General features: G+C 59.0%; 49 protein-coding genes and 1 riboswitch (1 of these 50 running past the window's edge). Of the genes, 31 read left to right on the forward strand and 18 right to left on the reverse strand.

The genetic code is table 11. From position 1 onward, the window contains the following. The 6 genes from CFB10_RS24130 to CFB10_RS08935 all read left to right on the forward strand — a co-directional run. A partial coding sequence (locus tag CFB10_RS24130) for a hypothetical protein (protein ID WP_210190110.1) occupies positions 1-261 on the forward strand: 261 nt, incomplete at its 5' end. Between the two features lie 240 nt (positions 262-501). Continuing rightward, on the forward strand, positions 502-1452 hold the full coding sequence (locus tag CFB10_RS08915; RefSeq protein ID WP_020010955.1) for a phosphoribosylaminoimidazolesuccinocarboxamide synthase: 951 nt from the start codon (positions 502-504) through the stop codon (positions 1450-1452). Positions 1453-1454: 2 nt separating this feature from the next. Continuing rightward, positions 1455-2114, forward strand: coding sequence for a TetR/AcrR family transcriptional regulator (locus tag CFB10_RS08920; protein WP_026363778.1), 660 nt, complete (start codon positions 1455-1457; stop codon positions 2112-2114). Between the two features lie 199 nt (positions 2115-2313). After that, entirely contained in the window at positions 2314-3516 is a 1203-nt protein-coding gene (locus CFB10_RS08925) for an efflux RND transporter periplasmic adaptor subunit (protein WP_026363777.1), read from the forward strand. 53 nt (positions 3517-3569) lie between these two features. Continuing rightward, positions 3570-6659 carry an efflux RND transporter permease subunit gene (locus tag CFB10_RS08930; RefSeq protein ID WP_020010951.1) on the forward strand — a complete coding sequence of 1030 codons (3090 nt, stop codon included), beginning with the start codon at positions 3570-3572 and terminating at the stop codon, positions 6657-6659. Positions 6660-6808: 149 nt separating this feature from the next. Then, positions 6809-8251, forward strand: a complete 1443-nt coding sequence (locus CFB10_RS08935; protein WP_003510442.1) for an efflux transporter outer membrane subunit — start codon at positions 6809-6811, stop codon at positions 8249-8251. Between the two features lie 114 nt (positions 8252-8365). Here CFB10_RS08935 and efp read toward each other — a convergent pair whose 3' ends face one another. Then, a complete protein-coding gene (gene efp, locus CFB10_RS08940) occupies positions 8366-8935 on the reverse strand; it encodes an elongation factor P (RefSeq protein ID WP_003504809.1) in 570 nt (189 codons plus the stop codon). Between the two features lie 251 nt (positions 8936-9186). Between efp and epmA the strand changes: the two genes are divergently transcribed. The 3 genes from epmA (at position 9187) to CFB10_RS08955 (ending at position 11882) form a co-directional block, all read left to right on the forward strand. Beyond that, positions 9187-10251, forward strand: a complete 1065-nt coding sequence (gene epmA, locus CFB10_RS08945) for an EF-P lysine aminoacylase EpmA (protein WP_020010949.1) — start codon at positions 9187-9189, stop codon at positions 10249-10251. Further along, entirely contained in the window at positions 10248-11312 is a 1065-nt protein-coding gene (locus CFB10_RS08950; RefSeq protein ID WP_020010948.1) for a lysine-2,3-aminomutase-like protein, read from the forward strand. The genes epmA and CFB10_RS08950 overlap by 4 nt, the downstream gene beginning before the upstream one ends. Before the next feature lie 378 nt (positions 11313-11690). Continuing rightward, entirely contained in the window at positions 11691-11882 is a 192-nt protein-coding gene (locus CFB10_RS08955) for a hypothetical protein (RefSeq protein ID WP_003492264.1), read from the forward strand. A gap of 378 nt (positions 11883-12260) precedes the next feature. Here CFB10_RS08955 and CFB10_RS08960 read toward each other — a convergent pair whose 3' ends face one another. Both CFB10_RS08960 and CFB10_RS08965 read right to left on the reverse strand, forming a co-directional pair. Continuing rightward, positions 12261-12497: an Lrp/AsnC ligand binding domain-containing protein gene (locus CFB10_RS08960; RefSeq protein ID WP_003504815.1), complete on the reverse strand. Its 237-nt coding sequence runs from the start codon at positions 12495-12497 to the stop codon at positions 12261-12263. Positions 12498-12600: 103 nt separating this feature from the next. After that, positions 12601-13527 carry a LysR family transcriptional regulator gene (locus CFB10_RS08965; protein WP_020010945.1) on the reverse strand — a complete coding sequence of 309 codons (927 nt, stop codon included), beginning with the start codon at positions 13525-13527 and terminating at the stop codon, positions 12601-12603. A 130-nt stretch (positions 13528-13657) separates the two neighbouring features. Here CFB10_RS08965 and CFB10_RS08970 point away from each other — a divergent pair, with 130 nt between their 5' ends. The 4 genes from CFB10_RS08970 to modC all read left to right on the forward strand — a co-directional run bounded on the left by CFB10_RS08970 (position 13658) and on the right by modC (position 17793). After that, positions 13658-14941 carry an FAD-binding oxidoreductase gene (locus CFB10_RS08970; protein ID WP_020010944.1) on the forward strand — a complete coding sequence of 428 codons (1284 nt, stop codon included), beginning with the start codon at positions 13658-13660 and terminating at the stop codon, positions 14939-14941. Between the two features lie 226 nt (positions 14942-15167). Next, positions 15168-15959 carry a molybdate ABC transporter substrate-binding protein gene (gene modA, locus CFB10_RS08975; protein ID WP_020010943.1) on the forward strand — a complete coding sequence of 264 codons (792 nt, stop codon included), beginning with the start codon at positions 15168-15170 and terminating at the stop codon, positions 15957-15959. Between the two features lie 53 nt (positions 15960-16012). Further along, positions 16013-16720 carry a molybdate ABC transporter permease subunit gene (gene modB, locus CFB10_RS08980; protein WP_020010942.1) on the forward strand — a complete coding sequence of 236 codons (708 nt, stop codon included), beginning with the start codon at positions 16013-16015 and terminating at the stop codon, positions 16718-16720. Further along, positions 16717-17793, forward strand: coding sequence for a molybdenum ABC transporter ATP-binding protein (modC, locus tag CFB10_RS08985; RefSeq protein ID WP_020010941.1), 1077 nt, complete (start codon positions 16717-16719; stop codon positions 17791-17793). The genes modB and modC overlap by 4 nt, the downstream gene beginning before the upstream one ends. Here modC and CFB10_RS24135 read toward each other — a convergent pair. From CFB10_RS24135 to thiC, 6 genes are all read right to left on the reverse strand, one after another. After that, complete coding sequence (locus CFB10_RS24135) at positions 17762-18157, reverse strand: winged helix-turn-helix domain-containing protein (protein WP_026363776.1); 396 nt, start codon at positions 18155-18157, stop codon at positions 17762-17764. The two genes, modC and CFB10_RS24135, sit on opposite strands and share 32 nt — an antisense overlap. Before the next feature lie 3 nt (positions 18158-18160). Continuing rightward, positions 18161-19165: a P1 family peptidase gene (locus CFB10_RS08995; protein WP_020010939.1), complete on the reverse strand. Its 1005-nt coding sequence runs from the start codon at positions 19163-19165 to the stop codon at positions 18161-18163. Positions 19166-19253: 88 nt separating this feature from the next. Further along, a complete protein-coding gene (locus tag CFB10_RS09000; protein ID WP_020010938.1) occupies positions 19254-20027 on the reverse strand; it encodes a thiazole synthase in 774 nt (257 codons plus the stop codon). A gap of 3 nt (positions 20028-20030) precedes the next feature. Then, entirely contained in the window at positions 20031-20228 is a 198-nt protein-coding gene (gene thiS / locus CFB10_RS09005; protein ID WP_020010937.1) for a sulfur carrier protein ThiS, read from the reverse strand. Then, positions 20197-21201, reverse strand: a complete 1005-nt coding sequence (gene thiO / locus CFB10_RS09010) for a glycine oxidase ThiO (protein ID WP_026363775.1) — start codon at positions 21199-21201, stop codon at positions 20197-20199. Before thiO ends, thiS begins: the two co-directional genes overlap by 32 nt. 1 nt (position 21202) lies before the next feature. Beyond that, positions 21203-23026 (reverse strand): phosphomethylpyrimidine synthase ThiC, encoded by a 1824-nt coding sequence (gene thiC / locus CFB10_RS09015; protein WP_020010935.1) that lies wholly within the window; start codon positions 23024-23026, stop codon positions 21203-21205. 95 nt (positions 23027-23121) lie between these two features. Further along, a riboswitch (TPP riboswitch) is annotated at positions 23122-23233 on the reverse strand. Between the two features lie 182 nt (positions 23234-23415). On the opposite strand from thiC, the gene CFB10_RS09020 reads away from it, so the two are divergent. The 5 genes from CFB10_RS09020 to CFB10_RS09040 are packed head-to-tail and all read left to right on the forward strand — an operon-like array spanning position 23416 to position 29204. Next, a complete protein-coding gene (locus CFB10_RS09020; protein ID WP_003504852.1) occupies positions 23416-23667 on the forward strand; it encodes an acyl carrier protein in 252 nt (83 codons plus the stop codon). Next, the gene (locus tag CFB10_RS09025) at positions 23667-24848 is read left to right on the forward strand and encodes an acyl-CoA dehydrogenase family protein (protein WP_020010933.1); all 1182 of its coding nucleotides are present in this window, start codon (positions 23667-23669) and stop codon (positions 24846-24848) included. The genes CFB10_RS09020 and CFB10_RS09025 overlap by 1 nt, the downstream gene beginning before the upstream one ends. Before the next feature lie 4 nt (positions 24849-24852). Continuing rightward, positions 24853-25761 (forward strand): amino acid--[acyl-carrier-protein] ligase, encoded by a 909-nt coding sequence (locus CFB10_RS09030; RefSeq protein ID WP_020010932.1) that lies wholly within the window; start codon positions 24853-24855, stop codon positions 25759-25761. Between the two features lie 6 nt (positions 25762-25767). Continuing rightward, positions 25768-26751 carry a DUF1839 family protein gene (locus tag CFB10_RS09035; protein ID WP_020010931.1) on the forward strand — a complete coding sequence of 328 codons (984 nt, stop codon included), beginning with the start codon at positions 25768-25770 and terminating at the stop codon, positions 26749-26751. Next, complete coding sequence (locus CFB10_RS09040; RefSeq protein ID WP_020010930.1) at positions 26748-29204, forward strand: glycoside hydrolase family 2 protein; 2457 nt, start codon at positions 26748-26750, stop codon at positions 29202-29204. Before CFB10_RS09035 ends, CFB10_RS09040 begins: the two co-directional genes overlap by 4 nt. Here the strand turns inward: CFB10_RS09040 and CFB10_RS09045 are convergent. Further along, entirely contained in the window at positions 29172-30992 is a 1821-nt protein-coding gene (locus CFB10_RS09045) for an alpha/beta fold hydrolase (protein ID WP_051091643.1), read from the reverse strand. The two genes, CFB10_RS09040 and CFB10_RS09045, sit on opposite strands and share 33 nt — an antisense overlap. Positions 30993-31336: 344 nt before the next feature. Between CFB10_RS09045 and CFB10_RS09050 the strand changes: the two genes are divergently transcribed. The 4 genes from CFB10_RS09050 (at position 31337) to CFB10_RS09065 (ending at position 37508) form a co-directional block, all read left to right on the forward strand. Next, complete coding sequence (locus tag CFB10_RS09050) at positions 31337-34054, forward strand: ABC transporter ATP-binding protein (protein ID WP_020010928.1); 2718 nt, start codon at positions 31337-31339, stop codon at positions 34052-34054. A 43-nt stretch (positions 34055-34097) separates the two neighbouring features. Beyond that, positions 34098-34553, forward strand: a complete 456-nt coding sequence (locus CFB10_RS09055; RefSeq protein WP_026363774.1) for a cyclic nucleotide-binding domain-containing protein — start codon at positions 34098-34100, stop codon at positions 34551-34553. A gap of 190 nt (positions 34554-34743) precedes the next feature. Further along, entirely contained in the window at positions 34744-35604 is an 861-nt protein-coding gene (locus CFB10_RS09060; RefSeq protein WP_051091642.1) for an MBL fold metallo-hydrolase, read from the forward strand. A gap of 209 nt (positions 35605-35813) precedes the next feature. Then, entirely contained in the window at positions 35814-37508 is a 1695-nt protein-coding gene (locus tag CFB10_RS09065) for an adenylate/guanylate cyclase domain-containing protein (RefSeq protein ID WP_020010925.1), read from the forward strand. Positions 37509-37541: 33 nt separating this feature from the next. Here the strand turns inward: CFB10_RS09065 and CFB10_RS09070 are convergent, their stop codons facing one another. Together CFB10_RS09070 and CFB10_RS09075 are read right to left on the reverse strand one after the other, a co-directional pair. Next, positions 37542-38024: a class I SAM-dependent methyltransferase gene (locus tag CFB10_RS09070; RefSeq protein WP_020010924.1), complete on the reverse strand. Its 483-nt coding sequence runs from the start codon at positions 38022-38024 to the stop codon at positions 37542-37544. A 4-nt stretch (positions 38025-38028) separates the two neighbouring features. After that, entirely contained in the window at positions 38029-39369 is a 1341-nt protein-coding gene (locus CFB10_RS09075; RefSeq protein ID WP_020010923.1) for a nucleotide sugar dehydrogenase, read from the reverse strand. 127 nt (positions 39370-39496) lie between these two features. Here CFB10_RS09075 and CFB10_RS09080 point away from each other — a divergent pair, with 127 nt between their 5' ends. Then, on the forward strand, positions 39497-40594 hold the full coding sequence (locus CFB10_RS09080) for a glycosyltransferase family 4 protein (RefSeq protein ID WP_020010922.1): 1098 nt from the start codon (positions 39497-39499) through the stop codon (positions 40592-40594). Beyond that, positions 40591-41334, forward strand: coding sequence for a polysaccharide deacetylase family protein (locus CFB10_RS09085; protein ID WP_020010921.1), 744 nt, complete (start codon positions 40591-40593; stop codon positions 41332-41334). The genes CFB10_RS09080 and CFB10_RS09085 overlap by 4 nt, the downstream gene beginning before the upstream one ends. On the opposite strand, the gene CFB10_RS09090 is transcribed toward CFB10_RS09085, so the two are convergent. Continuing rightward, the gene (locus CFB10_RS09090; protein ID WP_020010920.1) at positions 41326-42288 is read right to left on the reverse strand and encodes a glycosyltransferase family 32 protein; all 963 of its coding nucleotides are present in this window, start codon (positions 42286-42288) and stop codon (positions 41326-41328) included. The two genes, CFB10_RS09085 and CFB10_RS09090, sit on opposite strands and share 9 nt — an antisense overlap. Before the next feature lie 210 nt (positions 42289-42498). Between CFB10_RS09090 and CFB10_RS09095 the strand changes: the two genes are divergently transcribed. The 7 genes from CFB10_RS09095 (at position 42499) to CFB10_RS09125 (ending at position 52181) form a co-directional block, all read left to right on the forward strand. Further along, positions 42499-44391, forward strand: a complete 1893-nt coding sequence (locus CFB10_RS09095) for an ABC transporter ATP-binding protein (protein WP_020010919.1) — start codon at positions 42499-42501, stop codon at positions 44389-44391. After that, positions 44388-46289 carry an ABC transporter substrate-binding protein gene (locus CFB10_RS09100; protein ID WP_020010918.1) on the forward strand — a complete coding sequence of 634 codons (1902 nt, stop codon included), beginning with the start codon at positions 44388-44390 and terminating at the stop codon, positions 46287-46289. The genes CFB10_RS09095 and CFB10_RS09100 overlap by 4 nt, the downstream gene beginning before the upstream one ends. A gap of 1 nt (position 46290) precedes the next feature. Then, on the forward strand, positions 46291-47289 hold the full coding sequence (locus CFB10_RS09105) for an ABC transporter permease (RefSeq protein ID WP_026363773.1): 999 nt from the start codon (positions 46291-46293) through the stop codon (positions 47287-47289). After that, on the forward strand, positions 47286-48461 hold the full coding sequence (locus tag CFB10_RS09110; protein WP_020010916.1) for an ABC transporter permease: 1176 nt from the start codon (positions 47286-47288) through the stop codon (positions 48459-48461). Before CFB10_RS09105 ends, CFB10_RS09110 begins: the two co-directional genes overlap by 4 nt. 72 nt (positions 48462-48533) lie before the next feature. Continuing rightward, a complete protein-coding gene (locus tag CFB10_RS09115; RefSeq protein ID WP_020010915.1) occupies positions 48534-49742 on the forward strand; it encodes a glycosyltransferase family protein in 1209 nt (402 codons plus the stop codon). Positions 49743-49785: 43 nt separating this feature from the next. Beyond that, positions 49786-51033 (forward strand): glycosyltransferase, encoded by a 1248-nt coding sequence (locus CFB10_RS09120; protein ID WP_020010914.1) that lies wholly within the window; start codon positions 49786-49788, stop codon positions 51031-51033. After that, positions 51030-52181: a glycosyltransferase family protein gene (locus CFB10_RS09125; RefSeq protein ID WP_020010913.1), complete on the forward strand. Its 1152-nt coding sequence runs from the start codon at positions 51030-51032 to the stop codon at positions 52179-52181. The genes CFB10_RS09120 and CFB10_RS09125 overlap by 4 nt, the downstream gene beginning before the upstream one ends. Here the strand turns inward: CFB10_RS09125 and CFB10_RS09130 are convergent. From CFB10_RS09130 to CFB10_RS09150, 5 genes are all read right to left on the reverse strand, one after another. Beyond that, positions 52147-52887: a copper homeostasis protein CutC gene (locus CFB10_RS09130; RefSeq protein WP_026363772.1), complete on the reverse strand. Its 741-nt coding sequence runs from the start codon at positions 52885-52887 to the stop codon at positions 52147-52149. The two genes, CFB10_RS09125 and CFB10_RS09130, sit on opposite strands and share 35 nt — an antisense overlap. Positions 52888-52913: 26 nt before the next feature. Continuing rightward, positions 52914-54119, reverse strand: a complete 1206-nt coding sequence (locus CFB10_RS09135; protein ID WP_020010911.1) for an MFS transporter — start codon at positions 54117-54119, stop codon at positions 52914-52916. A gap of 63 nt (positions 54120-54182) precedes the next feature. Next, the gene (locus CFB10_RS09140) at positions 54183-55616 is read right to left on the reverse strand and encodes a M81 family metallopeptidase (protein WP_020010910.1); all 1434 of its coding nucleotides are present in this window, start codon (positions 55614-55616) and stop codon (positions 54183-54185) included. Positions 55617-55628: 12 nt separating this feature from the next. Next, positions 55629-57548, reverse strand: coding sequence for a beta-N-acetylhexosaminidase (locus CFB10_RS09145; RefSeq protein WP_020010909.1), 1920 nt, complete (start codon positions 57546-57548; stop codon positions 55629-55631). Positions 57549-57592: 44 nt separating this feature from the next. Then, positions 57593-57671, reverse strand: the 3' end of a protein-coding gene (locus CFB10_RS09150; RefSeq protein ID WP_020010908.1) for an SDR family oxidoreductase. Its footprint extends 704 nt past the window's final position; the window shows 79 of its 783 coding nt (coding positions 705-783); its start codon lies beyond the right edge, outside the window; its stop codon occupies positions 57593-57595.

Genomic DNA, 57671 nt, shown 5'->3' on the forward strand with positions numbered 1-57671 from the left:
GGTGTATTCTCTTGTTCAAAACGTGACCGTCAAAGTCTATTCACTAGGGTCCAAATCTCTCCAGACCCCGCAAGCTTCGCCGCCCACGTTTCTCTTTCTTCTCATATTCAATTGTCAAAAAACAGACCGCATCAAACAGTCACAAAATCAAACCCCAAAAGCATCAAGCCATTGGAAACAAACAAGCATTCAGCTCATCATCCTGATTTCTTTAGAACGAAAGTCGTCGTCGCCAGCAGCGCCGCCGCCCTCGTTCAGTGAGCGGACTTATAAATCCACACCCTCAAACAAGTCAACACAAACACCGTCAAAAAACTGACATTTTTATCAAGTCATTGATTTCATTATATAGTTTCGTGGTGCGCAACAAAATGAAGGGCAAGGACAGTCTTTATGTCGCGACTGGCCCTGTTCCAGGAAACATGCAATAGGAACGGACGAGAGTTTCAGAAGACTTGGGGCGTCTCACGTCCCCTTATAAAGCCAAGAATTGGAGAGCCCGTGCGCATTCTCGATGAAGCCGTCATTCCCGAGCTGCCGAATTATTACCGTGGAAAGGTGCGGGAAAACTACGATCTGCCGGACGGCAACCGTATCATCATATCCACTGACCGCCTCAGCGCCTTCGACCGTATTCTCACCTGCATACCTTATAAGGGACAGGTCCTGACCCAGACGGCCCGCTACTGGTTCGAAAAGACAAAGGACATCTGCCCCAATCACGTGGTCAGCTATCCTGACCCAAATGTCGTCATCGGCAAAAGACTTGAGATATTACCGGTCGAGGTGGTTGTTCGCGGTTATCTGGCCGGCACGACAGGCACGTCCATCCTGACCCTTTATAAGAAGGGCGAGCGGCAGATGTACGGCATGAACCTTCCTGACGGGATGAAGGACAACCAGATTCTGCCCGAACCGGTGATCACGCCCACAAGCAAGGCCTTCGATGGCGGCCATGACGAGCCGCTGACACCGATCGAAATCGTGGAAAAGAAACTCCTGACGCAGGAGCAATGGGACACGCTTTCCCGTTACGCGCTGGCGCTGTTCAAGCGCGGTCAGGAAATTGCCGCAAAACAGGGTCTCATTCTCGTCGACACGAAGTATGAATTCGGAACGGATGAAAACGGCACCATCATCCTGGCCGACGAGATCCACACACCGGATAGCAGCCGCTACTGGATGGCTGGCAGCTATGAGGAAAGCTTTCGCAACGGAACACGGCCGGCGAGCTTCGACAAGGATTTCGTGAGAGCCTGGGTCGCCGAACGCTGCGACCCTTATAAGGACGACGTTCCCGAAATTCCGCAGGACCTCGTCTTGCAGACCTCGAAGGTCTATATTGATGCTTACGAGCGCATCACCGGACAGAGCTTCGTTCCCGACGATAGTGGCGAGACGCCGCTTGCAAGAGTACGCCGGAATCTGGAGCCGTTCTTCCCCGGAGTCTGACCGTGAGCAAAATGATCGAACAGGCGAGAAAGGGCGACAGGAAGAATGACCGTCCTGTCAAGCGCAGGCCTCGCCGTTCCGCCGAGGAAACCCGGCGGGACATTCTCGCCAAAGCGGAAGAACTTTTCCGGGAGCGCGGTTTCAATGCGGTGGCGATTGCCGATATCGCCGCAGCGCTTGGCATGTCTCCCGCCAATGTCTTTAAGAATTTCAGCTCGAAGAACGCGCTCGTTGACGCCCTTGGCTTCGAACAGATCGGCGCTTTCGAACGGCAGATCTGTCCGCTCGACAAAAGCCATGCACCGCTTTCCAGATTGCGCCATCTCGCGCGCAACCTGATGGAGCAGCACCATCAGGATCTCAATAAGAATCCCTACGTCTTCGAAATGATCCTGATGACCGCCAAGCAGGACATGAAGTGCGGAGACTATTATAAATCCGTCATCGTGAAATTGCTGGCCGAAATCATTCAGGACGGCGTCGAGGCCGGAAGCTACACCGCCACCGATATTCCTCCCCTGGCGGAAACCGTGCTCCACGCGCTGACCAGTGTCATCCACCCCGTCCTCATTGCGCGGGAAGATATCGGCAATTTGGCAACACGTTGCGATCAACTCGTCGATTTAATCGACGCGGGATTGCGCAATCCGCTTGCTAAGTGACGATTCCCAATTTACGTCACCTTCTCGCAATTGCTTGCGAAGCGCAAAAGCCTGCGCTTCTATGCGCATGGCGGTCCGGACAAAATGAGCGAATCGGGTCCCTTCAAAGGCCTTCGCCTGTCGTGTCTGTTTCCGGACGCGCATCCGCCGAGCGACATTGCGCTTATAGTTGAATGCGATTGATACGCAGGGAAGAACAATGAGCCGACGTATTTTACCCCTATTTGCTTCTCTGTGTGTAACCGCGCTTCTGGCGGGCTGCAGCGATGGCGGCGAGAACAGCCAGACAGCCGGCCAGACTGCAGAGCGTCCGCCGTCTCCGGTCAGCGTCATCCTGATGAAGACCAGCGAATATCCTCTGACCACCGTCCTGCCCGGCCGCGCCAGCGCGTTCCAGACAGCCGAAATCCGGCCGCGCGTCACCGGCATCATCCGCGAAATTCCGTTCAAGGAAGGCAGCGAAGTCAAGCAGGGCGACGTTCTCTACCAGATCGAGGACAATACATATCTGGCGGAAGTGGCGCAGGCCAAGGCCAACGTTGCGAAGGCGGAAGCAAGCATTCCGAGCGCCGAGGCGAACCTTGCCCGTTACGAACGCCTGGTCAACAGCGGTGCGACGCAGATTGAATATGAAAACGCCAAGGTGACGCTGCTGCAGGCGCAAGCCGACGTGGCACAGACAAAGGCAGCGCTGGAAACGGCCGAGATCAATCTCGATCTCACCAAGGTCCGCGCCCCCTTCGACGGCATTACCAGCGCGACCGCCTTCAGCATCGGCAACGTGGTGACGGCGAACCAGACGACGGCGCTGACAACGCTGCGCCGCATCGATCCGATCTATATCGACCTGATGGAATCCAGCATCAATCTCCTGCGTCTGAAAAAGGCGATCTCATCGGGCCAGCTTGGCGGCGACACGAAGGAGACCGGCATTCACCTGACGCTGGAAGACGGCACCGAATACAAGCATGACGGCAAGATCGATATGTCGGACATGGCGGTGAGCGAAACGACGGGCACCTTCTCCATCCGCGCCCTCTTCGACAACCCTGACGATCTTCTGCTTCCCGGCACCTATGTTCGCGCCACGCTGACGATCGGCAAGGAAAAAGGCTTCCGCATTCCGCAGCGCGCAGCAAGCCGGAACGCCAATGGCGAACTGACCGCAAAATTCGTGACCGCGGAAAACAAGGTGGAAACCCGCACCTTCCCGTCCAGCCAGCAGTCGGGCAACGCCTGGCTGGTGACGGAAAATGTCAAGGATGGCGACAAGCTCATCGTCGACGGCTTCCAGTGGATTGCCGAAGGCGCAACGGTTGCGCCAGTTGAAGTGACCATTGACGATCGCGGTATCGTCGTTCTGCCGCAGCAAGCTCCGCCTGCCGCCGCCCCCTCGAAATAAGCATGAGCACGAAACCCTTGGTCGAAGCTCGTAAAAGGTAAGGCAGGACTGCCATGGCCCATTTCTTCATCAGGCGCCCCGTGTTTGCATGGGTTATCGCCATCGTCATCATGCTGGGCGGCGCCCTTGCGATCTGGACGCTTTCCATTTCGCAATATCCAGATATTGCGCCGACAACGGTGCGTGTCAGTGCGACCTACAACGGCGCCAGCGCCGAAACCGTCGAGAAATCGGTGACGACCATCATCGAGGACGGCATGACCGGCCTCGACGACCTCACCTATATGACCTCGTCGTCCTCGACCGGCAGCGCCGAAGTGACGCTGACCTTCGGCAACAGCATCCTGCCTGACATTGCGCAGGTTCAGGTGCAGAACAAGCTGCAGCTCGTCCAGTCGCAATTGCCCGATACCGTGCAGCAACGGGGTATCCAGGTCAGCCGTTCGACATCGAGCATCCTGATGGTTGGTGCGCTGATCTCGTCCGACGGCAAGCGCAATTCGGCCGATCTCGGCGACGTGTTCTCCTCGCGTGTCGAAGACCAGATCAAGCGCCTCGAAGGCGTGGGCAGCATCAACGTGTTCGGCTCCGAATATGCGATGCGTATCTGGCTGGATCCGTTCAAGCTCAACAAATACCAGCTGACCACTGCCGATGTCACCAGCGCCATCGAAAGCCAGAATACCCAGGTTTCGGTCGGCTCGCTCGGCGCCGTGCCCGCGGTCAAGGGCCAGCAGCTCAATGTGACGGTGACGGCGCAGAGCCAGCTCACCACGGTTGCCGATTTCGAATCGGTCATCCTGAAAGTCGAAAAGGATGGCGCCACCGTTCGCCTCAGCGACGTCGCGCGCATCGAAATCGGCCAGGAAACCTATGGCGGCGATTCCCGATCCAACGGCCGTCCGTCCGCCGGTTTCGCAGTCAATCTTGCCACGGGTGCAAACGCGCTCGACACGGCAGCGCGCGTGAAAGCTGCCCTGACAAATGTCGAGGGTTCGCTGCCCGAGGGCGTTTCGATTGAATACCCCTATGACACGACGCCGTTTGTGAAGCTGTCGATCGAGAAAGTGGTGCATACGCTGATCGAGGCGATCATCCTCGTCTTCGTCGTGCTTCTGGTGTTCCTGCAGAATCTGAGAGCCACCTTCATTCCGATGATCGCCGTTCCGGTCGTGCTTCTCGGCACCTTCGGCGTCCTCGCGCTCACCGGGTATTCCATCAATACGCTCACCATGTTCGCCATGGTTCTCGCCATCGGCCTTCTCGTCGACGACGCCATCGTCGTTGTCGAAAACGTCGAGCGCATCATGTCGGAAGAAGGCTTGTCACCGGTCGAGGCGACCGAAAAGTCGATGGGCGAAATCACCGGTGCGATCATCGGCATTGCGCTCGTGCTCACCGCCGTGTTCATTCCGATGGCCTTCTTCGGCGGATCGACGGGCATCATCTACCGCCAGTTCTCGATCACCATCGTTTCGGCCATGCTGCTTTCGGCCGTTGTCGCGATCGTGCTGACGCCGGCGCTTTGCGCCACCATGCTGAAGCCGATCGACCACCACAAGAAGCAGCGCGGACCGGGCGCGTGGTTCAACCGCGGCTTCGGCAAGACGACGGACGGCTACGTTTCCTCCATCGGTTATCTGCTGAAACGGCCCCTGCGCGTGATGATCATCTTCGCGATCGTGATCGGCGGCTGCGCCTGGTTCTTTTCAAAGCTGCCAAGCTCGTTCCTGCCGCAGGAAGACCAGGGCGTACTGCTGACGATCATCCAGACACCGACCGGTTCGAATATCGAGCGAACCAACGAGGTGGTGAAGCAGGTCGAAAACTACTTCCGCGAAAAGGAAGCCAACAACGTCGAATCTGTTTTCGGCGTGCTCGGCTTCAGCTTCAGCGGTTCGGGCCAGAACAACGCTATCGTCTTCACCAAGCTCAAGGATTTCGCCGAGAGAACCGCACCCGATCAGCATGCCGGCGCCATCGTGCAGCGTGCGATGGGCACCTTCTTCGGCTTCCGCGATGCGCAGGTGTTCCCGCTTCTGCCGCCGGCCATTCAGGGCATGGGCACATCGAGCGGTTTCTCGATGTATCTCGTGGATAGCGGCCGCAACGGCACCGAGGCATTGACCGCGACGTCCAAGGAGCTGATCGCGCTGGCGACCAGCAATCCGAAGATCAGCTCGCTTCGAAGCGACAGCCAGGACAATGAAACGCAGATGAAGATCGTTCTCGATCAGGAAAAGATGGGAGCCATGGGGGTCGATCTCTCCTCCGTGAACCTCATGCTGTCGACGATCTTTGCCGGCCGGGATGTCAATGACTTCACTCTGAACGGCGAACTGAAGCCTGTTTATGTCCAGGGTGACGCGCCCTACCGCATGCAGCCGGACGACCTGAAGTTCTGGTATGCCCGCAATACCAGCGGCGAGATGGTGCCTTTCTCTTCCTTCAGCGAGGTGAAATGGATCAATGCACCGCCGTCTCTCGCCCGCTTTAACGGCACAGGCGCGATCTCGCTGGAAGGCACCGCCGGCGCAGGCGTTGCATCCGGTGATGCGATGGACGAGATGGAACGCCTGACGGCAAGCATGCCGGGCGGTTACACGGTGGCATGGCAGGGCATCTCCTATCAGGAACGCCTTTCCGGTTCACAGGCGCCCATGCTGTACGCGCTGTCGGTTCTCATCGTGTTCCTTTGCCTTGCCGCCCTCTATGAAAGCTGGTCGATCCCGTTCTCGGTCATCCTGGCCGTTCCGGTGGGCGTCCTTGGCGCCTTGACCGCGGCCCATTTCTTCGGCCAGACGAACGACGTCTACTTCAAGGTGGGCCTGCTGACGACCATCGGCCTTGCCGCGAAAAACGCGATCCTGATCGTCGAATTCGCCAAGGAGAGGCAGGAGCACGGGTTAAGTCTGGTGGAAGCGGCACTGGAGGCAGCGAAGCTGCGCCTGCGTCCGATCATCATGACATCGCTCGCCTTCATTCTCGGTGTCGTGCCTCTTGCGATCGCAACCGGAGCGGGTTCCGCCGCGCAAAATGCAATCGGTATCGGGGTGCTGGGTGGTATGCTTTCTGCAACACTCCTCGGAATTTTCTTCGTTCCGTCCTTTTTCGTCATCATTCGTCGCCTTTCAAGGCGTTAACAAAACAAAAATGGGCTGTGCCAACCGTTAATACGCTGCTAGAAATATTGCCGATTTGGCAAATGCACGTTTCTACGGCATATCGATCGCGCAGCCCATTTGTCAGCAAGCCGCGCTCGGTAAGCCAACCAGAGAATTGGGAAAATTACATGCTGTCTATTCGCGCTACCCTTCCCCTGACAATGCTGCTGCTCTCAGGCTGTGTTGTTGGACCCGACCACAAGACGCCGGAAATCCAATTGCCGGGAAAGTTTGCGGAAGCCGGAAAAACCAGTAATGGCGACATCAGCAGCGTTGCATGGTGGACGGCCTTTAACGACAACCGCCTGAACGGTTACGTCTCCACCGGCCTCGCGCAGAACCTCACCGTGATGCAGGCGATCGAACGCATCAATCAGGCGCAGGCCCAGGTGATCGTTGACGGCGCCGGCGGCCTGCCGAGCCTGACGGGCAGCGGTAGCCACACGACCAGCCAGACCAAGGGCAGCTACCGTGACGTTCCCGTCACCAACGTGTCCAGCGGCAGCCTCAGCGTTTCGTGGTTCCTCGACCTCTTCGGTCGCTACCGCCGAGCGACGGAAAGCGCGGATGCATCGCTCGATGCCGCTTACTCCACCGTCGACGTGCAGCGCCTGACGCTGATTTCGTCCGTCGCCGCCGCCTATATCGACGTGCGCTATTATCAGGAGCGCCTGGCGATTGCCCGCCAGAACCTGGGTTCACGCCGCGAAACGCTCGATCTGACCAAGCTGCAGCTCGAAGCGGGTGCGGCCTCGCGTCTCGATGTCGTCCAGTCCGAAGGTCTGGTCAATTCCACGCTGTCGCAGATACCCGGCCTCGAAACCAGCTTCCGCAAGGCAGCGCACCGCATCGCGACCCTGCTTGGCATGCCGGCCTCGTCGCTCATCGCCGAGCTGCAGAAGGGCGCACGCCAGCCTGTTGCGCGCGCAGTTCCCCGCACCGGTATCCCGGCCGACCTGATCCGCAACCGTCCGGACATCCGCGTCGCTGAACGCAATCTCGCCGCTGCGGTCGCCACGATCGGTGTCACCGAGGCGCAGCTTTATCCAAGCATCGAGCTTGGTGGAGCGATCACGCCGAGCTACAATTTCCTGAGTGGCGGCGGCAGGGGAACTGCCAATAGCTGGTCCTTCGGTCCGAGCCTCACGCTCCCGATCCTCGATGGCGGCAGACTCCGCGCCAATGTCGACATCGCCAACTCACAGGCACGCGAACAATATCTCGTCTGGAAGGCCACCGTTCTCAATGCGGTGGAAGAAGTCGAAAACGCCCTGGCCGCCATCAATCGCGACCAGCGTACCGTTGACGCGCTGAGAAAGACCGTCGCCTCCTACCAGGAAGCGCTGCAGCTCTCCACCGCCAGCTATCGTGATGGCGCCTCGTCTCTGCTCGATGTTCTGGATGCCCAGCGCTCGGTATCGGATGCGCAGGCAAACCTTGCCACGGCGATCCAGACGACCGCACAGGATTATGTCTCGCTTAACGTGGCTCTCGGTGGCGGTTATGCCGTTGGCCAGCCTGCCCCGAAGAAGTCCGCCGGCCCGACCGTGGCCGCCGCGAAGGGCATGTAAGCACGGCCCAAAAAAGCAAACAAAAAGCCCGCGTCTTTCGATGCGGGCTTTTTGTTATTCAAGGCACAAAAAAGCACCGGTCACCCGGTGCTTTTTTTCAGCCCGTCATCAGGCTCAGTTCTTGGCGCGCTCGACGTAGGAATTGTCTTCCGTCGCGATGACCACGCGAATGCCGGCATCGATATGCGGCGGCACCATGGTGCGGATGCCGTTGGAAAGGATTGCCGGCTTGTAGGAGGAAGAAGCCGTCTGGCCCTTCACGACCGGTTCGGTCTCCGTGATCTCAAGCGTGACGTGACGCGGCAGTTCAACGGCCAGCGGATTGCCTTCATGGATGGAAAGAATGCAGGTCATGCCTTCCTGGAGATAGGCCTTCTGATCGCCCATCGTCTCGGCATCGACCACGACCTGGTCGTAGTTCTCAGGGTTCATGAAGTGGAAGCCTTCGCCGTCTTCATAAAGGAACTGGAAGTTCAGGTCTTCAACGAAAGCACGCTCGACCTGCTCGGTGGTGCGCCAGCGCTCGGAGACCTTCACGCCGTCAACGATGCGGCGCATGTCCACCTGCGTGACCGGCGTGCCCTTGCCGGGGTGAAAGTTCTGCGCGGTAAGAACGACGTAAAGCTTGCCGTCCACGTCGAGAACATTGCCCTTGCGGACGGATGAGGCGATAACCTTGACCATATGACTTCCTTGTAACTCGATGAAATGCGTCGTAAAGGACTGCGCGGCAGCACCGGCCCCGGCAGACGTTTTGTCTTTTTTCTGGGGCGCAACTACCTTAAATCCGCACGAATTGCCAGCCTTCTACAGCAATTCCCGGAAGAGTGCCTAGCGGTTTTCCGCCCGGAATAGCTTTAAATGACGCGATCAGGCGTTTTGCGGACCATTTATCCGCAATTGAGCGCCGCAGAGAAGACGGAAAAGAACTGAGAATGCGCGCAAGCAACGAGACAATGTCGCCATGGTGGACGCCTGACGTCCACGCGGACCGCCGCGCGTTTCTCATTGGGCGCAACGCGATCCAGTCGGCCTTTCGCGGCTATTTCGCCCGCGCCGATTTTCTTGAGGTCGATACCGCGACATTGCAGATCTCCCCCGGCAACGAGGCGCATCTGCATGCTTTCGCCACGCAAGGCCTGACGCCGGCCGGCGACGCCGCGCCGCTTTATCTGCACACCTCGCCCGAATTTGCCTGCAAGAAGCTGCTCGCTGCCGGTGAAAAACGCATCACCTGTTTTGCCCATGTTTACAGAAACCGGGAAAGAGGCCCCCTGCACCATCCGGAATTCACCATGCTGGAATGGTATCGGGTCGGCGAAACCTATGAGAGCCTGATGAAGGACAGCGCCAATCTTCTGGCGCTGGCAGCTGAAACCGCAAAGACGAAGAATTTCACCTATCGCGGCCGCAGCGTCGATCCGTTTCTCGAACCGGAGCGGGTAAGCGTCGCCGAAGCCTTTGAGCGATATGCCGGTGTGGACCTGCTGGCCACCATCAGCCGAAACGGCGAAACCGACAGCCGCCATCTTGCCGCGAGCCTCACCAATGCTGGCATTCGCGTGGCCGATGACGATACCTGGGCGGATATGTTCAGCCGTGTCATCGTGGAGCGGGTGGAACCGGAACTGGGTTTCGGCAGAGCGACTATTCTTGACGAATATCCGACCTGCGAAGCAGCCCTTGCCCGCAAGTCCCCCGGCGATGCGCGGGTGGCGGAGCGTTTCGAACTTTATGCCTGCGGCGTTGAACTCGCGAATGCCTTTGGCGAATTGACCGACGCGATCGAGCAGAGACGGCGTTTCGAAATGGAAATGGCCGAGAAGCAGCGCATTTACGGCGAAACCTATCCGCTGGACGAGGATTTTCTGGCCGCACTCGCCATCATTCCGCCGGCAAGCGGCATAGCACTCGGTTTCGATCGGCTGGTAATGCTGGCGACCGGCGCCCCCCGTATCGATCTCGTCATGTGGGCCCCAGTCGCGGAATATGGACGATGACAGGGTTTGAGACCATCAAGACACCCGAAGCGCTTCTCGAAGCGGGGCTGATTGAAGCCGAAGCGCTGGAGAACCTGCGCGCGGTGACGCAGCGTTACGCGCTCGCCATCACGCCATCGATTGCCGGGCTGATCGACAGCCGCGACCCGCAGGATCCCATTGCCCGGCAATTCGTGCCGGATGCGGCCGAACTCCTGCACCTTGCCGAAGAACGCGACGATCCGATTGGCGACGCCGCACACAGCCCCGTCCACGGCATCGTTCACCGTTATCCCGACCGGGTTCTTTTAAAGGCAGTGCACGTCTGCCCCGTCTATTGCCGCTTCTGTTTCCGCCGGGAAATGGTCGGACCGCAGGGCAATGGCATGATGAGCCCGGCCGAGCTTGACGCCGCATTCGACTATATGAATGCGAACCCCGCCATCTGGGAGGTCATCCTGACCGGTGGCGATCCGCTGGTGCTTTCCCCCCGGCGCCTGTCTGACCTGATGACGCGCCTGAAAAACATACCTCATGTGAAGATCGTCCGGTTCCATACCCGCGTGCCGGTGGTCGATCCCGACCGTATCGACGCGGCACTGATTGATGCGCTGAAGGCCAGCGGCAAAACCACCTATGTGGCCCTGCACGCCAATCATGCCCGGGAACTCAGCGAAGCCGCAAGGCACGCCTCGGCACGCCTGATCGATGCCGGCATCGCGATGGTCAGCCAGACGGTTCTTCTAAAAGGCGTCAATGACGACCCGGCAATTCTTGCCGAGTTGATGCGCGCCTTTGTCGAGACCCGTATCAAGCCCTATTATCTGCATCATCCCGATCTTGCGCCAGGCACCAGCCATTTCCGGCTGACGATCGACGAGGGCCAGCGAATCGTTTCGGCGTTACGTGGAAATGTCTCCGGGCTTTGCCAGCCGACCTATGTTCTGGACATTCCGGGCGGTCACGGCAAGGCAGCTATCGGCCGAAATGCGGCCGAAAAGACCCGCGATGGCTGTTATTCCGTTTCCGATTTCAACGGAAACGATCATATTTACCCACCACCCGCCACCGGCGACAATTAAAAAAAACATAAAAAGCCCGCTGCACCGGGCTTTTGGCGGCGGCCTCGGACGAAAACAAAAATTTCACAATTCCGCCCCTCTCCTGTCATCATAAAGAAAAATATTCTACCTATAACAATCAGCATTGATTTTAGTGCTGGTCTGGATTATCAGTGTGGAACTGGAGAGCGAGTCTCCTGATTCTGGGCCAACACCAATACAGGGAGTGTGTCATGTCAAAACATATCAACATTAACGCAATCCTTGGTCTTGAGTCCTGGAATACTGGATTTAAATCCACGTGTTCCCGCTGCTGTCGAATGTGACCTGACGGTCTCAATTTCCTGAAAATCAGTTCGACAACATGCTGTGTTTATTAGCCACAGCGGGAGTATATCTATGCAGAAGCAAGTCATTGAATTCGCTGGCGAACCCGTCGGCATCGTCATCCCGGATAACGACCGGTTGAAGTTCATCGCGGTGAAGTTCCACGTTCACGATCTGGACGAACAGAAGTTCGACAGCGCCGACGACGTGCGGATTGCCATCCGCGATCTCGTGCGCAACCGGAATCTGGCCGCGGTCGCCTGATGCGGGAAAACTTTCGCACGCTCACACAACCCTCAAAACCAGAGCGCGCCAAATATCAGCCCCCCAAAACGCGGGCCGATGGCGCGCTTTTCCTTTGCCTGACAGCTCGCCAGCCTGCAGTCGCGCTGGCCATGCATTGCGCATCAGAGCGCTCTGCGCGGAACTGAAGTCCAAAAATCCGGATTCGAACGGAATGCCGGACGCCGGGCGCAATACCTCTTAAAGCCGCACCTCAGTTCATCCCTGTACGCATCACAGGAACCTAGCCGGCCGCAAGTCTTCGGACCGAAAAGGCTCTTCCTGCCATGCGCGCGCACCTCCACCCTATTGCGGGCAGCAGGCGTTTGAGGCCGGATGGACGGCAATCTTCAAAAGTCTTCAGAATGCGGTAAACGTCAGCGTCGTCAGCGAGCGCACGATTCCCGGAATATTGACAATGTTCTGGTTGATGAACTTGCCGATATCTTCTTCCTGCGGCAGGTAGACTTTCAGCAGCAGATCATATTCACCGCTGGTGGAATAAAGCTCGGAAACCAGTTCCGTTTTGTAGATGGCATCGGCGACATCATAGGTCTTGCCGGGTTCACATTGAAGCTGAACAAAGATGGGCTTCACGGACATCTCCCGTATTTGAACTTTCGGTGTATGGCTGCTCGTGCCACGCGTCATGGCGCACTATTGGCTGAGCTGCGTCCGTCTTGCAAGGCCGGTTACCGGATTACGCCGAAAACTGGCCCGTGCTGCCGTTCGCCCCAATTGCGGCCTCGGAAACGATCCACCGCCGAAAACTCTCAAGCGGTGCATAACCGGCGCGATCCGGCATGCAGGCGAGATAATAGGCTTCCTCGCTCTCCACTTCACCCGCGACAGCCGCGACCAGGCGACCGCTTCGCAACTCTTCCTCGATCATGAAAGACGGAATGAGCGACGCCCCGACACCGGCGCTCGCCGCCTCGGCAATCGTCGTGAACTGATCAAAAAGCATGCCATGCACATTGTCGAAACGAACCTCGTGGCTGCGAAACCATTGTTCCCAGGCATCCGGCCGGGTCGTCATGTGCAGCAACGGCACCTGCAACAGATCCTCCGGCTTCGAAAGTCCGTGTCGCTCCTTGAAGGCCGGGCTGCAGACCGGAATGACCTTTTCATGCATCAGGAAAACCAGCTCGGTGCCCGGCCAATGCGGCAATCCGAAATGGATCGCCGCATCAACAGTGTCCGTGCGGAAATCGAACAGCGATGATCGCGTCAGAAGATTGACCGAAACGCCCGGGTGTCTGGCAATGAAATCGGGAAGCCGCGGCACCAGCCAGCGCGTGCCGAAGCTCGGCAGAATCCCGAGATTGAGCGTGCCGCCATCGGGATTGGCGCGCAGGTTGAGCGAGGCCGTCGATATGCGCCGCAAGGCCTCGCGGATTTCCCGTGCATACCCCTCCCCGGCCCTTGTCAGCCGTATCGTTTGCCGCTCGCGCAGGAATAGCGCCACGCCAAGCTGCTCTTCAAGCGCCAGAATTTGGCGGCTGACCGCACCCTGCGTCAACCCCAGTTCCCCTGCGGCAGCGGTAACGCTGCCCGTGCGCGAGGCGGCTTCGAAAGCCGCCAGCAGCGAAAGTGACGGCAGAAAACGGCGCGGCGGCAGAACCATATTCCCTCACGGAATGAACTCTTGACGATATGTCGATATTCAATAGGCAAGACCGCTTGTAAAGTCTCATAAACAAGGGCTTGTCACTCATACGAAAAACAAATGAACTGGCCCGGAACATGGTGGAACGATGTATAACGACCCCCGCTCGCACGGTCTCTGGGAAAAGACCGCGCCGCAACCGCCCGTAACGCCCGCCCTGCAGGGCGCGGCAGTTGCCGATGTCGTCGTCGTCGGAGGTGGCTTCACCGGACAATCCGCCGCCCTTCATCTTGCCGAATGTGGTGTGGATGTCGTTCTTCTCGAAGCAAGGGAAATCGGCTTCGGCGGCGCCGGCCGCAATGTTGGTCTCATCAATGGCGGCATGTGGGTCATGCCGAAAGAACTGCCCGGCGTGCTGGGTTCGACTTACGGCGAACGGCTTCTCGATCTTCTGGGCAATGCGCCCCTCCTCGTTCGCGAGCTGGTGGAGAAACACGCAATTCCCTGCGAAATCGAAAAAAACGGCACGCTGCATTGCGCCGTCGGCGAAAAGGGGCTCGTCGAAATCCGCGAGCGCTGCGAACAATGGGCTGCGAGAGGCGCGCCCGTCCGCATTCTCGATACCGAGGAGACAGCGAGACGCACCGGCAGCACGGCCTATTCCGGTGCGCTTCTGGATACACGCGCTGGGACGATACAGCCGCTCGCTTATGTTCGAGGCCTTGCCGCAGCCGCCCGGAAAGCGGGTGCACGTCTGCACACCGAAAGCCCGGTGGTAGCGACCGAACGCAGCAACGGAAAATGGGTGGTGAAGACGTCGCAAGGGTCTGTAACCGCCAACTGGATCGTTGTGGCCACCGAAGCCTACAGCACCGGACCGTGGCAGATCGTTCGCGATGAGCAGATCTACCTGCCCTATTTCAACTTCGCGACCAGACCGCTCGGCGACAACCTGCAAAAGAGCATCCTGCCCGGCCGCGAGGGCTGCTGGGATACGAAGGAAATTCTCTCCTCCTTCCGCATGGACAAAGCGGGCCGGCTGGTCTTTGGCAGTGTCGGTGCGCTACGCGGCACCGGCGCCGCCATTCATCGTGCCTGGGCAAAACGATCGCTGAAGCGGCTTTTCCCGCAGCTTGGAGACACGGAATTCGAATGTGAATGGTATGGCCAGATCGGCATGACGGACAATGCCGTTCCACGGTTTCACAAATTTGCGGAGAACGTCGTCGGCTTCTCGGGCTATAACGGCCGCGGCATTGCGCCGGGTACGGCCTTCGGCAAGGTAATCGCGCAGCATATTCTCGGTGAGATTGCTGAAGCCGAATTGCCCCTGCCTGTGACGGAGCCGAAAGCGCAGGCTTTCCGGGCGGTGAAGGAAGCCTATTACGAGGCAGGCGCACAGATCGCCCATTTCGCCGGCGAGCGTTTTTGATCGAACTTTCAGTGCACGACACGAACGTTGGGGCCGATGCCCCAATACGACGTTTGCCGTTTTCGGGTGCGCTCACCGTCCCTCATCCCTATGCTTCTCACCAGGATTCAGCCAGCCCGCCAAGGGCTTTTTTCCACCCCAGCGATATATCCTTGAAAATATAATGATTGCCCTATAGGCCTATCGATATATTTATAGAAATATCTCGAACCGGGGGTAACATACCATGAGACTTTTGCGTCGCAGCTTTTTCAAAACCATCGCCGCAGCTACATCCGTCTGGATGGCGGCCTCCTTTGCGGCCGTTCCGGCCCATGCCGCCGAAAAAGTCACGGTGTTTGCCGCCGCGAGCATGAAAAACGCCCTCGACGCCATCAACTCCGAATGGGCGAAGGACAGCGGTAACGAGGCAACCGTTTCTTATGCCGCAAGCTCTGCGCTGGCCAAGCAGATCGAGCAGGGCGCACCGGCGGATATCTTCATTTCCGCCGACCTTGCATGGATGGACTATGTTGCCGAAAAGAAGCTGATCAACGCTGACAGCCGGTCCAATCTCCTCGGCAACCGCATCGTTCTCGTCGCTCCCGCAGACAAGGCAAAGCCGGTCGAAATCAAGCAGGGCTTCGATCTTGCCGCTCTGGTGGGCGACGGTCGTCTGGCGATGGGCGCGGTTGATTCCGTACCAGCGGGCAAATACGGCAAGGCCGCTCTGGAAAAACTCGGCGTCTGGTCGTCTGTCGAACAAAAGGTCGCCGGCGCGGAAAGCGTGCGTGCCGCGCTGCTGCTCGTCTCGCGCGGCGAAGCCCCCTATGGCATCGTCTACCAGACCGACGCCGCCGCCGATCCCGGCGTGAAGATCGTCGGCACCTTCCCGGAAGACAGCCATCCGCCGATCATCTATCCCGTCGCCGTTCTCTCGGAGGCAAAATCGCCGGCAGCAAAAGCCTATCTGGATTTCCTGAAATCCGAAAAGGCGACGCCTTTCTTCGAAAAGCAAGGCTTTACCGTTTTGAAATAAACTGCCTTTCGTGAGCCCATCATATTGGCCGCGAGAGATGACGATTGCAGGATATGGCATTGCATTGGTGGACACTCAGCCCTGAAGAATGGACGGCAATCAGGCTCAGCCTGTGGGTGTCCTCCATCGCCATGCTCGCCAGCCTGCCTTTCGGCATTGCGGTTGCCGTGGCGCTGGCGCGCGGCCGCTTCTGGGGCAAATCGCTTCTTAACGGCATCGTCCATCTGCCGCTCATCCTGCCACCCGTCGTCACCGGCTTTCTGCTGCTCGTCCTGTTCGGTCGCAGAGGCGCAATCGGGCAATTTCTCGATAGCTGGTTCGGCATCGTCTTTTCCTTCCGCTGGACCGGGGCGGCGCTCGCCTGCGCCGTGATGGCGTTTCCGCTGATGGTGCGTTCCATCCGGCTCTCCATCGAAACAGTTGACCGCAAGCTGGAGGAAGCGGCGGGCACATTGGGGGCAAGCCCGTTCTGGGTGTTCCTTACTGTCACGCTTCCCCTGACATTGCCTGGCATCATCGCCGGCATGATCCTGGCTTTCGCCAAGGCCATGGGCGAATTCGGCGCGACCATCACCTTCGTTTCCAATATTCCCGGTGAAACCCAGACACTCTCCGCCGCCATCTATACCTTCACCCAGGTTCCAGGCGGGGATGCCGGCGCATTGCGGCTGACCATTGTCTCCGTCGTGATTTCCATGCTCGCCTTGCTCGTCTCGGAATTTCTGGCCCGCATCATCGGCAAACGGGTGAGCATGGAATGACGCTTTCGGTCACCACCCGCCATCGCCTCGGCTCCTTCGAACTCGATGCGTCATTCACCTCCGAAGGCGGTGTCACCGCGCTGTTCGGACGCTCCGGTTCCGGCAAGACCTCGATGATCCGTATCATCGCCGGCCTGCTGCGACCGGATGAGGGACAGGTTTTGCTGGACGGCGAAGTGCTGGCCGATAGCGAAAAGCGACTGTTCGTGCCGGCCCATAAACGCCGTTTCGGCTATGTCTTTCAGGAGGCGCGGCTTTTCCCGCATCTCAGCGTGGCGCAAAATCTGCACTACGGTAGCTGGTTCACCACAGACAAAACGAAGGCCGCGCAGGAAGACAATATCGTGGAGATGCTCGGCATCGGCCATCTCTTGCAGCGGCGTCCAAACAAACTCTCGGGCGGCGAAAAACAGCGCGTTGCCATCGGCCGCGCATTGCTTTCTTCCCCCAGACTGCTGCTGATGGACGAACCGCTCGCCTCGCTGGACGAGCAGCGGAAAGCCGAAATCATTCCTTATCTCGAACGGCTGCGCGACGAGACGAAAATCCCTGTTGTCTATGTCAGCCACTCTATTCAGGAAGTCGCCCGCCTCGCAGACCGCATCGTGGTGATGAAGGATGGCAAGGTGGAAGCGCAGGGAAAAGCAGCCGAGGTGCTGGCGAGACCGGATTTCAGCATGCATCTCGAACGGCGTGAGGCAGGCAGCATTCTTTCCGGGCACATTGAAAGCTTTGATGAGCGGCACGGGCTTGCCGCCGTGCGGCTAAAGACCATGCTGCTCCATGTTCCGGCAAAAAGGGGAACATCCGGTAACCCGGCGCGCGTGCTTATACCGGCGCGTGATGTGATGCTGGCAACCGTAAAACCCGAAGGCTTGAGCGCCCTCAACATTCTCGAGGGTCGTGTCGCAACCGTCTCGGCCAGTGAAGACGGCATGGTCACGGTTCAGGTGGATTGCGGCGGAGGTATCATCCAGTCGCGCATCACCGATCTGTCACGCGAGAGGCTGCAGCTGGAACCCGGAAAACCGGTGCATGCGATCATAAAGTCGGCGGCTCTTGATCCCTATTAGGGGCCGCATCAGGATTGCGATTGGCCTCCAGCCAGTCGATATCGGCGCGCAATGCTTCGTTCATTCGCTTTTGCATGCCGCGATAGCGTTCCAGCAATTCGGCGCCGAAAGCGGTCAATGCCGCACCACCGCCCTGTTTGCCGCCGCGCTGTGATTCAATAACCGGTTGCCGGAACATATGGTTCAGCGCATCCACCAGCAGCCATGCGCGACGATAGGACATGTCCATCGCCCGCCCGGCGGCGGAGATGGAGCCGGTCTCGACAATCAGCTCCATCAATTCGATTTTGCCGTGCCCCAATCGCTCTCCGGGCGGAAAATCGATACGAAGAACAGGTTTTAGTGGAGCGAGGGCCTCACTCATCGTTCAAAGGCTCCGTCCATGAAGATCGCGATAGGCCCTTTGCGCCCCATCCACCGGCAAGGCCGTCGCCTCATAGACGCCACGCGCCACCGCGCGCGCCATCACGATAGTGGCAAGATGACAAAGTTCGGCGAAATGAACGCCGCCCTCAAGCGGCTTTTCACCGGTTGAGGCCGCGAACATGGTGTCGCCGTCACTCGGCAGATGGGCGGGCAGAACGGCGCGCGCCAGCCCATCGTGCGCCATGATGGAAAGGCGATGCGCCTGCGCCTTGGTGAGCACGGCATCCGTCACCACCGCACCGATGGTCGTTGCCGTGAGATTGACCCCCTTGAGGCGCAGCGCGGTATGATCCGGCTCGAAACGATCAGGAAAACCGCAATCGCCATATTCACCCCGCACTTCAAACGGCGCGGACCAGAAATGGCGGCTCGTTCCAACCGTTGCGGAGCCGAGCGCATTGACGGCAACGACGGCCGCCACCTTATAACCGCCGGAACTGACGGCGCTTGCCGAACCGAGCCCGCCCTTGAAGGTGGCGGTCGTCGCACCCGTTCCAGCCCCGGCTGTTCCAAGCTCGAAAGGTGTCGCACGCGCCGCCTTGAAGGCCGCATATCCCATCTCGCGATAGGGCGAATGCAGACCCCAATCCTTGTCGCCGCCATTCAGCAGATCCATCAGGATCGCCTGCGGTACGATGGGAACGCGGGTGGAACCCACCTGCAGGCCGCGCCCGATCTCGCGCAGCCCGGCCTGAACGCCGCCCGCCGCATCCAGCCCGAAGGCCGAACCACCTGACAGCACGAAGGCATCCACCGTTTCCACTGTCATCGCCGGGTCGAGCAGGCCGGTATCGCGCCCGCCCGGCGCACCACCCAAAACAGAACCGGAGGCAATGGCGGGTTTTTCGAAAACAATCGCCGTAACACCGGAGCCGAGGGAACGATCGGTGACATTGCCGACCGAAACGCCGCCTATGTCAGTCAGAAGATTGGTGAGTACCGCCATGCCGTTTCCCTTTTTTCCCGGTATCCCGCCACCATCAGGCACTGTCAACGCAAAACGTGACGTGCCTGATGTCTACGACAAGCCGCGATCAGGAAAAAACAGCCGTGCCGATGACCGGCGTCGAGGGAACGGCCATGTCCCTCGGCTCCAGCGGCCCGGAGAGATATGCCTGATGGCCGGCCTCTATGGCGCGGGCGAAAGCCTCCGCCATGCCGACCGGATCACCCGCGCCCGCAACCGCCGTGTTGAGCAGAACGGCATCGTAACCAAGCTCCATCACCGTGACCGCATGGGACGGGCGGCCGATACCCGCGTCAACAATCATCGGCACATCCGAAAAACGCGCCCGCATGGATTTCAGCGCGGTTAGATTGAGCGGTCCCATGGCGCTGCCGATCGGCGCGCACCAGGGCATCAGTACCCTGCAACCCGCCTCCAGCAGCTTTTCGGCGACGACCAGATCATCGGTCGTATAAGGAAAGACCTCGAAACCATCGTCACAGAGAATTTTCGCCGCTTCGACAAGCGCAAAGACGTCGGGCTGCAACGTATCGTGATGGCCGATAACCTCCAGCTTGATCCAGTTGGTACGGAACACCTCGCGGGCCATCTTTGCCGTCAGCACCGCTTCCTTGACGGTATGGCACCCGGCCGTATTCGGCAGGATGTAGCGGTCAAGCTCTCGGATCAGCTCAAAAAACTGGCCACCCTTCTTATTGCTGGCCGTCTCCCGGCGCAACGAAATCGTCAGAATATCCGTGCTGCTCGCCCGCACGGCATCAGCAAGCACGGCGGGGGATGGATACCGCGCGGTGCCAAGGAGAAGACGGGACGAGACCTCACGGCCATAAAGCGTCAGCATGTCTCAGCCTCCCTGCATCGGCGAGAGAATTTCGATACGGTCGAAGGCCTTCAGTTGATAATCGGCGCGCTCTTCCGAATGCACCAGATCGCCATTGACCGCCGTCGCCAGCCAATCGCCTTCGTATTCGAGGCTGACGAGCAAGCCTGCCAGCGTATCAGTGGCGAGATCAAGCTCGTCGCCATTGACAAGAAGTTTCATGATCCTGTTCCTTTTGTGAGAGAGTCTGGCAGACGATGTCAGCCGCCTGCCGCGCGATAGCCGGCGAGAGCAGAAAGCCATGCCGGTGCGCGCCGTTGATGAAAATGATCCGGCCATCTTGCGTGACTTTGGGCAGATTGTCGGGATAGGCGGGGCGCACGCCCGTGCCGGTCTCGATGATTTCCGCTTCCGCGAAAGCCGGATGCACTGCATAGGCCGCATTCAGGAATTCCATCATCGAACGGACAGAAATGGCCCCGGCATCCTCGGTTTCGATCATCGTCGCACCCACCATGAAACGGCCGGGCTCGCGCGGCACGATGTAAAGCGGAATGCGCGGATGCAACAGCCGGACGGGACGGGACAAAGAAACTTCCGGCGTGGAGAGATAAAGCATCTCTCCACGCACGCCGCGAAGGTGGGCAATCTCTCCCACCGCAGCGGCGCCGGTGCAATCCACCACCCGGTCGAACGGTCGGTCATCCACCGGGATGCCCATGTGGAACCGCACACCCATGGTGCAAAGCCGCTCATGCAGCGATTTCAGTGCCAGGCGCGGATCGAGATGCCCCTCGCCCGGAAAATAAAGCCCGGAGCGAAACCGCCCGGCAAGATCAGGCTCCAGAGCGGCGATCTCTCCCTCGTCCGCCCAGCGATAGCCGCCGGTCCGCGATGCGAAACGCGAGAGCTCCGCTTTGTCGCGGGCGGGCGCGACAACCAGCGTGCCATGTCGGGCCACAAGGCCGGGGGTTGCCTCATCCCACCAGTCGAGCGCCGCCTGGCCGAGCGTCAGAACCGGCTCTTCCGCATTTTCACGCTCACACCAGGGCGCTAGCATTCCGCCCGCATACCAGGATGCGCCGCGAAAGGGTTCGGCATTGCACTCGCAAACCTCGACGGTAACGCCGTTCCGCGCCAGTTCGAAGGCCGCCGTCAGACCGGCGACCCCCGTTCCCTTGACCAGAACGCGCATGCTATTCGGCATCCGCAGGCGTCGCGAGCGGCATATAAAGTTCGCCGCCTTCCTTGAAGCGCGCGGCCATGGCCTCCAGCCCCTCCTTCTGCGCTTCGGCGCGGATATCGTGGGAAATCCGCATCGAGCAGAATTTCGGCCCGCACATGGAGCAGAAATGCGCAACCTTGTGCGCCTCCTTTGGCAGGGTCTCATCATGGAAGGAACGCGCCGTATCCGGATCGAGCGACAGGTTGAACTGGTCTTCCCAGCGGAACTCGAACCTTGCGCGCGACAGCGCATCGTCCCGCACCTGTGCGGCCGGATGGCCCTTGGCGAGGTCGGCGGCGTGCGCAGCGATCTTATAAGTGATGACGCCCACCTTCACATCGTTACGATCAGGCAGGCCGAGATGTTCCTTGGGCGTGACGTAGCAGAGCATGGCCGTGCCGAACCAGCCGATCATAGCAGCACCGATGCCCGAAGTGATATGGTCGTAACCAGGCGCAATATCGGTGGTGAGAGGTCCAAGCGTATAGAAGGGCGCCTCACCGCAGGTCTTCAGCTGCTTGTCCATATTCTCCTTGATCTTGTGCATCGGCACATGGCCGGGGCCTTCGATCATCACCTGGCAGTCCTTGGCCCAGGCGATCTGCGTCAGCTCGCCCAACGTTTCCAGCTCCGCGAACTGCGCTGCGTCATTGGCGTCGGCGATCGAACCGGGCCGCAACCCGTCACCCAGCGAGAAGGAAACGTCATAGGCGCGGCAGATGTCGCAGATCTCGTCGAAATGCTCGTAGAGGAAACTTTCCTTGTGGTGATGCAGACACCACTTCGCCATGATCGACCCGCCGCGCGACACGATGCCGGTGACGCGATTGACGGTGAGCGGAATGTAATGCAGCCGGACGCCGGCATGGATGGTGAAATAGTCCACGCCCTGTTCCGCCTGTTCGATCAGCGTATCGCGGAACACCTCCCAGTTGAGATCCTCGGCAATGCCGTTGACCTTCTCCAGCGCCTGATAAAGCGGCACCGTGCCGATCGGCACCGGCGAATTGCGGATGATCCATTCGCGGATATTGTGGATGTTGCGCCCCGTCGAAAGGTCCATGACGGTGTCGGCGCCCCAGCGGATCGCCCAGACCATCTTTTCCACCTCTTCCGCCATGGAGGAGGTGACGGCGGAATTGCCGATATTGGCGTTGATCTTCACCAGAAAATTGCGGCCGATGATCATCGGTTCAAGTTCCGGATGGTTGATGTTGGCGGGAATGATGGCGCGGCCCGACGCCACTTCCTGACGGACGAATTCCGCCGTGACGTAATCAGGGATATGAGCGCCGAAACTCTCGCCGTCGCGCGCGAGTTTCTCCTTCGCTGCCTCGCGCCCGAGATTTTCGCGAATGGCGATAAATTCCATTTCCGGCGTGATGATACCTGCCCGCGCATAGGCAAGCTGCGTTACGGCTTTACCTGTTGTGGCTCTGAGCGGCTGGTGGCGCACGGAAAATTCGGGCGTCAGCCGTTCGCCGGTGGCAAAGCCGTTATCCTCCGGCTTGACGTGCCGGCCTTCATAAGCCTCGACATCGCCGCGCGCCGCGACCCACTCGTGACGCAGGCGCGGCAGACCCTTTTCAATAAGAACGGCATGTGAGGGGTCGGTATAGGGGCCGGAGGAATCATAGACCGTCACCGGCGGTTCGCCCGCCGTCGGATGGACGGCGATCTCGCGCATCGGCACGCGGATATGCGGATGTAAAATGCCTGATTTGTGGATTTTCGTCGAAGCGGCATGCGGTCCGGTGGTGACGACAAGCGGGATATTCTTGGCAGCGATATTCATCTTGAGGCTCCAAAGTTTGACAGTGGAGACCCAGTTCGAGCCGGAATGATGGAAAATACCGAAGTGCCGAAACACGACGTCATGCGCCCGTCCGACATCAGGTCTTTGCACCGTCCCTACGCCAGTATGAACTGGATCAGGTTCAACGGGTCACTGCGCATGAAAGCAGAATCTCAGCCCCTTGACGGGACACCCCTGGTGAATGCCCCCAGCAAAAAACACCATCAGGCATTTGTCAAGGCCGACGATCCATGCTTGGCAAAGGTGCGGGAATGGCGCATGCTGCCGTTAGTTGCAATTAACCTAACGGTTTAGGCGAATATTATCGTTTGCAACGTAACGATAAGCACAAACCATCCTGATGTGAAATTCATGGGAGATACGTCGGAATGAATGCGACTATACGCGAAATACTGGCCAAATTCGGCCAGCTTCCAACCCCCGTCGATACGATTGCAGATGAAGCCGATCTTTACGCGGCGGGCCTTTCTTCCTTTGCATCGGTGCAATTGATGCTCGGCATCGAAGAAGCATTCGATATCGAATTCCCGGACAATCTGCTGAACCGCAAGTCGTTTGCCAGCATCAAGGCCATTGAAGACACCGTTAAGCTCATTCTGGATGGTAAAGAGGCAGCCTGATGAACGTCACCGTAGCGCCGCAGGATGAAACGCTGTCCGCGCGCGCGGGCCGTGTCGCGGCAATTGCCGCCAAACATGCAGATGAGGTGGATGTCACCGGCCGCTTCCCGCAGGAAGCCGTTGATGCGCTCAGGCAGGAACGTCTGCTCGGCATTCAGGTCCCCGCTTCGCTCGGCGGCGAAGGTGCTTCCCTGCAGGAAATCGCCGATATCTGCGCCCGGCTCGGCCAGGCCTGTTCCGCAACCGCGATGATTTTCGCCATGCACCATATCAAGCTGTCCAGCCTTGTGGAACATGGCGAGGCGAGCGCATGGCATGCGGACTTCATGCGCCGCGTCGCGGCGGAACAGCTGCTGCTCGGCTCGGCCACCACCGAAGGCGGCATCGGCGGCAATCTGCGCAATTCCATCTGTGCGATCGAGGTCGAAGGCGATTTCTGCCGGCTGGAAAAGGACGCCACCGTCATTTCCTATGGCAGCAATGCCGATGCGATCCTCATCACCTCGCGCACCCATAAGGATGCCGCGCCCGCCGATCAGGTGATGACGGTCTTTCTGAAAAACCAGTACACGCTTGAGAAGACCCATGTCTGGGATACGCTCGGCATGCGCGGCACCTGTTCGGATGGTTTCCTGTTTCGCGGCGAAGCGCCGGCGGCGCAGATCTTCCCGAAGCCTTTTGCGGAAATCGCAGCGCAATCCATGCTTGCAAGCTCGCATCTACTCTGGAGCGCCGTCTGGTATGGCATCGCGTCCGACGCCGTGCTGCGCGCCCAGTCTTTCGTCAGAGCCGCAGCGCGCAAGTCGCCCGGCACGGCTCCTCCCGGCGCGATCCGCCTTGCGGAGGTTTCCACCAAGCTGCAGGTGGTGAAATCCAACATCATCGCCGGCATCAAGGCTTACGAGGATACCAAGAGCGATCCGGAAAAACTGATGTCGATGGCCTTTGCCGTCGCCATGAACAATGTGAAAATCTGCTCTTCGGAAACCATTCTTGAAATCATCGATCACGCCATGCTGGTCTGCGGCATCATGGGCTACAAGAACGGCACGCCCTACAGCCTCGGCCGGCACCTGCGCGACGCGCATTCCGCCCGTCTGATGATTTCCAACGACCGCATTCTCGGCAATTCCGCCAATCTCCTGCTGGTTCACAAGCAGGACACCAGCCTCTTGGGATAAGACCATGGACATGCAAACATCGTTTCTCGATCGACTGTTCGAAGAAGGCCTGCTGATTGAAACGGGTGTGGACGGTCTCTATGGGCGTAGCGGCCAGTTCGAGGATGTGATTGCCGCATTCGAGCGGCTGATCGACCGCACTGGCGGCGCTGACGGCGCCGAAGCGATCCGTTTTCCGCCCGGCATCAACCGCGCCTACTTCGAAAAGAGCGGTTACATGAAGAGCTTCCCGCAGCTCGCCGGCACCGTCCATTCCTTCTGCGGTTGCGAGCTCGACCATGTCAGCCTGCTGAAAACCATGGATGAGGGCGGTGACTGGACCAAGGACCAGAAAGCGACAGACATCGTGCTGACGCCGGCGGCCTGCTACCCGCTTTATCCGACGATCGCCAAGCGCGGCGCGCTACCTGCCGGCGGCGGTCTCTATGACATCCAGTCCTATTGCTTCCGCCATGAACCCTCCAAGGATCCGGCCCGCCAGCAGCTTTTCCGCATGCGCGAATATGTTTGCATGGGCACCGAGTCCAACGTCACCGAGTTCCGCCAGACCTGGATGGATCGCGGCGTCGAGATGATGAAGGCGGTCGGGCTCGACGTCACCATCGATGTGGCCAACGATCCGTTCTTCGGCCGCGCCGGCAAGATGCTCGCCAACAACCAGCGCGACCAGAACCTGAAATTCGAGCTCTTGATCCCGGTCACATCGACGACCAGCCCAACAGCCTGCATGAGCTTCAACTATCACCAAGATGCCTTCGGCCAGAAATGGGGTCTGAACCTCGACAATGGCGATGTCGCCCATACCGCCTGCGTCGGTTTCGGCCTTGAGCGCATCGCGCTGGCGCTATTTGCGCATCATGGCCTCGACGTGAAGAAATGGCCTGCGAAGGTCGTGGAAACGCTCTGGGGCTGATCATTCATGCGGCAGATTTTTCCCGGTCTCGATCCCCAAAACTATGTGCAGCATCCGCTCCATTCCTCCGAGAGAATGTGGCCGGAAACCAATTGCTACATCGATTTGTGGATCGAGGTGCTGGCCTCGAAAGGCTTATCCCCGGAAGCCATGTTCGGTTTCACCCTGACACAGGATTTCGAAGGCGACCAGTTCACCTTCTTCAAGGTGCCGCTGGAAGATCTCGAAGCACTTTATGGCGTTCGCGCCACCGAACTTGCGATCTTCGACAGGGTGGAAAACCACATTGAGGCGCAGCTGGAACGCGGCCGCATCTGCCTGATCGAGATGGACAGCTTCTATATGCCCGATACCCATGGGGTGGGCTACCAGAAGGAACACGGCAAGACCACCATCGCCATCAACCGGCTCGACCTCGAAAACCGCGAACTCGACTATTTCCACAATGCCGGCTTCTTCCACCTTGCAGGCGAAGATTTTGACGGCCTGTTCCAGCATCATCTGGCCGAGAGCGACCCGCCGTTCCTGCCCTATACCGAATTTGCGAAATTCGCGGACGGCACCCCCTCGCCCGCACATATTCGCAAGACCGCCGAGCGGCTCCTGAAGTTTCATTTTTCGCGACGACCCTCCGCCAACCCGGTCAGGGCTTTCGCAAGCGTCTTTCCGGCACAGGTGGAAAAGGTTGCCGACAGGCCCTTCGGCTTTTTTCACAAATATGCCTTCAACACGCTGCGTCAGCTCGGCGCCAATTTCGAACTCTTGGCAAGCCACCTCGAGTGGCTGGACAGGGATGGATTCGCTGAAGCGAGAGATCACGCGTTGCGCATATCCGAGGTCGCCAAGACGGTGCAGTTCCAGCTTGCCCGCGCTGTTACCCGGCGGAAGTTCGATGCGCTCGCCTCGGTACTCGATCCGGCAGCGGATGCATGGGATGGCGTGATGAAAGCGCTTGCGGCCAAACTGTCTGATGCCAGCGAGGCCGCGTGAGGACCTATCTTCCCGGCGAAAGCGAGGAATTGCTGAGCGAAGGCTGGACGCTGACGCTGACGCCCGCCGACGCCTGCGAAACACCCTCCGATATTCCCGCATCGCTTGAAGGCCTTCATGTCTCCGTGCCCGGCACTGTGGCGCAGGCTCTGGAAGCCGCCGAAAAGTTCGACCGCCTTGCTCCAGAGCCTCTCAATGACAGGGATGCCTGGTATCGGCTGACGATGATTTCCGATACGCGCGAACGGGCTACACTGCGCTTCGATGGTCTCTCCACCATTGCCGAAATCTTCTTCAACGGTGAGCTGATCGCCGCAAGCCAGAGCATGTTCGAAAGGCTGGAAGTGCCTGTCGAACTGACGGGTGCAGACGAACTTTCGATCTGCTTCCGGGCGCTTGCGCCGAGACTTGAAAAAACCGGTCCCCGCGCCCGTTGGCGGCCCCAGATGATGAATACGCAGGGGTTGCGGCTGATCCGCACCACTGCACTGGGTTACATGCCCGGCTGGTGCCCGGAAATCCACGCCGCCGGCCCCTGGCGACCCATCAGCCTCGTAAAACAGGACGGAGTGCTCTGCACGCTCCGGTCTTCGCTGGACGGGGACGGAGCAGGAACAGTCAGCATCGTGCTGCAAAGCAACCGCCCGATAAAATCGGCAAGGCTTGGCTGCGCTGGTTACAGCGCCGATCTCTCTCCGGACGAGGACGGCAAGTTTTCCGGCGAACTACGCATATCCGATGTTGAGCAATGGTGGCCGCATACCCATGGCAGACCGGCTCTGCATGAGGTCGCCCTTGAGCTGGACGGCACTCAACATCACCTTGGGCGCACGGGCTTTCGGCAAGTCGAGATCGATTACGGCGAAGACGGCAACGGTTTCGGCCTCAAGGTGAACGGTCAGCCGGTCTTCTGCCGCGGTGCGGTCTGGACGACGGCCGACATTGTGCGCCTGCCGGGAACAGGGCCGGACTACGAGCCATGGCTTAGAAAAGCCGCGGAAGCCGGCATGAACATGATCCGCATCGGCGGCACCATGGCCTATGAGACGCCGGAATTCTTCGCGCTTTGCGACGAGCTTGGAATCATGGTCTGGCAGGACGCCATGCTCGCCAATTTCGATTACCCGGCAAAGGATGAGGGCCTGCGCCAGCATATCGTCACGGAAATCTCGCAGTTCCTGGAAGCCACCGCGCTTTCTCCATCGCTTGCCGTTTTCTGCGGCGGCAGTGAAATGTACCAGCAGGGCGCAATGCTCGGCCTGCCGGAGCAGATATGGAAAGGAACGCTCACAGAGGAGGTTCTGCCGGAACTCGTCGCCGAGAAGCGGCCAGACGCAGCCTATGTCGCCAATTCTCCTTCCGGCGGTGCATTGCCCTTCTTTCCCAACGCCGGGGTCGGCCATTATTACGGCGTGGGAGCTTACTGCCGCCCGCTGGAAGATGCCCGCCGCGCCAATCTGCGCTTTGCCGCCGAGTGCCTCGCCTTCGCCAATATTCCCGAACAGGAAACGCTGGACAGATACCTTCCCGGCGTCGCCGTGCATGATCCAAGATGGAAGGCCCGCGCACCGCGCGATCGTGGCGCCTCCTGGGATTTCGAGGATGTACGCGATCACTATCTGAAACTGCTCTACGACGTCGAACCGGACGTGCTGCGTCGCGAAGATGGCGGCCTTTATCTCGACATGTCCCGGGCCGCAACGGCCGAGGTCATGGAGGCGACTTTTGCCGAATGGCGGCGCAGCGGTTCCTCCTGTCATGGCGCTCTGGTCTGGACCCTGCAGGATCTCGTTCCCGGCGCGGGCTGGGGCATCATCGATGCGACCGGCAGGCCGAAATCCGTGTGGCATGCACTGAAAAGGGCGTTCCGTCCCATTCAGGTCAGCCTTTCAGATGAGGGCACGAACGGGCTGGATATCCATCTCATCAACGAGACCGGCGGCGGCTTTGAAGCCATGCTGGAACTGACCTGCCTGCGCGAAGGTGTGCAACCCGTCGTTCACGCCAAACGACCGCTCACGCTTTTGCCGCGGCAGGGCCAGACGATTGCCGCAACAGATTTGTTCGGCGCCTTTTTCGATACGACCTATGCCTATCGTTTCGGCCCCCCATCCCATGATGTAACGGTCGCCAGGCTTCGCGACGTTGCGACGGGACATGTCATCGCCGACGCGTTCCATTTCCCTCTCGGCCGTAAAAAGGTGCTGCACGCCGCGAACCTTCAGGTCTCGCTCAGCGAAACGAGCGGCAGCTGGTCTCTTGAAATCGGCACGGACCGGCTGGCGCAGTCTGTCCATGTCGAGGTGCAGGGTTACGACGCCTCAGAAAACTGGTTCCATCTCGGCCCCGGAGAAACCAGAAAAATCGACCTTGTGCCGGAGACTGCGATGACCGAAACACCCCCTTCCGGAGAGGTTCTGTCACTGGGTTCCAGCCGGCGATTTTCCTTCTAGGGCAAGCCGCTTCACCGTATTGATGTACATCTTCCTGGCTTCCGGCGTGGAGAGATTGTGATCGGCATCGGGAATAATGGTCAGCGACACGTTCTGATAGGCTGATAGTCCTTCGCCATGGGCATCGAAATAATATTGAAAGTGCTCCAGACCATCGTCGTTGTCGCTGTAGAGCAGATGAACGGCGGTATCATTCGCCTTCAATTTGTCGAACGCCCCATAAACGGCACGCCCTTCCTCGCTGCCCCTGCGAAACAGCCTTGCCGTTTTTGTCGAAAGCCTCTTGATCGTCGCCTTGATGATATTCAGCCCCGCACTCGCCACATCGACATCACCGCTGATGAGACGCTTGAATGTCGCGCCCTGGCGAAAGCGCTGGCTGTATTCCCCGAAGGAACGCGGCCGTTTATGCAAGGCCTCATCCACCGAGCGGCCTTTGCGCCAATGGAAGACCACCGGATTGACCGCGACCACCGCACCGATCCGCTCATCAGCGACTGCGCCGTTGAAGGCGAGGTAAGCGCCGCTGCACCGGCCCGCCGCAATGAAAGGCCCCTTGCCGCGCTTGCCGAGAAAATCGAGCGCGGCAGCCACGTCGTCATTCTGCGCGACATCGTAAAGAACCTGCTCGGGCACATTTTTGACCGGAGGGCTATCGGCAATATTGGCCGCGTCGAAGCGAAGCGATGCCACACCCTCACGCGCCAATGCACGGGCCATCTGCACGGAAAGCCTGCCCCAGCCCGCATGCCGGTCATAGGCGGCGCCGAGCAGAAGAACCGAAGAAACCACCTCCCGGCCGTCCGGCCCGCAAAACACGCCGAAAAGCCGTCCGCCGTCTCCAAACTGCACCGGCTGCTCGACAAAACCGTGACCGCGCTGCGGGGCATTGAGGGTGAAATCCTCCAGAAGCATCGCCGTACTCTCGGTGTGGGTCTGAGAGAGAACCCAATCGACCAGCCGATTGACCACATCGTCGGATATTTTCGAGAGCGTAGGGCTGGAGACGAGCTCGTCGTAGCCCGAAAACTCCGCCTCCTCCACCTTAGCGCCGATCGTGGCTAGATGTTTGGCGAAATCGGCATCGGTCACGCGGCCCGGTCGGGAGAGAGCCAGAATGGTGCGCGCCGGAGCAGCCGCGAGATTGGAAAGACTTGTCTTCCTGATCGCATCCGCAACCCCCGCAGGCATGGCCATGCCGGCAATTGATCCCGCATCCGTCATACGTTGCGCGGGCCGAAGGCCTAAACCATCGTCGATCATCGACGACCACATTGCCAGCTCACGCAGATAGGCGCGGCCGGACACGACAGGCGCCAGAAACGCCATGGAACCCGCTTCGGCCACACCGGCAAATGCCTGTGCCGCTATCAGGCAACCGAGGCCCTGAGCGACGACAACCACCTTGGTACAGCCGGAAAAACGCTTCAGACAGTTGAGCGCCGCGCGCGCATCCGAAACCCAGTCCGCCGCGCGGCCCGCATCATCAGGGTCAAGCGCGTCGCCCGCGCCGAGATAGTCAAATCGAAGGCTAGCGACACCGCAAGCGGCGAGCCGCTCGGCCAGTACCCGTTGAAACTTGCGGCTGCAGAGCTCCTCCATGCCCCATGGGCTGACGAAAAGAACGGCATGGCCTTGTCTGACTTGCTTGTGCGCCGGATGGAAAATCCCGGTGAGCCCTTCAAAAGAAACCGGATGCGCAACCGCCCCATGCGAGGCAATGCCGGAAAGCGACAATGCATCAAGGGACGGATCGCTGCCTGCACGCTCTGAAATATCTATCGCCATCGACCTTGCCATCATTGCGCCAGTGTCTGGCTCAACCCTTGCGGGATCATTGCATCGAAGCGTCTTAACGCCTGATCTACAATAAAAACAACAATATTAGAGAAGTCTAAAAATATAGTCGCATTTATATCCCTTGTCGCCCACACGTTGCAAAAACAAAAGCGGGGGTGACGGAGAAGTCTCGGCAGGGCCGCTATTTTGCTCGAAACCGCTTGAATATACTGATAAATAGCGAGTCCCACACCTATTTGCAGGAGGAGGTTGCGCCACCCGGCCACCGGATCGTCTAGACACCGCGCAAACCAACACGCCGGGCCTCGCCCGCCAGGTCATAGAAGTTTTATATGGAACAAAGCCTTACGCGTTATATCTGGTCGCACACGAGGCGGCAGCAGCTTTTCATTCTGCTGATCGTGGCCCTGTCGATGATCCCCTATTTCCTCGCCTTCGATCTGCCCAAGCAGATCGTCAACGGCCCAATTCAGGGGGATGGTTTCGAAGGGGCGAATGCGACGCAGCTTTTCATGCATCTCACGGTCGATATTCCCTATTGGGGCACCGTGACATTATTCCCCGGGCTTGAGCTCAACCGCATGTCGATGCTGATGGCGCTCAGCCTGACCTTCCTTGCGCTTGTCGTCATCAACGGTCTTTTCAAATATTACATCAATACCTTCAAGGGTCGCCTCGGTGAGCGACTTCTGCGGCGTATCCGCTTCGAGCTCATAGACAAGATTCTGCGGTTCCCACCCTCCCATTTCAAACGGGTCAAGGGCGCTGAAATCTCCAGCATGGTGAAGGACGAGGTTGAGCCGCTCGGCGGCTTCACCGGCGACGCCTTCGTGCAGCCGGCCCTTCTCGGCGGCCAGGCGCTCTCCGCGCTCTTCTTCATTCTCGTGCAGAATTTCTGGCTGGGCCTGATCGCAGCTTTCATGGCCGCGATCCAGGTGGGCATCATTCCCAAAATGCGCCGCCGCCTCATCGAGCTCGGCCGCCAGCGGCAGCTGAGCGCCCGCCAGCTTGCCGGACGCATCGGCGAAATGGTTGACGGTATCGGCACAATTCACGCCTATGACACCTCCAATTACGAGCGCGCGGATGCCTCGCATCGCCTCGGCGACATCTTCAAGATCCGCTACGACCTCTACCAGTGGAAGTTTCTGGTCAAATTCATCAATAACTTCCTCGCGCAGCTGACGCCTTTCTTCTTTTATGCGCTTGGCGGGTATCTCACCCTGAAGGGCAGTCTCGATGTCGGGCAGCTGGTCGCCGTCATCAATGCCTATAAGGAACTGCCGGGACCGCTGAAAGAACTGATCGACTGGGATCAGGCGCGCCAGGATGTGCAGGTGAAATACGAGCAGGTTTTTGAGCAGTTCGATGCCCCGAACATGATCGAAGAGAAGGTGCAGAAACTGTCTCCCGGCACCGTTGCTGCAATCAGCGCCCCGATCGTCGTCGCCAATCTGACGCTCGAGGATGATAGCGGCAGCCGGCTTCTGGAGCAGGCATCGCTGAAGGTCGAGCCGGGTGAGGTGATCGCCATCGTCGGCGGCTCGGGCGCCGAGGCGCTGGCGGATGCGATCGGCCGCACGCTCTGGCCAACCTCTGGCAAGATCAGCATCAACGACGTCGACATATTGGAACTGCCGGAATCGCTCACCGGGCGGCGCATTTCCTATGTCTCCTCGGACAGTTACTTCTTCCACGCCAGCCTGAAGGACAATCTGCTTTACGGCCTCAAACACGCCCCGCTTGCCGACAGGGACTATGAGGGCGCGGCGCTGGAACACCGCAAGTGGGAAATCCGCGAAGCCAAAATGGCGGGAAATCCGCTGATCGATATCAACAGCGAATGGATCGATTACGCTTCAAGCCCGGCCGGCGACGGCAAACCGGAAAATCTTATCCAGGCCATTCTCGCCGTCCTCGACAGCGTGGAGCTCTCACAGGATATTCTGGAATTTGCGCTGCGTTCGTCGATCGATCCTTTGAACGATCTGCACCTTGCCGCGCGCATCGTGGAGTTGCGCCATGTCCTGCGGGCCGAACTGGAGAAGGAAAATCTGAGCGGCCTCATCGCACCCTTTGAACTGGAGAGCTACAACAGCGAGGCGACAGTCGGTGAAAACCTTCTGTTCGGCACCATGCGGGATTCGTCCCAGACGATCAGAATCGTCATCGAAAGCGACTATTTCCGCTCCCTGATGCGCGAAACCGGTCTCGTCAAAACCCTGTTCGAAATGGGTTACACGATTGCCGAAAACATCGTGGAAATCTTTGCCGACCTGCCGGGAGATCACCCCTTCTTCCAGCAGCTTACCTTCATGACCCCCGATGACATTCCGGTCTATCAGCAGATGCTGCAGCGGCTTCAGGGAAAGAGTTTCGACGAGGCCAATGAAAGCGAAAAGCGCGCAATGCTGCGGCTCAGCTTCTTCTACATCGAGCCTCGCCAGCGTTTCGGTCTGCTGTCGCCGGAGATCATGAACCGGATCGTCGAAGTCCGGCATATGTTCCATGAGAACCTGCCCGACAGCCTGAAAAACGTGATCGAAATCTACGATCCGACCAAATATATGAGCGCCACCAGCCTTCTGGACAACATCCTCTTCGGCAAGGTCAGCCATCGTTACACCGACGCCTCGCGGCGCATCACCCGCATCGTGGCCGATGTCATGCGCAAGCAGGGTGTTTATGAGCGCGTGCTGGCGGTGGGTCTGGACTTCAACCTTGGCGCCGGCGGCAAACGGCTTGGCCCGCTCCAGCGCCAGAAGCTCAATCTCGCGCGGGCGCTGATCCGCAAATCGGATTATTACGTCTTCAACCGCCCTCTTCCCGGCCTCGATCCCCGACAGCAGGAGGAAATTGTCGAACGGGTCATCACACTCCTGAAACAGAACAACAATAACCCGTCGATCATATGGGTTCTGTCGAATGCGACGCTCTCTCGCATGTTCGAGCGAGTGATCGTTGTTCACCAGGGCCTGATCACCGCCGACGGAAGTTACGAGACTCTCGCCGAGGAAAACGGTACATTCAAGGACATGGTCGCAACATAAGTCCAAGAAGGTGACCGAGGTGGAACAAGAACAGGGTAAGTCAATGCTGTTTAAAGACGAAATTCAAATGCTGAAAAGGGTCCCGTTTTTTTCGGAAATGGAACCGTCAAAGCTCAAACTACTCGCATTCGCGTCCGACCGAGTATCCTATCATGCTGGCGACGTACTGTTTCATCAGGGAGATGTCGGCGATGCGGCCTATGTTCTCTTGACCGGAAAAGTCGACGTTCTCGTCGATTCCCCTTCTGGCACCCTGAAAGTGGCCGAAATGACCGGTAACGCCATTGTCGGCGAAATCGCAATCCTCTGTGATAGCGTCAGGACAGCGACCATTCGCGCCTCCACCAATGTGGAAGCCCTGCGCATCGGCAAGGAACAGTTCTTCAAGCTCATGTCCGATTTCCCTGATATCACCATCAAGGTCATGCGTGTTCTCGCCGAACGCCTCACCCAGACGACGGCGGAACTGAGCAAAGCGCGAACGAGCGCCAGGACATAAACGGCAATTCCTTGCTACCGTGAATGGCGATATTGGAAAAATAAATGTCGTACTATTGCAATATAAATGAAATGCTGACTGAATAAGGGGTAAAGGCTTCCGCCAGAAACGAGCGGATATAAGAATCGATAGAGACAACGGGCTTCATGGGAGGAAAGCGTGCAAGATTCCGTTGTTATTGGGGTGTGTCATGGCGTTCGATTCCGACACAGCAAGTCGGGAAAGTAATAGAAATTTTCGGGTAAAAATCTGGGGTGCGCGGGGAACGCTTCCTGTTTCAGGTGAAAACTTCCGAAAATACGGCGGAAATACCATCTGCATCGAGGTAAGATGCGGCGATCACGTTCTTTTGTTCGATGCGGGTTCGGGCTTACATCCCGCTGGCCTTGCCTTGCGGGCAGAAGGCATTACCGACGTCAACCTGTTCTTCTCGCATTGCCATTACGACCACATTGTCGGCTTCCCCTATTTCAAGCCCTTTTATAACAGCTCCAACGATGTCGCCATCTGGTCGGGCCACCTTGCCGGCACCATGACGACCCGGGAAATGCTCAAGGATTTCATGAGCCCGCCCTGGTTCCCCGTGCCGCTGGAGATCTGTTGTGCCAAGATCGCGACACGGGACTTCCTGCCCGGCGATGCGCTCGATGTGCATCCCGGCCTTTCGATCAGAACCGGAATGCTCAATCATCCCGGCAACGCCATCGGATACCGGCTGGACTGGGAAGGAAAATCCCTTGCCATCATCACCGACACCGAACATGAGCCGGGCAGCATCGACGAAACCGTGCTCGACCTGATCAGGGATGTCGATCTTTTCCTCTATGACGCCATGTTCACCGATGAGGAAATGGGCCTTTATCGCGGTTATGGCCATTCGTCCTGGCAAGAGGCGATCCGCCTCGCCAAACGCGCCGGCGCAAAAAATGTGGGCTTTATCCACCACGCCCCCAGCCGCAGCGACGAGGAACTGGACAACATCGAAAAACAGGCAAAGGCCCTGTTCAGCGGTGCATTTGCGGCCATGGACGGCCAGATCATCGAACTCTGATCGTAATTTGGCGCCGGCGAAGATTTAATCTTTCCGACCGTTTTTTCGAAGCCCTGATTCAACATTTTTTGCACGCGGGCATTCGAACACGCACAATTGACTGTTTGCGATCAATTGCTCCACGATATTGCCACGAGGCGCCCTGCACTAAGGGCGCCACCACATACTACATGATGATTCTGCGCCGATGACCACATGATGGGATTTGCATGATCCGTTTCTTTTCGGAGACCAATTTGAGACGCGCCCGGATTTTATCCGGTCTCATCATATTTGCTTTCGTATTTTCCCATCTTTTCAATCACTCCCTCGCGCTCATCTCCATCGATACCGCCGAACGGGCGCGAAAATGGTTCAGCCTGATCTGGCTCAATCCCGTCAGCAGCCTGCTTTTTTATGGTTCGGTTGTCGTGCACGTCTGCCTTGTTCTGCGCTCGCTTTATCAGCGCAGAACGTTGCGCATGCCGCTTCGCGAAGCGCTCCAGGTCATTTTCGGCCTGTCGATCCCGTTTCTGATCATCGGCCATGCCGTCAATATCCGCGTATCGCACATGCTCTATGGCATCGACGTCGGTTATTATTCGGTTATCCGCCGCCTGTGGATCAACAATCCCGTCAGCGGCGCATGGCAGAGCCTTGCATTGGTCGTGATCTGGATCCACGGATGCATCGGCCTTTATTTCTGGCTGCGTTATCGCGACTGGTATCCGAAAATCGCCGGGCTCTTCATGACAGTGGCGGTGACGCTGCCGCTTCTGGCCTTGCTGGGTTTCAGCGATGCGGGCCGCTGGCTGGAGGAAATCGATCGGAAATACGCGCTTCCTCCCGGGCTCTCGGATTACGCCATCCAGAGAGACGAACTCCCGCTGCAAAGGGAGATGGAAACGCGAATCCGGTTCATTACCAGCACGACCGAAGCGCTTTTTGCCGGCGCAGTCATGCTGGTCTTCGTGTTGCGCGGCGTGCGCAGCTTCCGGCAACGTTTGACCGCCATCGAAATCCATTATGAACAGGGCGCACAAGCGCGCATTCCCGCCGGCTTCAGCATTCTCGAAGCCAGCAGGCTCGCGGGCATCCCGCATTACTCCGTCTGCGGCGGCAAGGGACGCTGCTCAACCTGTCGCGTCAAGGTTCTGAACAGCAAGGGCCCGCTTCCGCCACCCGGGGAGAGCGAGCAGACCACGTTGAGGCGCATCCATGCCGATTCGGATGTACGGCTCGGTTGTCAGCTGCGCCCTACGAGCGATCTCAATATCGCGCTTCTCGTTTCACCGCCCCAGCAGAGCGATCTGCCCGCGGATGCACAGCCGGCCCGGCCGGGCCGGGAAGAAGAAATCGCCATCCTCTTCTGCGATCTGCGTAACTTCACCACGCTGTCCGAAGCGAAGCTGCCCTATGATGTCGTCTTCCTTCTCAATCGCTACTTCACCATCGTGGGCCAGGCGGTCGAACAGGCCGGCGGTCATCTCGACAAATTCATCGGCGATGGCGCCATGGCCCTTTTTGGACTTGGCGAGGATGCGGACCGTGCCTGTCGAAGCGCCATGAAGGCTGCCGCAACCATATTGCGGGATATCGCCATCCTGAACGAGGGGCTGGAGAAACAATTCGCCGTCCGCCTGGAAGTGGTGGTCGGCATTCACTCCGGCCCGAGCATCGTCGGCGTGATGGGATATGGCGCGGCAAAAACCCTGACGGCCATAGGCGACACCGTTAACGTGGCAAGCAGGCTCGAATCCAAGGCAAAGGAGTTCGGCGCCGCCATCGTCGTTTCCGAACCGGCCATCATTCAGGCGGGACAGGAGATTGCCGATCTCAGGAGCGAAGAAATCACCATTCGCGGCCGAAACTCGCAGATGAGGGTCTTCCTGCTCTCGAAGGAAGAGAGCGAGCGCTATTTATGATATAGCCCGAACACATCTGCGGAGCGTCCGATTTCAAATCTTGCGATAGAGAAAATAACGGTCCGTCGGCACACTTGCCGGCACCGGCAATGGCTTCAGCATGGGATGATCCAGGGGCAGGCCGCTGACCGCGAGACCGCCTTTCGCCAGCATGCCGGCTGCAAGATCGGGTAACCATGTAAGGGTAACCGCATCCTTCTCCGGATAGCCTGTGCCGATATCCGCATGCACGAAAGCCGCTTCCGTGCCGATGAAAGCCGGAGCGGTCTGCGATATTTCGCCGATCACCAGATCCTCCTGCGCCGGAACCGAGGAGGCATGTGCACCCATGGCCCTGTCGAAAGCGATGATGCGGCGATTGGGGAACAACTCCCGCAGGTGATTGAAGGTGCGCCCGTTGCCAAGGCCGATTTCCATAAGCGCCCCTTCACCCGGCAGATCGAGATCGGCTGCGACATGGTTGAGGATATCCCGCTGCGCGGTCAACCGGCGAATGAAACTATCGAGTCTGCTCATTTTATCAGGCCTTGATGATGTGTTTTGCGGCTATATCCCGACGCGCGAAAGCATTGCGTGTGTCGATGATGAGCGGCGCCCATTCGCTGAGAGCGGCATAATCCACATTGTCATGGTCAGTCGCAACGAGAACGGCGTCGAAGGCGCCGATCGCCTGCCTGTCCCACGGCACGGACTTCATGCCCATCAGATGGCTATATTCCCGGGTTTTCGGGATTTCGGCCACGTAGGGATCGAAATAGGCCGCTTCGCCGCCACGCTCCTGAATAAGCTCGATGAGCTTCAGCGAGGGGCTTTCGCGAATGTCAGGCACATTCTTTTTATAGGCGAGCCCGACAACCAGCACCTTCGAGCGGCTGAGCGCCTTGCCGGAGTGAATATCGAGCGCTTCGGCAACGCGCCCGATGACATGCCGCGGCATGCCGGTATTGATCTCGCCGGCCAGTTCGATGAACCGCGTCGGCAACTCATATTCCCGCGATTTCCAGGTGAGGTAGAACGGGTCGATCGGTATGCAATGGCCGCCAAGACCCGGACCGGGATAAAACGGCATGAACCCGAACGGCTTGGTTTTCGCCGCATCGATCACTTCCCATATGTCGATACCCATCGCCTCGTAGACGACCTTGAGTTCGTTGACGAGCGCGATATTGACGGCACGGAAGACGTTTTCGGTGATTTTCACCGCTTCCGCCGTGGCATTGGTCGAAACCGGAACGATTTTTTTGACCACCGAACCGTAAAAAGCCTGCATCAGCTTTCCAGCGGCCTCACCATCGCCAGCGACAACCTTCGGAATGGTCGAGGTCTCGAAATCACGATTGCCGGGATCTTCCCGTTCAGGCGAAAAGCCAAGGAAGAAATCGACGCCGGAGACAAGCCCGGTGCTTTCCAGAATGGTCTTCACCACCCCGTCGGTGGTGCCGGGATAGGTGGTCGATTCCAGAACCACGAGCTGCCCCTTGCGCAGATGGGCGGCAATATCCCGGCACGTCTTTTCGACATAGGAGAGATCCGGCTCGCGATATTTGGTCAGGGGCGTGGGCACGCAGATGGCGATGACATCGCATTCTGCCAGCCTGGAAAAATCCGAGGTGGCGACAAAGCCGTCACTCTGTCTCACACTTGCCAGCACCTCTTCCGAAACGGCCTCGATATAGCTGCGTCCGGCCTCGATCGCGGTAATCTTACCGGGATCGATATCGAAACCGACAACTTTGAAACCGCCCTTGGCGATCGTCATGGCAAGCGGCAGACCGACATAGCCGAGGCCGATCACCCCCGCTTTGGCGCTTCTGTTTTCAATGCTGGAAAGCAGGTTCTGGGAAATGTCTGGGGAAGTCAAAGCGTGTCACGCTCCGCGCATGTGCAAAAGATGCCTTTCAGTTGGGCAAGAATGACTGACCTGTCAAGGCTCGGCCCTTTCAAATTCCGGTTGACGCCCAAGCCGCCAACAACGCAAAACCATCGCCATGAAGATCGCCTTTTATGCGCCGCTCAAATCGCCCAACCATCCCGTTCCCTCCGGTGACCGGCTGATGGCCCGTTTGCTGATGCAGGCGATGTCGATGGGCGGCCATGAGGTTTTCGTCGCCTCCGAACTGCGCAGCTTCCTGAAACAGCCGGATGATCCGGCGCGGACTTCGCTTGCCGATGCTGCCGAGCGCGAAATTGAGACCATCACGCAGCGCTGGCAGCGCGAGGGCGCACCGGACCTCTGGTTTTGTTATCACCCCTATTACAAGGCCCTCGATTTGCTTGGGCCGGAACTGGCCAGACGTTTCGATATTCCCTACGTCACCGCCGAGTCCTCCTATTCGCCCAAGCGCAACGGGATGGGCTGGCAGGCAGTTCAGGACAGGTTGCTGACCGCATTGAATGCCGCATCGATCAATATCTGCTTCACTGCGCGGGATCGCGAGGGGCTTGTGCGGGCCTCTCCGGTCCTTCGATGGGCCATGCTTCCGCCCTTTATCGATGCCGGGGCCTTTCTAAAAAACGCCCCCGATCCGACCCCGGCAAAGCTGATTGCCGTCGCCATGATGCGGGCGGGTGATAAGCTCGACAGCTACCGCACCCTTGCCGAAGCACTTGCCTTTTTGCCCCAGGATCTCAACTGGACGCTGGATATCGTCGGCGATGGGCCGGAACGCGCGGCCGTACAGGCCATGTTCAGCGTTTTTCCGGATCAGCGCCTTGTCTGGCACGGGGAAAAAACCGCGTCCGAGATCGCCGTGCTTCTTTCAAAAGCGTCCCTTTATGTCTGGCCGGGCCATGGCGAGGCCTATGGGCTTGCCTATCTCGAAGCGCAGGCCGCCGGCCTGCCCGTCGTGGCCGAAAAAGTAGCGGGCGTTCCCGAAGTGGTAAAATCCGGCGCCACAGGATTACTGACACCGGAGAATGATAAAGCCGCTTATGCCGACGCGATTAAAACCCTGATCGGTGACGACAACAGGCGTAAAGAACTGGCAAGGGCGGCCCGGCAATTCGTCAGGAATGAGCGGTCTCTGGAAAACGCCGCAAAAGAGTTGAACCATATCCTGCTGCAAGCAAAGGCGCGAAGATCATGAGTCTGGAAACACTCGTTGCGGCACTGGACGAATGCGAACGGCGCGGCATAAAGGCCGATCTCTGGCTCAGGGACGACGATGCGGTGGAGCCGACACCGGCCCTCGACACGCTGCTTGATCTGTGCGCCGGCTTTTCCGCTCCGGTCACGCTCGCGGTCATTCCCGAGATGACGACAGACAGGCTCGCGCAGCATCTGGATGTGTCTGATATCGCCCAGGTCGCCGTCCATGGCTGGTCCCATGCGAACTATGCCGGGGAAAAAGAAAAGAAGCAGGAACTCGGATCACATCGCGATCCGGCCATCGTTCTTGATGAGTTGCAATCCGGGCTGGATAAACTCCACGACCTGCATGGCAGGCGTTTGGTGCCGATGCTCGTGCCGCCATGGAACCGCATAGATGCCGATATCGTGAAGGAATTGGCGGGCCTCGGATATCGCGCCTTGTCCGTTTTCGGCCCGGAGAAAAGCACCCTGCCGCCCTGCCTGAACACCCATATCGACGTGATCGACTGGCACGGCAGCCGCGGTGGCCGTGACGACGGTATCCTGTTTTCCGAAACCGCCGCCCGCATCCTGAAGGCCGCCGAAAATGGCGGTGTCACAGGCATCCTCACCCATCATCTCGTGCATGACGACAATGTCTGGCGCTTCCTGAGACGGCTTTTCGAAGTGACCGCCGAACATCCAGCCGCGCGCTGGCGTTCTTCAAGCGACCTTGTCGAAGAAATCTCACCATGATTTCCAGGCGATCAGCAACCCGCCCGCCTCAGTGGAAAGTTTCCGCCTGACCGCTTCCACCTCATCGAAAGGTGCGCGGTCAGGAAGAGACGCGGCGACGAAGGACGCCGGCGCGAGGCTGATGCTTCCGGCCCGGGCGATAACGGTGAATATCAAAGGGCCGGTCGACCACCAGGCAGGCGCGCGCGGCATGTCTTCGATAACCCCGGGAAAGGCCTCCAGCATCTTGCCAAAGACCGGATGTCCGGCAGGCGCAGCGATGAAGGAATTGGCAAGCAGCATGCTGCCCTGCCCCGTGTCGCGTGGCGTTTTTTCGTCAAACACCGTCAGCCCCGCCAAGGGCAGGAATGTATCGAAGCTCACATCGTCCCGCGCCGGATACCAGTCACAATCGAGATAGATGCCACCAAAACGCGCCAGCAGGATATAACGGGCCACATCCACCGCGCCCGGATAATCGCCTTTGTCCAGCATGGTTTTGAAGATGCCGTTCGAAAACACGCCTTCCCGCTCGAGATCGGCCTCCCGCCAGAGGTGATAGTGGTAACCATGGTTCGAAGCGTGTGCGGCCCATGCCTCAACCGATACCGGCGGGGCGTTTTCCCCGATCCATATCTGGTGGATAAGCCTTGGTACATCCTCCCTGCTTTTCAAGCTGATTATGCGGCGCTCTTCCGACGAAAACTGTGCATATTTTGCCAGCGCCTGCGGCGGCGGAACCAGCGTATATTGATAGCCGATCTTGGCGATCATATCACCCTCGGCCTTGGCGAGACGCAGCCTCGCCGCATGAAGCCGGCGCGGCAGGCCAAGCACCGTTTGCTCACCCATCAGGTGGCCGTCCTTTGCTGCAACCAGCGATAAGAGAAGCGCATTGGCTTCCACATATTGGCCGTCATTTTGCAACTGCCGGGCCTTGTCCAGCTGGATATCGTAATATTTCTTGTCGGACATGGATCCTCATCCAAAAACGCTCGTTAACATATCGCCAAACAAATGCCGTCAGGCAAGCCGTCGCGTTTCGGAAGCCGGCTTTGAATTTGCTAAACAATTCGATGTTTCAGAGGCATAGACAGACAACAAACCCTGCGATAACGTGGATTTAAGCCCTCCTGAGCAATTGTCACAACGTAACAATAAAGAGACGGCAAGGAACCCTTTGGCATGAGCGCAGGCGCAGATTTGCTCCGTATTGAAAATCTGCGGGTTTCGTTTTCTCTGATGGGCGGCACCATCGATGCCGTCAGGGGCACCAGTCTTCGCATTCTTCCGGGAAAAGTCACTGCTCTCGTCGGCGAGTCCGGCTCGGGAAAGTCCGTCATCGGCCAGACCATCATGGGCATTCATCCCAAGACGGCGCGCGTGGACGGCCGTGTGCTGTTCACCGATCCGGAAAATGCCGCAGCCGGCCCTATCGATCTGCTGCAATTGCCGAAAGACGGGCGGGAAATCCGCTCGATACGCGGAAACCGCATCGGCCTGATTTTTCAGGAACCGATGACGTCCTTTTCGCCGCTGCATACGATCGGCAACCAGATCGACGAGGCGCTCAGAATCCACAGCATCCTGTCGCCCGCCGAACGTGCGGAAAAAATGTATGAAACGCTCGACCTCGTTGGGTTTTCCAAACCCAAGAAGGTCGTGAACATGTATCCCTTCGAATTGTCGGGCGGCATGCGCCAGCGCGCCATGATTGCCATGGCGCTGATCTGTCGCCCCGCGCTCCTGATTGCCGACGAGCCGACGACGGCGCTTGATGTGACGATACAGGCGCAAATCCTCAAGCTCCTGCGTGATCTCCAGAGCCGGCTGAACATGAGCATGCTGCTCATCACCCACGATCTCGGCGTGGTGGCCAATATCGCCGATGAGGTCGCCGTGATCTATCAGGGTGAAATCATGGAGGCGGGCACGGTCGACGACATTTTCAAGTCGCCAAGCCATCCCTATCTCAAGGGCCTGATGGCCGCCGTGCCGCATTTCGACATGAAGCCCGGCGAAAGGCTGAAGGCGCTGCGCGAAATCAACATTGACCACGAAAGCCTTGTCGGCAAGAAGACCGCCGCGGTCAATAAAACCCCCGGCCCGCTCCTGACCGTGGACAATATCAGCAAGACCTTCACGACCCGCAAATCCAGCTGGTTCCGCAAGGGCGACGCCAACGCCACCAAGGCGGTCAACAGCGTCAGTTTTGAAATCCGCCGCGGAGAATGCCTCGGGCTGGTCGGCGAAAGCGGCAGCGGCAAGACCACCGTCAGCAAAATCCTCATGCGCGCCGTGCGCCCGGATGAAGGTTCGGTAACCTTTCATCGGCCCGAGGGCGATATCGATGTCCTCAATGCCAGGGATGGAGACCTCAAGGAGCTGCGGTCGAAGATACAGATGGTCTTTCAGGACCCGATATCATCGCTGTCTCCACGCATGACCGTTGGCAATATTCTGAGCGAGCCGCTCGAAATCCACGGACGGGGCGATGCGAAATACCGCGCGGAGAAAGTCCGCAATCTCGTCAGGGCTATCGGGCTTGGCGAAAGCGCGCTGAACCGTTACCCCCACAGTTTCTCCGGCGGACAGAGGCAGCGTATCGGTATCGCCAGAGCATTGGCGCTCGGACCCGAACTGCTGATCTGCGACGAACCCGTCTCCGCCCTCGATGTCTCCGTGCAGGCGCAAATTCTCAACCTGCTCAAGGATCTGCAAAAAGACCTCGGACTTACCTATCTCTTCATCTCGCACAATCTGGCGGTGGTGGATTACATGGCCGACCGCGTGGCCGTGATGTGCGAGGGCCGCATCGTCGAGCTGGCCCCGCGGGAAATCATGATGCGCGCTCCCGTGCATCCCTATACCAAATCGCTGCTGGCGGCTGTGCCATTCCCCGATCTCGACCGTCCGCTCGATTTCCGCACCATCGGCAAGATCAGCGCGACGGGCAAATTCGACTGGGGCAAGCAGTTCCGGGACGAGGGTGATGGGGACATGATCTCCGCCGATCTGGGCGACGGCCATTTCGTTCTCGCAAACGGCAATGCCGACATCCGGGAGCTTCGCCCTTGATCACGCGCCGCACCACCCTTGCTTTGCTAGCCTCTGTCTTCCTGCCGGCCTATGCGCGAGCCGCCTATACCGACCCCGCCTATTTCAAGGAAAAACGGGAAAAGGGTGAATTGCCCGATGTGGCCGAGCGGCTGCCGAAAAACCCGCGCGTCATCGACATGAAAGCGCTTGGCCGTGAGCCGGGAAAACATGGCGGCTCTGTGCGCATGCTCATTGGCGGCCAGCGTGATATCAGGCTCATGCCGATCAGCAATTACGCCCGCCTTGTCGGTTATGACGAAAAATTCGAGCTTCATCCGGATATTCTGGAAAGCTACGAGGTTCAGGACGAACGCATTTTCACCTTCAAGCTGCGTGAGGGCCACAAATGGTCCGATGGCAGCGACTTCACCTCTGAGGATTTCCGCTATTTCTGGGAGGATGTCGCCCTCAACAAGGAAATCCACAAGGGCGGTCCCCCGATCGAACTTCTGGTCAATAACAAGCCGCCTCTGATCGAGGTCATTGACCAGCTGACGGTGCGTTACACCTGGGACGGCCCCAACCCGGATTTTCTGGCGAAACTCGCGGCCGCCTCACCGGCGCGGCTGTTCCTGCCTGCCGCCTATATGAAGCAGTTCCACGTCAAATATCAGACTGCGGAAAACCTCGCCAAACTCATCAAGAAAAACAAGGCGGACGACTGGAGCGGGCTGCATATCAAGATGTCGCGGCAGGTGCGCCCGGAAAACCCAGCTCTGCCGACACTGGATGCCTGGCGCAACACAACCGCGCCGCCAGCCGAACAGTTCGTGTTCGAACGCAACCCCTATTATCATCGTGTCGACGAAAACGGCCTGCAATTGCCCTATCTCGACCGCTTCCTGCTGAACGTCACCTCGTCCGACATCATCTCGGCCAAGACGGCGTCCGGCGACAGCGACCTGCAATATTTCGGCCTCGATTTCGCCGACTACACCTTCTTGAAGGACGCGGAAAAGCGCTTTCCCCTGAAGGTCAACCTCTACAAGCGCTCACAGGGATCGCGCGTCGCGCTTCTTCCCAATCTGAATTGCGCCGATCCGGTCTGGCGCAGTGCTTTTCAGGACGTACGCGTGCGCCGTGCTTTGTCCCTTGCGATCAACCGGCACGAAATCAACATGGTCTGTTTTTACGGGCTGGCGAAAGAGAGCGCCGATACCGTTCTGCCGGAAAGCCCGCTTTACCGGCAGGAGTTTGCGGACGCCTGGAGCGCCTTCGACCGAGCAACCGCCAACAGGCTGCTCGATGAAGCCGGTCTCGACAAGCGCGACAGCGCCGGCCTCCGGCTCCTGCCGGATGGGCGTCCGGCCTATATCATCGTCGAGACGACTGGCGAAAGCACGCTCGAAACCGACGTGATGGAGCTGGTGACGGATCACTGGCGGCATATCGGTATTGCTGTTTCCGTGCGCCCCACCCAGCGCGATGTTTTCCGCAAACGCGCCATGGGCGGCGAGGTGCTGATGTCGGTATGGATGGGCATGGACAATGGTGTGCCGACACCTGATATGCTGCCTTCCGGCCTTGCGCCCACCGGTGACGACCAGCTGCAATGGCCGGTCTGGGGCGTCCATTATCTTTCCGGCGGCCGCGAGGGCAAGGAACCTGACCTGCCGGAGGCGGCGCACCTGCTCGATCTCCTGAAAAAATGGCGCCGAAGCGTCACCGAGGAAGAACGTCAGGCCATCTGGCTGGAAATGCTCGGGATTTATACGCAGCAGGTGTTTTCCATCGGTATCGTCAACGGCGCGCTGCAACCCGTCGTCCATGTCAAACGCATGCGAAACGTGCCGGACAAGGCGCTTTTCGGTTACGAGCCCACATCTTATCTCGGCGTCTATATGCCGGATGCCTTCTGGTATGACGGAGACGCCTGATATGCTGCGGTATATTTTAAAGCGCATCCTCGTCATGATCCCTACGCTGATCCTGATCTCGATGCTGGTCTTCACCATCATCGAACTGCCGCCTGGCGATTATTTCGAAAGCTACGTCGCAGAGCTGCGTGCCATGGGCGAAACGGCGAACCTTGCCGAAATCGAGGAATTGCGCGTCCGCTATGGCTTCGATCAGCCGGCGCCGATCCGCTATTTCCGCTGGGCGACCGGCATGCTCGTCGGTGATTTCGGTTATTCCTTCGAATACCAGTTACCGGTCAGCGATGTGGTCGGAGACCGGCTGTGGCTGACGGTTCTGGTGTCCTTCGTCACCATCATCGTCACCTGGATCCTCGCTTTTCCAATCGGCATCTATTCCGCCACGCACAAATATAGCTGGGGTGACTACGGGCTTACCTTCCTCGGCCTGCTCGGCATCGCCATTCCCAATTTCATGCTGGCGTTGATCCTGATGTATTTTGCCAATATCTGGTTTGGCATCTCCATCGGCCATCTGATGGACCGGGAATATCTGAACCAGGCGATGAGCTGGGCGAAATTCAAATCGATCCTCGAACATATCTGGATCCCAGTCCTCATCATCGGAACGGCAGGTACGGCCGGCATGATCCGCCGCCTGCGCGCCAATCTGCTCGATGAATTGCAGAAACAGTATGTGGTGACGGCCCGGGCCAAGGGGCTTCATCCATTCAAGGTACTGACCAAATATCCGCTGCGCATGGCGCTGAATTTCTTCATCTCCGATATCGGTTCGATCCTGCCTGCGATCATATCAGGCGCGGAAATCACCGCCGTCGTCCTGTCGCTTGAAACCACCGGCCCGATGCTCATCAGGGCGTTGCAGAGCCAGGACATGTATCTGGCCGGTTCGTTCCTGATGTTCCTTGCTTTCCTGACGGTGATCGGCGTTCTGGTGTCGGATATCGCCCTTGCCATACTCGACCCGCGAATCCGCTTCGGAGGTGGTAACGTCAAATGACTTCATCCATTCCGAACCCCGGCGAAGCGCTGCCCCATTATGTCTCGACAGCGCCCTTCGACCCCTCGCTGATCGAACCCAACACGTCAGGAATGGCGGCCTTCAGCAAGGCCTCGCAGCTGCGTCTCATGTGGTGGCAGTTCCGCCAGCACAAGATCGCGGTCTGGTCCGGCGCTTTTCTGGTGGTGCTTTACCTTTCGATCCTGATCAGCGAGTTCCTCGCGCCCTATAATCTCCATACCCGCAATATCGAGCACATCTACGCCCCACCGCAGGCCATTCACCTGTTCAACGACGGAAAATTTGTCGGCCCCTTCGTTTACGGCCGGGAAATGACGCTCGACATGGACAATCTGAGGCGGGTCTATCGGGACGTGCCGACAGATATCCAGCCGCTGCGTTTCTTTTGCAAGGGCGATACCTATCGCTTCTGGGGCATGTTCGAGGGCAGGACCCATCTCGTTTGCCCGGCGGAGGGCGGTGAATTGTTCCTGCTCGGGACGGATCGTCTTGGCCGTGACGTGCTGTCCCGCATCATCTATGGCGCCCGCATTTCGCTGACCATCGGTCTTCTTGGCGTCGCCATGAGCTTCGTTCTCGGCATTGTGATCGGTGGTCTTGCGGGTTATCGCGGCGGCACCTTCGATCTGATTGTCCAGCGTGTGATTGAAGTCCTGCAATCCATCCCGAGCATTCCGCTGTGGCTGGCGCTTGCGGCCATCATGCCGGTGACGTGGAGCCCCATCCTCGTCTATCTCGGCATCACCATCATTCTCGGCATGCTGGACTGGACGGGGCTGGCGCGCGCCGTGCGCTCAAAACTGCTGGCGCTTCGCGAAGAAGACTATGTTTTGTCTGCACAATTGATGGGCGCGGGCACGCCTCGCATCATCGGCAGACACCTTATTCCCGGCTTTATGTCACACCTGATCGCCTCTGCCACATTGACAATTCCAGGCATGATCCTGGGCGAGACCGCACTGAGCTTCCTCGGGCTTGGTCTCAGACCACCGATCACAAGTTGGGGAATTCTGCTCACAGAGGCGCGCAGCGTCAGCGTCATTGCGCTATATCCGTGGCTTCTAATACCGACGATCCCGGTCGTTCTCGTCATTCTGGCCTTTAATTTCTTCGGTGACGGACTACGTGATGCTGCGGACCCCTTCAAATAAAATGGAATACGTCTTGATACACTGCCCTTCCGACGCCGCCTTCATCGTGAAAGGCAAAAAGAGGTCTGGCCCATGAGCTCCCGTTTGAACGACGCGCGCATTCTCATGTACAGCCATGATTCCTTCGGCCTCGGCCATCTGCGGCGGTGTCGCACGATTGCGCATGCTCTGGTGGAGGACTATCGCGGCCTCAACGTCCTCATCATTTCAGGTGCGACAATTGCCGGCGCCTTCGATTATCGCGCCCGCGTCGATTTCGTGAAAATCCCGAGCGTCATCAAACTGCGCAACGGTGAATATACCTCGATGGACAGGCATATCGATCTTCAGGAAACGCTGAAGATGCGCCGCTCCATCATCTATCACACCGCTGAAAGCTTCCAGCCGGATATCTTCATCGTCGACAAGGAGCCCATGGGCCTGCGCGGCGAGGTGGAGGAAACGCTCGCCTATCTCAAGGGACAGGGCACCAAGCTCGTCATCGGCCTGCGCGACGTCATGGATGCGCCGCAGCTGCTCGAAGCGGAGTGGAAGCGCAACAATGTCATGACAAAGATCGGCCAGTTTTACGACCATGTCTGGATCTATGGCCCGCCGGATTTCCACGACCCGCTGACGGGGCTCGATGTTCCTAACACCGTGCGCGACAAGATGGATTTCGTCGGTTTCCTGCAGCGGTCGAAAACACAGGCGGAAACCGTGGCGCACCGGCCGGAAGGCGATTATCTTCTCATCACCACCGGAGGCGGCGGTGATGGCAGCGAATTGATCGATGACGTCATCAACGCCTATCGCCATGACAGCGAACTGACGCATAAGGCGCTGGTGGTGCTCGGCCCCTATATGCCGGCGGATCAGCGCCAGCGCTTCATGAACAGCGTCGCCGATATCCCGCATATCGAGATCATCGAGTTCGACAATCGCATGGAAGATCTCGTCGCCGGCGCGCAGGCCGTTGTTTCCATGGGCGGATACAACACCGTCTGCGAGATATTGTCTTTCGACAAACCCGCCCTCGTCGTGCCGCGCACGGTGCCGCGCGAAGAGCAGCTTATCCGCGCCAGCCGCGCCTCGGAGCTTGGCCTTTTCGACATGCTTCTACCGGAAGACGCCGAAAATCCGGCAAAGATGGCAGCAGCTCTGAAGGCACTGCCAAACCGCGCGCCGCCTTCCGTCAATGCGCGCGGGCTGAAGCTGGATGGTCTGGAAAACATATCGCGCCGGATCGCCGAATGGCTGCCGCCCGAGGGCGACAAGGCGCCGATCACGCTAACCGCGTGACCGGTTCCCCGACAAACACCACTTCAAAAGAGACACGCGCAACGTGACCGATACAAAAAAAATCGTGGTGCTCCTCAAGGGCTATCCGCGCCTGTCCGAGACATTCATAGCTCAGGAGCTTCTCGGGCTGGAAAAGGCCGGCCTGAAGCTCGAACTCATGTCGATGCGCCGACCCACGGACAAGAAGCGCCATCCCGTTCACGATGAAATCCGCGCGCCCGTTACCTATTTGCCGGAGTATCTGCACGAGGAACCGCTGCGCGTTCTGAGGGCGCTATGGGCCTGCCGCAAAAAGCCGGGCTTCACCAAAGCGCTTCGCCGCTTTTTCAGCGACCTGCCGCATGACCTCAGCCGCAACCGCTTCCGCCGTTTCGGGCAGGCCGCGGTGCTCGCACATGAATGGCCGGACGATGCCGAATGGCTGCACGTTCACTTCATCCACACGCCCGCCTCGGTCGCTGCTTATACCCATCTGATGACAGGCACGCCCTGGACGATCTCGGCGCACGCGAAGGACATCTGGACCTCGAACGACCGCGACCTTGCCGCCAAGCTGCAAAGCGCACGCTGGGCTGTGACCTGCACCGCCGGCGGTTTTCAGCATCTGCAGACCCTTTCCGGGGCTAAGAAGAATGTGCATCTGAGCTATCACGGGCTGGATCTTACCCGCTTCCCGCATTTCAAGACACCGCGTCCGGTAAGGGACGGATCGAACGCCGATGATCCTGTCAGGATTTTAAGCGTCGGCCGAGCCGTCAAGAAAAAGGGCATCGATATTCTGCTGCGCGCGCTCGCCTTGCTGCCGCAGGATATCCATTGGCGTTTCACCCATATCGGCGGTGGCGATGAACTGGTCGCACTGAAGAAACTCGCAGACGAACTCGGCATTGCCGACAGGATCGTCTGGACCGGGGCCATGGACCAGAAGCAGGTTTTGGAGAACTACCGGGAAGCGGACCTCTTCGCCCTTGCCTGCCGCATCACCAGCGATGGCGACCGCGATGGCCTTCCCAATGTGCTGGTCGAGGCCGCGAGCCAGGCGCTGACCTGCATCTCCACCAACATATCGGGCATCCCGGAATTCTTCGTCAGCGGTGAAAACGGCCTGTTGACGGAACCGGAAAATCCGGCCGCTTTCGCAGAGGCGCTGCGCATGGCCATCACCGATCCGCAATTGCGCCAGCGTCTTGGCAGTGCAGCCGAAAACCGTGTGCGCATCGCCTTCGACCATCGCACCAGCATTGCCGAACTGAAGGCCCTGTTCGAGACCGAGTGGGAAAAAACGCCATGACCGATACGGAAAAACGCCCCTGCGTCTTCTTTTACGTGCAGCATCTTCTCGGCATCGGCCATATCGCCCGCGCCAGCCGCATTGCCAACGCCCTGCAGGCGGACGGTTTCGATGTGGTTCTGGTGACGGGCGGCACACCGGTCCCGGGCTTTCCGGGCGAGGGCATCCGCCATGTCGAATTGCCGCCCATCGCCGTCAGCGACGGCAGCTTTGCCGGCCTGGTCGACAGTTCCGGCAAAACGGTGGATGACGATTTCAAGAAGCTTAGAACCGATATGCTGATCGGGGCCTATCACGGCGCCAAACCCGATATCGTTGTCATCGAGGCTTTTCCTTTTGGCCGAAGACAGGTGCGTTTCGAATTGCTGCCGCTTCTCCGTGAGATTGAGGACAGCGAACCGCGCCCCCTCGTCATGGCGTCGCTGCGCGATATTCTCCAGGAAAAAACCAAACCGGGACGGGACGAAGAGACCGTGTCGCTGGTGAAGAAACATTTCGACGCGGTGCTCGTCCATGGCGATCCGGATTTCGCCCGGCTGGAAGACACCTTTCCACTTGCTGGCGAAATCAGCCAGCGCATCGTCTATACCGGCCTCGTCGCTCCCCTTCCGCCGCCGGAACCGGAGGAGAAATTCGACATCGTGGTTTCCGCAGGCGGCGGCGCCGTAGGGGCAACACTCATACGGGCTGCTATCGAGGCCGCCCCTCTGCTTGATGGCATCAAGAACTGGTGCCTCGTAACCGGTCCAAACATGCCGCAGGCGGATTTCGATGCGATCTCGGCACAGGCGGCCGAGAATGTGTCCGTCTTCCGTTTCCGCAAGGATTTCGCAAGTTTGCTCGCCGGGGCACGGCTTTCGGTTTCACAGGCCGGTTACAATACCGTCTGCGATATTCTTCAGGCAAAATGCCGCTCGCTTCTGATCCCCTTCGCGGCCGGGGGCGAAACCGAACAGAGCGCCCGTGCCGAACGGTTGGCGCGGCTGGGGCTGGCGCATGTGCTGGAGGAAAAGGATATTTCCGCGCAAGCGATGGCCGATGCCATCAAGGCGACGATGGCCTTGCCGGCACCCGGCACGGTCACGCTCGATCTCGATGGCGCGGCCGGAACGGCTAGAGCGCTGCGCCGCCTTTATGATGAGCGGTGAGGATCGTCTTCAACTCGCGAACCGCCGACTCATCGGTAACCTTACGCCCTGCGCCGGTGAAGCCTAGCTTCGCCACCCTGCTGTCGGGATCATAGGCCGGAACGGCGGAACAGGATGCGTGGATTTCCGTGATCGGGAAGCGATCCAGCAATGTCTGAACGCTCTGCGGACGCACGCCGGCACCGGGCATGATGACGATCCGGCCTGCGGCCATCTCGGACAGGTGCGCCAGAGCCTCCATCCCCTCAAGCGCTGAACGCGCGCCACCGGAAGTGAGAATTCTTGGAAACCCCAATGCGATGGCGGCTTGCAGCGCCTCTTCCATGTCAGGCACGACATCGAAAGCCCGATGCAGCGTCACATCCAGCCCGTCGGCATGACTGCGCAGTTCTTCCAGCAAGGCAATATCGAGTGAACCATCGCCACGCGACGCGCCAAGCACCACGCCGGAAAGGCCTGCAGCACGCGCCGCATCGATGTCGCGTTTCATCACATCCGCTTCGTCGCGTGTGAACACGAAATCACCGGCGCGCGGCCTGATCATGACGCTCACCGGCAACCCGCAGGACGCCGCGCGTTGCATGAAACCCGCCGATGGCGTCACACCGCCGCCCGACAGCGCCGCACAGAGCTCGATGCGATCGGCCCCGCCGCTGACCGCCGCTTCCAGACCGGCGACATCGTCCACACAAATCTCGAGAATCATCGTAACCTCTTTCATTTGGGTGGCCGTTACCTGCGGCGGCCCTTTCCATCAAGCGCGTAAAGCATATAAACGCCGCCGAGCCCCACAATTGCTCCCAATATGGAAGTTCCCGAATAGCTGGAGACCAGGGTTCCAACGGCAAAAATCAACGCACCCAGACCAGCCCCGAGGAAGATATTGACGGCGATCAGCGAGCTTCCGAGCCCCGGCCGGTCCGCGATCAATTCCTGCAGGTAGGTAATGGGAATGCTGATGATCGCGGCAGCGCCCAGCGCACTGATGACCGTCTGCGCGTAAATATGCCACGGCGCGGAAGCAAGCCCCTGCAGGATGAGATAGATGGCATAAAGCCCCGCTCCCGCCGCAAGTGTCAGCGTTTGCGGAACCTTCTTCTCGATCCAGCCCCAGAGGAGAATGAAGACGATTTCCAGCGCAGCGACGATACCCGCAACAATACCGATATCCGCCACCGTGCCCTTGGCCTGTCCGGTTATGATAAGCGAGCGCACGGAATCGTTGAGATGCAGCATCGAGCAGATAAGCGCGATGGCGATGATCCTGAGCAGCACCCGCCGTGATCCGATTTCCGCAAGCGAGGCGCGCAGGCCGAACCGCGCCTCGGTATTTGCCGATGCCGGCGTGGCGGCCCGCGGCAGACAAAAGGCGACGAGCAGAAAGCAGACAAGCGCGCAGATGCCCGAAAACAGGAAAGCCATCAGCATATTGCCGGAATTCACCAGAAAAACACCGACAATACCAGGCACCATCACCCAGGAAAGCGAGATGGTTGCCCGCATGATCGAATTCACCGCGATCATCTCACCCGTCGAAAGGTTGCGCGCGTCGGCGCGCACATGCGCGAAGATCAACGAATTCATCGCCCCGAAAATCGGCAGAAGCACCAGCTTCGCCGCGATGAAGGCAGTGGCGTTGCCAGCCAGATAAACCAGCAGATAACCGCTGATGCCAAAGAGCGCGATATAGAGCATTGGCTTGCGATATTCGCCCAGCCTGTCGGCGACGATGCCCATCAACACGCTGGCGCTGACATTGATGACGGCGGCAAACAGCATCAACAGCGAATAGACGCTGTTGCTCAGCCCGATTTCGCGAATGCCGATGACCGCCTGATAGGGGGCGGTCGCCGCATTCGAAAACCCAAAAAACAGGATGGCGAGCGCCCCGATGCGGATCGACGGATTATTGATGACGATGGAAAGAGCCGACGGCATGGAGATTCGCCTGAGATGATCCGGCACCGCCGGATCGCTGGGTAAAAAGCTACCGGACCGCTGTCATCGCCAGCGGGCCGAAAGGATGGGTTTGGGGGTATAGTCGAAATGCGGCTTCCATGGGTAAAAATCGCCATCCCGGCGGCGATTGGGAAGATTTTCGATATCCTGATTGATAACCCCTTCCGTCAGCGCCATGAGGTTGGGATTGGCGATCGGTGCAAGTTCCGGTGAAAGATAACCGGACTTGACGACCAGCAGCCGCATGTCCTTTGGATTAAAGCCGAGACGGGTGAAATCCGAAATCATGTGATAAGGCCTGCGCCGCGCCGCCAGAATGACCGTGATGCCGCCGATGGCGACCACCGCCTGCCGCTCTTCCGCAGCACCTGGGTCGTCCAGTTTCACAACGCGGGCCTCGACGGTGACAGACGCGCTCTGCGGATCGAGACTGCCGCCGATCTCCAGGGAAAGTGTTGCACCTTCGCCGGCCGCAAAACAGGCTTCGACCGCCGGCCGGTCTGTGATGCCGCCCAGCAACGCACCCTGCCAGTGGCGCGCAATCAGCGCAGCCAGAACATCAGCGCGATCGCCAACCCCACCACCGGTCGGATTATCGCCCGAGTCGGCGAGAATGATCGGTCGCGTTGCCGTGTTTTCGGCAATATCCAGGATGGCCTCAAGCGGCTCGGTCACGGGGCCGAAACGAAAGTCCCGCCGGGCATTCCAGTAGGATTGCGCGATCTCGGTCGCGACCGCCTGTGCTGCCGCTTTGTCCGTTCCCGTTACGACGGCGCAGGCCGTTGCCCGGGGTTCATCGGCCCAGACGTAGCCGATCATGAAATTCGCATCCCAAATGCCGGGTAGTGCATCGTGATCCGGCAGAACCGCATAAAGGCTTTTGGCAGGCTCATCTTCCGTGGAGGTCTTCTCACCTGGCAGCAGAACCGGAATTTTCGCCCATACCACGCCGGGCTTTTCGCCGGTCTTCAGGGCCTTCAGCAGCATCGTCCAGGCCCGCACCATCGTTTCGCGCACGTCGATATGCGGCGCAGTTCGGTAGCCGGCAAATATGTCGAGCTGGTCGATGATCGTCTGGCTGACATTACCATGCAGATCGTAGCTCGCGGAAACGATTACATCCGGGCCCACCACAGCGCGCGCGCTGGAAATCCAGTCTCCTTCCGCATCGTCCATGCCTTCGACATTCATCGCGCCGTGCATGGCGAGATAAAGCCCGTCAAGCGGCAGCGCGGCCTTCAGACGTTCAAGGAATTCCCGCTTGAACGCGTCATAGGCCGCACGCGACACCGGTCCGCCCGGCACCGCACGCGCATGCAGAAGCGGCAGCACGTCCGCCCCGCCCTCACCGAGGAAATTGAAATACTCAGCCTCCAGCAGTTCGACGCCGCGAAAGACACGAAAATCTTCCTGCCCCATCAGCACCGGCGAATAGGTGCTGCATTCGGTATGAATTCCACCAACGGCAATACGCATGTCGGTTTCCCCTCAATAAACCGGGCTCAAGGGGACGATGGCGGAAAAACGCAGCCAGTCCTTCTGCGCCTTTGGTGTCCACGCCGCCTCGGCGATGGCCGGCAGCCTCGGGAAAACCAGATGGTTGAAATAGGCACGGTTGAGGAAGTGTTCCGACCAGATGCAGGCCTGAACGCCCTTCATCCGCTCCTTCAACTCCTCGGGAAATTCGCCGACGGCTTCATAGGCATAAGTATGCGAAGGCGGAACGGTGCCGGCCCAGCTTGCGCCCGGCTCCTGCCAGGCTTCATCCTGCACCATGTCCAGATAATAGGCCTGACCCGGCGTCATAACCACGTCGTAACCCTGGCGCGCAAGCTCAAGCCCAACTTCCGGCTTCTGCCATGCCATCAGCAACGTTCCGGCCGGATCGACACCACCACCATGGGAAACTTCGTCCCAGCCGGCAAGCTGGCGGCCGCGCTCATGCAGCATCCCCTGAATACGTTTCATGAAATAGGACTGGATGCCGAAGGTGCCATCCAGCCCCTCCTTTTCCATCAGCGCCTTGGCAAGCGGCGAGGCGAGCCACGACCCATCCGCGACCTCGTCGCCGCCAATATGGATCAGCCGCGACGGGAAGAGCTCAACCATCTCGTCGAATATCTTGCCGAGGAACTCATAAGTGGGCTCAATGGCCGGGTTCAGCGCATTATTGGGATATCCCTGCACAGAGCGGTAACTGTCCGGCGCTTCCTGCCCGTCCGTCAGTTCCGGATAGGCGACAAGAGCCGCCGTACTGTGGCCGGGAATATCGACTTCCGGCACGATTTCGATATTCAATGCCGCCGCATGCGCGACGACCATGCGCACATCGTCCTGCGTGTAATAGCCGGACACGGGTTCAGCCCCGTTACCGAGCTGCGGCAGAAGCGGCGCATCCGGACCGCGGGTTGCCCCAACGCTGGTCAACAGCGGATAGGCCTTGATTTCGAGCCGCCATGCCTCGTCATCCGTCAGATGCCAATGGAAGCGGTTCATGCGCAGCCATGCGAGAATATCGATAAGCCGCAGGACATCGCCTGTCGGATAGAATTGCCGCGAAACATCGAGATGGCAGCCACGCCAGCTATAACGCGGCGCATCGCTAATGGCGCCGGAGGCCGGGAAGCGAAATTTGGGGTCGATGCGCGCGCCATGCAGCAACTGCGCCAGAACCGTCAGGCCATATTGCAGACCGGCAGCGGCCGAATATTCCACGACAACTGCTTCTTTGGAAAAGCTGAGGCGATAACCTTCCGCTTCCAGCCCGCTATGCTGCTTGAAACGAAGCGGTTTTCCCTCATGAACCGGCGCAAGGCTGAAAGGCACATGGCCAACGGCAAAAAGCCGGCGGAACAGCGAAAGCACGGCTTCCACTGCAAGCACTTCTTCTGCGCTCGCATCTTCCGCCGGGAAGAGCGCGACGGGAAAACCCTCGCCTGGTTCGGCGTCAATTTCAGCGGGCCAGGGCTGGATGGAGAAGGGCAAATCGAGCTTTCCCTCGGGAAGCAATACCGGCGCGGGTTCGCTGTGACGCCCATCCAGCATCAGGTCACCGACATCAACGGCGCGATGCGTTCCGTCGGCAAGGCTGATATAGGCGGATTTCGCGCCATCCGTGCGATGCCTGGCCGGCCGCAGCAGGCCATCGACTGTGAAGCGCCAGGATTTTCCCGGCTCCAGCACAAAGCCCGGCGGCGGTGCAAATTCATGGAAATTGGCGTTGCGGCGCAGATAAACGGCATTGCCGCACACCGGCTTGTCCACCGTACGCGTCAGCGACGTGTAAACAATATGGAAATCCTTCAGCGGCGCGCCGGAAAGATTGACGAGGGTGAAGGTAAAGCCGCCCGATGCGGACTCTGCGAGCGGATGCCAAGAATTTTCAAGACGATATTGTGCGAGCGCCATGATGCTCCCCTTTATTGCGCATTGAACCGGTGAGACGGTTTTAATCAGTAGTGTTCGGATTGCGAGAAAGTCCGGGCAAGCGGCGCCTGCCCCGCCGTGAGACCACAATCAACCGGCAGGCAC

Source organism: Agrobacterium sp. 719_389, from assembly GCF_900188475.1.
GTDB classification, from domain to species: Bacteria; Pseudomonadota; Alphaproteobacteria; order Rhizobiales; family Rhizobiaceae; genus Agrobacterium; species Agrobacterium radiobacter.

Coding starts and splice junctions, on each gene's coding strand:
- CFB10_RS08925 (WP_026363777.1), top strand. CDS start 2,314: ATGAGCCGACGTATTTTACCCCTATTTGCTTCTCTGTGTGTAACCGCG.
- CFB10_RS08930 (WP_020010951.1), top strand. CDS start 3,570: ATGGCCCATTTCTTCATCAGGCGCCCCGTGTTTGCATGGGTTATCGCC.
- CFB10_RS08935 (WP_003510442.1), top strand. CDS start 6,809: ATGCTGTCTATTCGCGCTACCCTTCCCCTGACAATGCTGCTGCTCTCA.
- efp (WP_003504809.1), bottom strand. CDS start 8,935: ATGGTCAAGGTTATCGCCTCATCCGTCCGCAAGGGCAATGTTCTCGAC.
- epmA (WP_020010949.1), top strand. CDS start 9,187: ATGCGCGCAAGCAACGAGACAATGTCGCCATGGTGGACGCCTGACGTC.
- CFB10_RS08950 (WP_020010948.1), top strand. CDS start 10,248: ATGACAGGGTTTGAGACCATCAAGACACCCGAAGCGCTTCTCGAAGCG.
- CFB10_RS08955 (WP_003492264.1), top strand. CDS start 11,691: ATGCAGAAGCAAGTCATTGAATTCGCTGGCGAACCCGTCGGCATCGTC.
- CFB10_RS08965 (WP_020010945.1), bottom strand. CDS start 13,527: ATGGTTCTGCCGCCGCGCCGTTTTCTGCCGTCACTTTCGCTGCTGGCG.
- CFB10_RS08970 (WP_020010944.1), top strand. CDS start 13,658: ATGTATAACGACCCCCGCTCGCACGGTCTCTGGGAAAAGACCGCGCCG.
- modA (WP_020010943.1), top strand. CDS start 15,168: ATGAGACTTTTGCGTCGCAGCTTTTTCAAAACCATCGCCGCAGCTACA.
- modB (WP_020010942.1), top strand. CDS start 16,013: ATGGCATTGCATTGGTGGACACTCAGCCCTGAAGAATGGACGGCAATC.
- modC (WP_020010941.1), top strand. CDS start 16,717: ATGACGCTTTCGGTCACCACCCGCCATCGCCTCGGCTCCTTCGAACTC.
- CFB10_RS24135 (WP_026363776.1), bottom strand. CDS start 18,157: ATGAGTGAGGCCCTCGCTCCACTAAAACCTGTTCTTCGTATCGATTTT.
- CFB10_RS08995 (WP_020010939.1), bottom strand. CDS start 19,165: ATGGCGGTACTCACCAATCTTCTGACTGACATAGGCGGCGTTTCGGTC.
- CFB10_RS09000 (WP_020010938.1), bottom strand. CDS start 20,027: ATGCTGACGCTTTATGGCCGTGAGGTCTCGTCCCGTCTTCTCCTTGGC.
- thiS (WP_020010937.1), bottom strand. CDS start 20,228: ATGAAACTTCTTGTCAATGGCGACGAGCTTGATCTCGCCACTGATACG.
- thiO (WP_026363775.1), bottom strand. CDS start 21,201: ATGCGCGTTCTGGTCAAGGGAACGGGGGTCGCCGGTCTGACGGCGGCC.
- thiC (WP_020010935.1), bottom strand. CDS start 23,026: ATGAATATCGCTGCCAAGAATATCCCGCTTGTCGTCACCACCGGACCG.
- CFB10_RS09020 (WP_003504852.1), top strand. CDS start 23,416: ATGAATGCGACTATACGCGAAATACTGGCCAAATTCGGCCAGCTTCCA.
- CFB10_RS09025 (WP_020010933.1), top strand. CDS start 23,667: ATGAACGTCACCGTAGCGCCGCAGGATGAAACGCTGTCCGCGCGCGCG.
- CFB10_RS09030 (WP_020010932.1), top strand. CDS start 24,853: ATGGACATGCAAACATCGTTTCTCGATCGACTGTTCGAAGAAGGCCTG.
- CFB10_RS09035 (WP_020010931.1), top strand. CDS start 25,768: ATGCGGCAGATTTTTCCCGGTCTCGATCCCCAAAACTATGTGCAGCAT.
- CFB10_RS09045 (WP_051091643.1), bottom strand. CDS start 30,992: ATGGCGATAGATATTTCAGAGCGTGCAGGCAGCGATCCGTCCCTTGAT.
- CFB10_RS09050 (WP_020010928.1), top strand. CDS start 31,337: ATGGAACAAAGCCTTACGCGTTATATCTGGTCGCACACGAGGCGGCAG.
- CFB10_RS09055 (WP_026363774.1), top strand. CDS start 34,098: ATGCTGTTTAAAGACGAAATTCAAATGCTGAAAAGGGTCCCGTTTTTT.
- CFB10_RS09060 (WP_051091642.1), top strand. CDS start 34,744: ATGGCGTTCGATTCCGACACAGCAAGTCGGGAAAGTAATAGAAATTTT.
- CFB10_RS09065 (WP_020010925.1), top strand. CDS start 35,814: ATGATCCGTTTCTTTTCGGAGACCAATTTGAGACGCGCCCGGATTTTA.
- CFB10_RS09070 (WP_020010924.1), bottom strand. CDS start 38,024: ATGAGCAGACTCGATAGTTTCATTCGCCGGTTGACCGCGCAGCGGGAT.
- CFB10_RS09080 (WP_020010922.1), top strand. CDS start 39,497: ATGAAGATCGCCTTTTATGCGCCGCTCAAATCGCCCAACCATCCCGTT.
- CFB10_RS09085 (WP_020010921.1), top strand. CDS start 40,591: ATGAGTCTGGAAACACTCGTTGCGGCACTGGACGAATGCGAACGGCGC.
- CFB10_RS09090 (WP_020010920.1), bottom strand. CDS start 42,288: ATGTCCGACAAGAAATATTACGATATCCAGCTGGACAAGGCCCGGCAG.
- CFB10_RS09095 (WP_020010919.1), top strand. CDS start 42,499: ATGAGCGCAGGCGCAGATTTGCTCCGTATTGAAAATCTGCGGGTTTCG.
- CFB10_RS09105 (WP_026363773.1), top strand. CDS start 46,291: ATGCTGCGGTATATTTTAAAGCGCATCCTCGTCATGATCCCTACGCTG.
- CFB10_RS09110 (WP_020010916.1), top strand. CDS start 47,286: ATGACTTCATCCATTCCGAACCCCGGCGAAGCGCTGCCCCATTATGTC.
- CFB10_RS09115 (WP_020010915.1), top strand. CDS start 48,534: ATGAGCTCCCGTTTGAACGACGCGCGCATTCTCATGTACAGCCATGAT.
- CFB10_RS09125 (WP_020010913.1), top strand. CDS start 51,030: ATGACCGATACGGAAAAACGCCCCTGCGTCTTCTTTTACGTGCAGCAT.
- CFB10_RS09130 (WP_026363772.1), bottom strand. CDS start 52,887: ATGATTCTCGAGATTTGTGTGGACGATGTCGCCGGTCTGGAAGCGGCG.
- CFB10_RS09135 (WP_020010911.1), bottom strand. CDS start 54,119: ATGCCGTCGGCTCTTTCCATCGTCATCAATAATCCGTCGATCCGCATC.
- CFB10_RS09140 (WP_020010910.1), bottom strand. CDS start 55,616: ATGCGTATTGCCGTTGGTGGAATTCATACCGAATGCAGCACCTATTCG.
- CFB10_RS09145 (WP_020010909.1), bottom strand. CDS start 57,548: ATGGCGCTCGCACAATATCGTCTTGAAAATTCTTGGCATCCGCTCGCA.